This is a genomic window from Mycobacterium aquaticum (assembly GCF_002086485.1).
In the GTDB taxonomy this organism is placed as follows: Bacteria; Actinomycetota; Actinomycetes; order Mycobacteriales; family Mycobacteriaceae; genus Mycobacterium; species Mycobacterium aquaticum.
In genome coordinates this window covers 57,275-102,725 of the sequence record NZ_MVHF01000029.1, presented here as the reverse complement: position 1 = coordinate 102,725, position 45,451 = coordinate 57,275, and the positions used below count along the sequence as shown (strand labels likewise).

Below are 45,451 nucleotides of genomic sequence, written 5' to 3'. Positions count from 1 at the left end.
GCACCCCCGCCGAAGAACTCGACCGACTACTCTCAGACCCATCCACATTCGTTGCAGCCACCGCTTGAATCCAAGCGTTCAATTTGTCCCTGGTGTGAATCTCGGCGATGAATGCCGTTCAACTCAATTCCACCGAACCGTCATAAACTTGCCCGACAGGAAATTTTGCCCAATGGGCAACATTTGGTTAGCGTGGTTGGCGTGGGGCTGAGGGAACGCAAGAAACTCGATACCCGGCGGGCGCTCAGCGATGCCGCGCTGAGGCTCATGTTCGAGCGCGGGCTGGAGAATGTCACCCGCGAAGACATCGCCAACTTGGCGGGTGTCTCGTTGCGCACCTTCACCAATTACTTCAGCGGCAAGTACGACGCACTGGCCTACCGCCAGGTCGAACGTATGCGGCGCAGCATCGAGACGCTGCGTAATCGACCGGCCGACGAGCCATTGTGGACAGCGGTCATGGAGGCCGTGTTGGAGCCACTCGACGAGGACTTCGCGGACATGTACGGTGCGGAGAACGTGCTACCGACTCGTCAGCAGCTCGCCGAAGTCCGAAAGCTGTTGATGGTTCCGGAGATCCGCGATGCGGCATTCCGCGCGATGTTCGATGAATGGGTGGCGGTCATCGCTGAACGTACCGGCACAGATCCCGTGCACGACATGTATCCACAGCTGGTGGTGGCCGTCGTCCGCGCCGTGGGCGATGTCGCGATGGACCAGTACGCACATGCAGACCCACCGGTGTCGTTCACCGCACTGCTGCGACAGGGATTCGCGGCCGTCACCGCCGGACTGCCTGAACCCGAGAGGAAGAAATGACCGAGAAGACAGACGTCGTGATATCGGGTGCCGGGCCCAACGGTCTGCTGTTGGCCGGCGAGCTCGCGTTGGCCGGTATTCGCCCGGTCGTACTCGAGCAACTGCCCGCTCCGAGTACCGAGTTGAAGGCCAATGGGATTGTCGGGCAGGCGGTTCGGGCGCTCGACCTGCGGGGCCTCTACTCGATGCTCAGCGGCTCGGCCGATCCGCCGCAACCCATGCCCGGCTACATCTTCGCGGGTATGCGGCTGCCCTTCCTCGGGGTGACCGACAACCCCATGTACGGCATGATGATTCAGCAGCCACGTGTCGTGCGCACACTGGTCGACTGGGTGGGCTCCCTTGGCGTAGAAATTCGCTGGGGTCAGGAGCTGACCGGAATCGATTCGCGCGCAGACGGTGTCACGTTGGCGGTGACCTCGCACGGGGCCTCCTATCGGCTGGACACCCGCTACCTCGTCGGCGCCGACGGCGGGCGCAGCTTCGTCAGGAAGAGCGTTGGCATCGAGTTCCCCGGGTTCACCACCGAGGTGGTCGGCCGGATCGCGCACGTCAGCGTGCCGGACGAGCTGCGCAGTGGCGACGGTGGGCTGAACCTGCCGGGATTCGGGTATATCCCGTTCGGACACAACAGGTTTGACGGTGGTGTGCTGATCTACGCGGAGTTCGAACCGAGCAGGCCGATGGTCGGGACGATCGAGTACGGTGACATGCTGCCCGAGGACGCTCCGCCGCTGACGTTGGCGGAACTGCAGGAGAGCGCCGCCCGCGTGATCGGCGTGGACCTGCCCATGGGGCCACCGCCCGGTGAGGGCCCACATGCGTTGCGGCGCATCAACGGCCAGAACACCAGGCAGGCCGACCGGTACCGGGCCGGCAACGTGTTCCTGGTCGGTGATGCCGCGCACGTGCATTCCGCGATGGGTGGTCCCGGGCTGAACCTGGGTATGCAGGACGCGATGAATCTCGGCTGGAAGCTGGCCGCCGAACTGAACGGCTGGGCTACGCCGGGCCTGCTGGACAGCTACCACACCGAACGTCACCCGATCGGCCAGCGCGTGATGACCCAGTCGCTGGCCCAGGCCGCACTGATGGCGGCAGGCCCCGAAGTGGCAGCGCTGAGAACACTTTTCGCCGAACTGCTGGCGACGCCGGACGGTGCGACGCACATCGCGAACGTGCTCGCCGGCTCCGACCTGCCCTACGACATGGGATCCGGGGGACACCCGCTCTGCGGATCGATGGTGCCCGAACTGGTTCTCGACGACGGCCGTCGGGTCGCTGAACTGATGCGGGCCGGCCGGCCGGTGCTGGTCGATTCCGCCGGTGGTTATGCCGACGCCGCGCAGGGATGGGCCGACCGGGTCGACATCGTCCGGGTGCGGATGGTCGACGGGCCGGCTGCCGTTTTGATCCGGCCCGACGGGTATGTCGCCTGGGCCGCAGACGGATTCGACGACGGTGGGTTGACCGACGCGCTGCAGCGGTGGTTCGGCGCCGAGGACGCGGACGCCGCCGAGCTCAGCGCCTGAGGGCGCGGCGCAGCACGCCGGGGTGGCGGGCCAGCTTCGGGACCAGCAGCACGGCGAACAGCGTCGTCGCCAACCACGGCCGCAGGTGCGGGCGAAGCCGTCGGATCCGTCCGGCGGCGTCGAGCTCGAACACCAGCGCATCGGTGATGGTCACGCCGGCAATGCGGCCTTCGCTGACGGCGACCCGGGTGGTGCCGTCGCCGATCAGTTCGTGCCAGCTGACGTCGCGCAGCCCCGTGTACACCGCGGTGAGCAACAGCAGAAGGTCCCGATCACGGAACACCATCCGGCCGGACAACGGTGAGACCAGCTCGGCATCGGGAGCCAGCAGGTCTGCGATGGCTGCGATGTTGTTGGTGCGGGTGGCCTCGCAGAACGCGGTCACCGAATCTGTCGTCCTTGTTGTCATAGCCGCTCCCGAGGTCGCTTGCGATTTGCAACCCACTCAACTCTAGTTCATTGCGAATTGCAATGGACTAGGGTTGGCGCGTGGCCAAACAGTCCTTCGGTGCCGTCTCGTGCTCGATCGCGCGGGCGGTCGAGGTGGTGGCCCAGCGGTGGACCCCCCTGATCCTGCGTGACCTGTTCGCGGGGATGACGCGCTTCGAGGACCTCCGCCGCGACCTCGGCATCGCGCCGAACGTATTGGCCACCCGGCTCGACGAACTCGAACGCCACGGCGTGGTGGAACGCAGGCAGTACCAGAGCACGCCGCCGCGCCATGAATACCTGCTCACCGCCAAGGGGCGCGACGTGTATCCCGTGCTGACCGCATTGCTGGCATGGGGCGACAAGTGGCTGGCGGGGGATGACGGCCCACCGGCACTGCTGGTTCACACCGAATGTGGTTGCGTCACAACGGCGAAGACGGTGTGCGCGCACTGTGGCGGTGAACTCGACGCCGCGACGACGACCGCCACGGCGGGCCCGGGCGCTCGGCCAGGCCCCGGGACCGCCGTGATCGGAGCGTTTCTCGCGCGCTCCTAGCGCTTGGTCAGGACAGCGTGGACCGGATGGACACCGTCACGTAGGGCAGCGCCAAGCCGGAGCTGTTGGCCAGCGCGGGGTGCGTGGCCAGCAGCTCGCGAACCTGCCCCAGCGTGCGCGTGCGCACCTGCTCAGGCGAGGTGATGCAGTAGCTACGTGACGCCACGAGATCGATAAGTGCTTGCGGCGTCAGATAACTCGTCCACTCGACCTGCTGGCGCTCGGTCTCGGCGAACGGTGCGGGCAGCGTCACCTCGTGGTTGAACGGATCGTTTTCGTGACCGATGATCTGCCCAAGGTCCTTGACCCAGCCCATCCGTTCGTCGCGGGTGTTCCACACCAGGCCCAGCCGCCCGCCCGGACGCAGCACCCGGCTGACCTCGGCCGCCGCCCGCTCCGGATCGAACCAGTGCCAGGCCTGTGCCACCAGCACGGCGTCGACGCTGTTGTCCGCCAACGGGATCTCCTCGGCAGTGCCCAGCAGAGCCGGCGTATCGGGCAGCGAATTCGTCAGCAGCTCCAGCATTTCCGGGATCGGATCGACGGCGATCACGTTCAGACCGCGCTCGACGAGCCGGGTGGTGAGCTTGCCGGTGCCCGCTCCCAGATCGAGCACGTCGGACGCGCCGGCAGGCAACAGCCAGTCGATCGCTTCCGGTGGATAGGACGGGCGGCCGCGTTCGTAGGCCGCGGCCTCCGAGCCGAATGAGAGGGAACGCTGCGGGCCCGACACACTCACCTCGGTATCAGCTCCAGTGTGCGGCGCACCAGCTTGCCGACCACCTCGGTCTCGACCAGAAACCCGTCGTGCCCGTACTCCGAGTCGACGACGTCCAATTCGCGACAACCGGGCAGCAGCTCGGCGAGCTCCTCCTGCAGCCGGATGGGATAGAGCCGGTCGGAGGTGATCCCGCCGACGATCACCGGAACCGGGCAACCGCGCAGCGCGGCCCGCACCCCGCCGCGGCCACGGCCGACGTCATGGCTGGACAGTGCGTCGGAGAGTACGACGTAGGTGCCGGGATCGAACCGGGCCGCCAGCTTGCCGCCCTGATACTCCAGGTAGCTCTGCACCCCGTAGCGGCCACCGCTGCCGGGATCCTCGCCCCCTTGTGCGTCGTTGCGGAACCGGGCGTCGAGCTCCTCTTCGCCGCGGTAGGTGAGGTGCGCGAATCGCCGGGCGATCTCCATACCGGTCAGCGGTTCGCGGCCGGTGCCGTAGTAGTCGCCGCCCTGCCAGTCGGGATCTGCCTTGATGGCCGCGACCTGGCTGCTCTGGGTGCCGATCTGGTCGGCGGTCGCGCGTGCCCCGACCGCGAGCACCAGACCGGCGCCGACCTCGTCGGGATGGCTGACCAGCCACTCCAGCGCGCGAGCCCCGCCCATCGAGCCGCCGACCACCGCCGCGACCTTGGTGATGCCGAGCGCCGCCAGCGCAGCCCGGTCGGCTTCTACCTGATCGCGGATGGTGATCTGGGGAAACCTTGAGCCCCAAGGCTTTCCGTCGGGAGCAAGCGACCCGGGGCCGGTGGAGCCGCGGCACCCGCCGAGCACGTTGGTGGAGATCGCGCACCAGCGGTCGGTGTCGATCGGGGCACCCGGGCCGGCGACACCGTCCCACCACCCGGGGGTCGGGTGGTCGGGGCCGGCCGGACCGGTGATGTACGAGTCACCGGTCAGTGCGTGCAGCACCACCACGACGTTGTCGCGGGTCGGGGACAGCTCGCCCCAGCGCTGCACGGCGATGGTGACGTCGGGTAGGACGGCGCCGTTCTCCAGGCGCAGTGCGCCGATGTTCACCGCGCCGAGTTCGCCCTCGGCGGGCAGCTGGGCGCGGGGATGGTCGGGGGACACGGTAGGGATCTCGGTGATGGTCACTGTGCTGTTCTCACGTTCCTCACACCGTCGCCGTGGCCTGATCGGCGGCGCGGAACGGACGCGCGGCAGCGAAACCCTGGTCAAGGTCGGCCAGGATGTCGTCGATGCCCTCCAGGCCCACGGCAAGGCGCACCAGCCCGGGGGTGACCCCACTGGCCAACTGCTCCTCGGGGTTGAGCTGCTGATGGGTGGTCGATGCCGGGTGGATCACCAGCGAGCGGACGTCACCGATGTTGGCGACGTGGCTGTGCAGGGTGAGTGCGTTGACGAAGGCCTTACCGGCCTCGATGCCGCCCGCCAACTCGAACGCCAGCACGGCGCCAGTGCCCTTGGGGGCCAGCTTGCGGCCCAGTTCGTACCAGGGGGAGCTGGGCAGCCCGGCGTAGTTCACCGAGATCACGTCGGGGTGCCCTGCGAGGTACTCGGCGACCTTCTGGGCGTTGGACACATGGCGTTCAACGCGCAGCGACAGCGTTTCCAATCCCTGCGCGATGAGGAAGGCGTTGAAAGGTGCGGCTGCGGAACCGAGATCCCGCAGCAGCTGCACCCGGGCCTTGAGCGCGTAGGCGGGCGCGCCGAGGTCGGCGAACACCACACCGTGGTAGCTGGGGTCCGGCTCGGTGAACCCCGGGAACTTGCCGTTGGTCCAGTCGAAGTTGCCGCTGTCGACGATGACGCCTGCGATCGCCGAGCCGTGGCCGCCGAGGTACTTGGTGGCAGAGTGCACGACGATGTCGGCGCCGTGGGCGATCGGTTGGATCAGGTACGGCGTGGCGATGGTGTTGTCGACGATCAACGGCACGCCGTTGTCATGCGCCAGGGCAGCCACGTTCGGGATGTCGAGCACATCGATCTGCGGGTTGGAGATCGTCTCGGCGAAGAACGCCTTGGTGTTGGGCCGGACGGCGGAAGTCCAGGACTCCAAATTATCGGGGTTCTCCACGAAGCTGACTTCGATGCCGAGCTTGGGCAGCGTGTAGTGGAAGAGGTTGTAGGTGCCGCCGTACAGCCGCGGGGACGACACGATGTGATCGCCTGCGCCGGCGAGGTTCAGGATCGCGAACGTCTCGGCGGCCTGCCCGGAGGACAGGAACAGCGCCGCGACACCGCCTTCGAGCGCGGCGATGCGCTGTTCCACCACATCGGTGGTGGGGTTCATGATCCGGGTGTAGATGTTGCCCGGCTCGGCCAGCCCGAACAGCGCCGCGGCGTGGTCGGTGTCGCGGAAGGTGTACGACGTGGTCTGGTAGATGGGCAGGGCTCGGGCGTTGGTCGCGCTGTCGGGTGTCTGACCCGCGTGGATCTGCTTGGTTTCGAACGACCAGGCGTCGGGGGTAGTCATGGTCGGTGTCTCCTATGAAGTCGGGTGAATCGGCTACCGGGCGTCGGGCCTGCACATGCAGACGGCGGACGGACGCAAACAGCTCACGGACGACAGCACATGGGTGGCCTCCATCAGGTTTCCCTGTCTCTCTGGGGGCCCGTACCTTCGGACCCGCGCTTGCCTTGCAGCCGCTGACGGCTACTCAACCTGGTCATCACCCGGGGCACCCCACCGCGGTTGGAGGGTTGCCGGCCAGCAAGCCGGGGCTTATCGCTGGCACTCATGACCGCGTCCAAGAATATCTCATGACGGCGGGCGGGAACCAAGTGGTCGTTCTGGCGGGTCTGTGTCGAGGGCCGCTGGAACGTGTTGCAATCCGTGCCGCGGCCGGGTCGGCACGCTACTCCCCGGTACGGATGCGGCCACGTCATCGCGGCTGCTCGCCCTTGTAGGGTGGCCGCGAGAGACGTTCGACGAGCAGGAGGGTGCGGGCTCACATGTCCAAGATCAAAGTCGAAGGCACTGTCGCCGAGCTCGACGGTGACGAGATGACCCGCATCATCTGGCAGATGATCAAGGATCAGCTGATCCTGCCGTACCTCGACATCGACCTGGACTACTACGACCTGGGTATCGAACACCGCGACGCGACCGACGACCAGGTCACCATCGACGCGGCCAATGCCATCAAGCGGCACGGCGTGGGGGTCAAGTGCGCGACCATCACCCCCGACGAGGCTCGGGTAAAGGAGTTCAATCTCAAGAAGATGTGGCTCTCGCCCAACGGCACGATCCGGAACATCCTGGGCGGCACCATCTTCCGTGCGCCGATCGTGATCAAAAACGTGCCACGGCTGGTCCCGGGCTGGACCAAGCCGATCATCATCGGCCGCCACGCGTTCGGTGATCAGTACCGCGCCTTCAACACCAAGGTGGACAAGCCCGGCACCTTCACCGTCACGTTCACCCCGGACGACGGCAGCGAGCCGATGGTGCACGAAGTCGTCCACATCCCCGAGGACGGCGGCGTCATCATGGGCATGTACAACTTCCGCAAGTCCATCCAGGACTTCGCCCGTGCGTCGTTCTCCTATGGGCTGCAACAGGATTACCCGGTCTACCTCTCGACCAAGAACACCATCCTCAAGGGCTACGACGGGATGTTCAAGGACGAGTTCCAGCGCATCTTCGACGAGGAGTTCAAGGCGGAGTTCGACAAGCGCGGGCTGACCTACGAGCACCGCCTGATCGACGACATGGTGGCCTCCTGCCTGAAGTGGGAGGGCGGCTACGTCTGGGCCTGCAAGAACTACGACGGCGACGTCCAATCCGACACCGTCGCACAGGGTTACGGCTCGCTCGGGCTGATGACCTCGGTGCTGATGACGCCGGACGGAAAGACTGTCGAAGCCGAGGCCGCGCATGGCACCGTCACGCGGCACTATCGGCAGTTCCAGCAGGGCAAGCCGACCTCGACCAACCCGATCGCGTCGATCTTCGCCTGGACCCGCGGCCTGGAACATCGGGCCAAGCTGGACAGCACACCGGAGGTGGCACACTTCGCCGAGACGCTCGAACACGTGGTCATCGAGACGGTCGAGGGCGGGGCGATGACCAAGGACCTCGCGTTGTTGATCGGCCCGGACCAGGCCTGGCAGACCAGCGAAGCCTTCCTGGCCACCATCGCCGACCATCTCAAGCGCGCGTTGGAGGCATAGGCGCGGCGCGGCGTCAGCCGGTCGCGCGGGCCGTGTCGGTGTTGTGATCGATGAACTCGCTGATCAGCTCGGTGATCCTGGTGGGCGCCTCGAACATCGGCACGTGACCGACGCCGTCGAGGCGCTTGATCACCGACCCGGGCGCGAGGCTGTCGGTGAAGTGCCGGGTGAACCGGGGTGCGGGCAGCACCCGGTCCTTCTCGCAGATCACCAGCTGGGTCGGCGTGCGGGAGTGTGCGATCTCCAGCAGGCCCGGCGTGGTGAGGGCCCTGATCATCAGCTTGTAGTAGGCGCTGCAGTGCGCCACGTCGTCGACGAGGTCGCGACGGTCCCCGTCGTTGAGGCCGTCGGCGGTGGCGCTGACCGCGGGGTAGGTGATCTGTCGTGCGAACGGCAGGCTCAGCACCCGCTGGCGGAGCAGGGCCGTGGCGACCACGATCGGCAGTGCGGCCATGAACTTGGCGATGATCTCGTACTTGACGGGCGTGAACCGGGCCCAGCCGCCCGCGGGCGCGATCCCCGTGAGGGTGCGGGCCCGGCCGCGGCGGTCCAGTTCGAAAGCGACCCAGCCACCCAGTGAGTTGCCGACGACATGGGCTGTGCCCCAGCCCAGTTCGTCCAGGCGGCGCTCCACGTCGTCGGCCAGTGCGGCCACGTCGAGCAGCGCTGGTCCCGCGTTGCCGCCGTTGTGTCCCGACATGGTCGGCGCGAACACCTCGTAGCGCTCGGCGAGCTGCGGGGCGACGTACTTCCACACGCTCTGCGAGAGCAGGAACGGGTGCAGCAGCAGGACCGGCTCGGCATCGGGATTGTCGGTGCCAAGGTGGATCGGTGCTCGTTCGGCCATTCGCCCGACATTAAGGTGATACCGCCGGTACCGCAAGAGTGTGTCGGTGCGGGTCGGTAGGGTCTCGGCCGTGGCATCACCCGGCTCGCTGATCGTCAGCACCATCAACGTCAACGGCATCCGCGCCGCGGTCAAGCAGCGCTCCACCGACAACCTCGGTCTGCTGCCGTGGCTCAAGGAGACCGAGGCCGAGGTGGTCTGTCTGCAGGAGACGCGTGCCGACGACGATCAGCTCGCCGACGCGCTAGCGCCTGCCCTGGCCGACGGCTGGTCACTGGCTTCCGCCGAGCCGCACGTCAAGGGACGCAACGGGGTTGCGGTGCTGTCACGGCATCCCATCACCGCCATCCGGCTGCTGGAATCCGACGAGTTCAACGCCCACGGGCGGTACCTGGAGGCCGACACGGCCGGTGCCACGGTGGTCAGTGTGTACTTCCCGACCGGTGAGGCCGAGACCGACCGTCAGCTCGAGAAGGAGCGGTTCATGGCGACGGTCGCCGATCGGATGGCGGTGCTGCGGCGTAAACGTCGCGAAGCGGTCGTGTGTGGGGACTGGAACATCGCTCACACAGAGAACGACATCAAGAACTGGAAAGGCAACGTCAAGAAAGCCGGGTTCCTGCCTGCCGAACGGCAATGGCTGACCGAGCTTTTGGCCACCGGATGGGTCGACGTGGTGCGCCAGCTGCACCCCGATGTCGCCGGGCCCTACAGCTGGTGGTCATGGCGGGGCAAGGCTTTCGACAACGACGCGGGGTGGCGCATCGACTACCACCTGGCCACCCCTGGGCTGGCCGCCAGGGCGGTCAGCGCCCGCGTCGACCGCGCCGAGCTGTATGCGCTGCGGTGGTCCGACCACTCACCGGTGACCGTCCACTACGCCTGAGCCCAGTCCGGCCGCCTCCCCAGGTGGGCCAGGATCTTGTCGAAATCCGTTGCGCCCGAGGCGTTGACGGCCGGCCCGAACGGCGCGTCCGGGGTGCTGCGGAAGTCGCTGTCGGGAATCATCATCACCAGTGGCAGGACTGCGGCGACGATGTCGGGCGCCGGCTCGTAGGGCACGCCCAGCGTCGCGGCGACGTCCCAGCCGTGCACCACGTAGTCGACGAAGTGAAACCCGATCGCCATCGCGCCCGGGAAGCTCGCGCCCGGTCCGAAGTCGGGTAGTGCGAACTGCGCGTCGGTCACGCCGTCGGCGGCGACCGCGTCGAGCACGTCCTGCGCGGCTTCGGCGTATGCGCCGGCGGGATCGGCCCGCACGGCGTCGGTGACCGTCCCGGGTTGCCAGCCCTCGGTGTCGGCCCCGTTGCCGCGGGCGGCGGCCGCGAAGCCCCGGTGCTGCACCGTCATGTGGTCGAGCAGGGTTCCCAGGTTCCAGCCCGCACACGGGGTGGGCCGGTCCAGGTCTGCCGGTGTGACGGTGTTGACGACGTCGACGGACTGCAACACGGCTCTGCGGTGGTAGGGGCGGACATCTCCATCAATAGTAGGCATACGCTTACGATAAGCGATAGCATATGAATTGACAATGCCTACGATGACGCGGTGGCGAATCGTCCTGATCTGGCGGCGATGCTGGCCCCGCTGCTGCGTGAACTGGCCGCCGCGGAGCTGCCCGTGCTGACCGCGCACGGCCTGAGCATGTGGGGCTACGTCGTGCTGCTCGCGCTGGACCGGGCGCCGGTGCGCACGCAGGCCGCCCTGGCCGAGGCCATCGGTGCGGACAAGACGCGCATCATTGCGACCCTCGATGAACTGCAGCAGCAGGGGTACATCGAGCGCACGGCCGATCCCGATGACCGCCGGGTGCGGTTGCTGGCCATCACCGATTCCGGCCGGGCCGTCAAGGATGCCGCCCAGGCCGAGATCCAGATCGGCGAGGAGCGTTGGCTGGGAGAACTCACCGCAGACGACCGCGAGGTGTTCCTACGCGTGCTGCGTCAGCTGACCGGTGAATAAAGCGGATGACAGCAGTGCGAAAATCGACGCCATCATGACTAGCGGAAGCAAACGCGTCGTGTTCTCCGGCGCCCAACCCACCTCCGACTCCCTGCACCTCGGCAACGCGCTGGGCGCGGTCACCCATTGGGCCCAGCTGCAGGACGGCTACGACGCGTTCTTCTGCGTCGTCGACCAGCACGCCATCACGGTCCCGCAAGACCCCGCGACGCTGCGTCGGCGCACCCTGGTCACTGCGGCCCAGTACCTGGCACTCGGCATCGACCCGGCCCGCAGCACGGTGTTCGTGCAGAGCCATGTGGCCGAACACAGCCAATTGGCGTGGGTGCTCGGCTGCTTCACGGGCTTCGGGCAGGCCTCGCGGATGACGCAGTTCAAGGACAAGTCGCAGAAGCAGGGCACGGACGCCGCGACGGTCGGCCTGTTCACTTACCCGGTGTTGATGGCCGCCGACATCCTGCTCTACGACACCGACCTGGTCCCGGTCGGTGAGGACCAGCGCCAGCACCTCGAACTGGCCCGCGACCTCGCGCAACGGCTCAACGGGCAGTTCCCGGGCACCTTTGTGGTCCCGGAGGCGATGATCCCCAAGGCCACCGCCAAGATCTACGACCTGCAGGATCCGACCGCCAAGATGAGCAAGTCGGCGGCCACCGACGCCGGCCTGATCAGCCTGCTCGACGATCCCAAGGCCACGGCCAAGAAGATCCGCTCGGCGGTCACCGACAGTGAGCGGGAGATCCGCTTCGATCCGGAGAACAAGCCGGGCATCTCGAATCTGCTGACCATCCAGTCCGCGATCACCGGAACCGCGGTCGACACGCTGGTGCAGGATTACGCCGGCCGCGGATATGGCGATCTGAAAAAGGACACCGCCGAGGTGGTCGTCGAGTTCGTCGCACCGATCAAGACCAGGGTCGATGAGTTGCTGGCCGACCCTGCCGAACTCAACTCCGTTCTGGCTGCCGGTGCGGAGCGGGCCCGAGAGGTTGCCGGCAAGACCCTCACCCGGGTTTACGACGCGATAGGGTTTCTGCAGCAAACGTCGTAGGCGCCCGGGGGAGGGTGGTGCGTGAACGAGCAGGAGAAACCGGGATTCCTTGACCGGCTACGGACTCGCTTTCCGTGGTTCGACCGGGTGATGCGCGCCCAGGATCGGTATAACGACTGCAACGGCAACTTCTACGCCGCCGGGATCACCTACTTCACCATCTTTTCGCTGTTCCCTCTGTTGATGGTCGGGTTCGCACTCGGCGGGTTCGTGTTGGCCAGCAAGCCCGACCTGCTCGCCGACCTCGAGAACCGCATCCGGTCGGTGGTCTCCGGTGACCTCGGTCATCAGTTGGTCACCCTGATGGACTCCGCCATCGCCTCCCGAGGCACCGTCGGCGTGATCGGTCTGGCCACCGCGGCCTGGGCGGGGCTGGGCTGGATGGCCAACCTGCGTGAGGCGCTGAGCCAGATGTGGCTGCAGCACAAGACCGATGCCAGTTTCGTCGGCACCAAGCTGTCTGACCTACTGGCCCTGGTGTCGGCGTTTCTGGCGGTGGTGCTCACCATCGCGCTCACCGCGCTGGGCGACCCAGAGTTGATGCGGAAAGTGTTGCGATGGATCGGCTTACATGACTTCGCCGCGCTCGGCGGCGGACTTCGCGTGGTGTCCATCCTGGTTTCGGTGCTGATCTCGTGGGTGTTGTTCAGTTTGATCATCGCCCGGTTGCCGCGCGAGTCCGTGCACTTGCGCAGCGCCCTGCGGGCCGGGTTGCTGGCTGCCGTCGGGTTCGAGATGTTCAAGCAGGTGGCGTCGATCTACCTGCAGTCCGTCACGCGCGGCCCCGCGGGGGCGACCTTCGGTCCGGTGGTGGGCCTCATGGTGTTCGCCTATGTCACGGCCCGGCTGATCCTGTTCGCCACGGCGTGGGCGGCGACGTCGACGGAGAGCCTGGCCGAGCAGACCGTGCCACCGCCCGACCCGGCGCAGATCACCACCCGGGTGCAGATCAACGAGGGGCCCGGCGCCACTGGCCTGATCGCCGCCGCGGCAGCCGGTGCGATTGGCGCGCTGGGTATTTCGCGGCTGCTGCGACGCTAGCCCGATTCAGAGCACCTTCGACCCGTACATCTCGCCCAGCGGGTCGGCGATGAGCTCGATGCGCGCACCGTCGGGGTCGCGGAAGTACAGCGACACCTCGCTGTGTTCGGCGAGGTCCACCCCGGCGGCGGTCAGCTTGTCGCGCAGATGCCGCCAGCGCTGCGGTTCGACGCTGATCGCGATGTGGTGCAGGCCGCCGAGGACCTCCTGGTACGGGCCGACGTCGAGACCGGGAAAATCGAAGAACGCCAGCAGGTTTCCGTTGCCGATGTCGAAGAAGAAATGCGTCGACCCCGGATAGTCCCGGTTCTCGATGATCTCGGTCAGCGGGAACTCCAGCAGCTCCTGGTAGAAGCGGACGGTGCGCTCGACATCGCCACTGACCAGCGCGGTGTGATGCAGGCCCCGGGCCGATGACGGCGGCCGGGCGCCGGCCGGCTTGAGGTACTCCTCGGCGATCCGGTCGCGGCGTTCCTGGAATTGGCATACTCGTTCGTCGGAACTCATATCCGGATCCTGCCGCTATCGGGGCCTTGCCGGTGTGTTTTCGGTGAGGCAGCTAGTGGGTGACGACCTTGAGCCCGATGATGCAGCCGACCACGCCGAGCATCAACAGCACCTTGATCACCGACGCGGATTCCGCCCCGGTCAGCATCGCGAAGGCGATGGTGAGCACGGCCCCGATACCGACCCAGACCGCGTAGCTCGTGCCCGGCGGCAGCGTGCGCATCGCAATCGCCAGGCCCCCCATCGACAGCGTCAATGCGACGATGAAGATCACGGACGGGACCAGGCGGGTGAAACCCGCGGACTTGCTCAGCGCGGTGGCCCACACCGCTTCCAGCACACCGGAGACAATCAGAATCCACCAGGCCATGGCCAACCTCCAAGGCCCGTCTTGTCGCTGTCCGGGTACGGTGCCACCCTCGTCCGGTGCCAGATGCTGGCAGGCGCGAGTGTAGCATCGCCCGGTGTGAGCATCGTTACCGACTGGGCGCGCGACATGGGCCTGGAAGTGCCAATTGTCAACGCGCCCATGGGCGGTGCGGCCGGTGGCCGGTTGGCCGCGGCGGTGTCGCGGGCCGGTGGCCTCGGGATGATCGGCATGGGCAGCGCCGCGACGGCCGAGTTGCTCAAGCGCGAACTCGCCGAGCTCGGCCCCCTCGACCGTCCGTTCGGCATCGGCCTCGTGCACTGGGTGATGAGCAACCAACCCGAGCTGCTCGACGAGGCGCTGGCCGCCCGGCCCGCGCTGCTCAGCGTGAGCTTCGGTGAGGACTGGGAATGGGTGCGGCGGGCCCACGACGCCGGGGTGCGGGTGACGACGCAGGTTGCCACGGTCGACGCGGCGCGCCGCGCCGTCGACGCCGGGGTGGACGTGCTGGTGGCCCGCGGCGCCGAGGGCGGTGGGCACGGTAAGCCGCTCGTCGGCACCCTGCCTCTGCTGACCGAGGTGCTCGACACGGTCGAGGTACCGGTCCTCGCCGCGGGAGGCATCGCCTCGGCGCGCGGCGTGGCGGCGGTTCTGGCGGCCGGCGCCGCCGCGGCGTGGGTGGGCACCGCGTTCTCCACGTGTGTCGAAGCGATCACGCCGGATTCTGCGCGCGACGCCTTGCTCGCCGCCGGCGCCGGATCGACGACGCTGACCTCCGAATTCGATATCGCCTCCGGATACGGTTGGCCCTCAAGCATTCCCGAGCGTGTGCTGGTCGACGCCGCGGGCCGGGCCACGCCGGTCAATGCCGGCGAAGGGGTCGGCATGGTGACCCGGGCCCTGACCGCCGCAGAGACCATCACAGCGTTGATGAACCGAGGCTGACCGGGTCCGCCCAGCGACCGCTCGACATCACGGCCTGCACGGCAAGGTCGGCATCGAGCACCACCAGATCGGCGCGTAGGCCCGGCGCGATGCTGCCGATATCGGTGAGCCCGACGGTGCGGGCCGGTGTCGTCGCCGTCATCTGCACCGCGGCGGCCAGCGCAGCATCGGACGTCGAAAGGTCCACGGCAGCCCGGAATATCAGGTCCATCGTCGCCGTGCTGCCTGCGATGGTCGACATGCCACGCACCCGTGCGACATGGTCGGCGACATCGACGTCGAGTGTGCCGAGCCGGAACGACCCGTCGGCCAGCCCGGCTGCGGCCATGGCGTCGGTGATGAGCGCGACCCGCTCGGCGCCCGCGAAGTCGACGACGTGACGCAGCAGGGCGCGATGCACGTGCACACCGTCTGCGATCAGTTCCACGGTGACCCGCGGGTCCTCGAGCAGAGCCATGGCGGGGCCGGGGTCACGGTGGTGCAGCGGCCGCATCGCGTTGAACAGATGCGTGCCGACGGTCGCACCCAGTTCGACCGCCCGGTGGGCCTGCTGGTAGCTGGCATCGGTATGGCCAACTGCGACAACGACTCCGGAGTCGACCAGCAGCCGGATCGCGTCGTCGCCGCCGGGCAGTTCTGGTGCGATGGTGACCATGCGGATGGCACCGTCGGCTGCGGCCAGCGCGGCGTTGATCTCCTCCGGGTCCGGATCGCGCAGCTGCGTGGCGTCGTGCGCGCCACAGCGGGCCGAGCTCAGCCACGGCCCTTCCAGATGGATCCCGGCGACCACACCGGCAGCGGTGGCTTCGGTGAGCGCCGTGACCTCGCGCAGCAGCTCGGCCGGCGACGCGGTGACCAGACTGGCGAGCGTGGTGGTGGTGCCGTGGCTGCGGTGAAACGTTGCCGCGCGGACGATTTCGTCGGCCACGCCGTCGGTGTAGGACGCGCCGCCACCGCCGTGCACGTGGATGTCGACGAATCCGGGCACCACGACCGCGTCGGGGTGTTCGGCGTCCGCGGGCCGTGGAGGAGCGCCGGCGCCGCACCCGATGATGCGGTCCGAACTCGTCTCGATCCAGCCCGGCCGGTGCACCCCGTCAGCGGCCACCACGGTGCCCGCCGCGATCAGTGTCACAGGGTCTCCGTGACCTTGCGCAGCCCGCGCGGCTGGTCCGGGTCGCCGCCGCGGGCCAGTGCCAGGTGCAGGGCAAGTTGTTGCAGCGGAAGGATTTCCAGTAGCGGGGAGAGCTCGTCGGGCACCGTGGGCAGCGCGATGCCACCGGCCAGCCCGGCCAGTGCCGCAGGGGCGCCCACGCCGAACACGTCGGCGTGCCGCTCGGCCAACCGCTCCAGCACCGGCAGCATGGCCTGCCCGCCTACGCCGTCGGGCACGATGGCCAACACCGGCACCTGCGGGTCGACGGTGGCCAGCGGACCGTGCAGCAGATCGGCGCCCGAGAATGCCTGCGCCGAAAGGTAGGAGGTCTCCATCAGTTTGAGCGCGGCTTCCCGGGCGGTGGGGTAGGAGTAGCCGCGCGCGGTGGTGATGAGCCGTTGCGCGAAGCGGTAGCGTTGCGCGACCTCGCGGACCTGCTCACCGCTGGCCAGGACGGCCTCACCGAGTTCGGGCAGGGCCTCCGTGCCGCCTTCGTCGGCACCGCTGAGCAGCAAGCGCAGGGCCAGCAGTTCGGCGGTGTAGGACTTGGTCGCCGCAACTGAGCGTTCCGAGCCGGCCAGCACGTCGATGTGGATCTCGGCGGCCGCAGCCAGGTCGGATTCGGCGTTGTTGGTGACGGCGACGGTCAGAGCGCCTTGCGCGCGGGCGACCTCGACCGAGCGCACAAGATCGGGCGACCCGCCGGACTGGCTGACCGCGATGTAGAGCACGTCGCGAAGATCGGGCTGCGCGCCGTACACCGTGACGGTCGACGGCGACACCAGCCCGGCGGGCAGGCCGTGTCTGATCTCGATCAGGTACTTGGCGTACAAGGCGGCATGGTCGCTGGTTCCGCGGGCCACCAACTGTGCGAAACGTGGTGCGGCCCGGGTGATCCGGTCGGCTGCGGCCCGGATCGGGTCCAGCCCTTCTGTCAGCAGACGGCGCCATACCTGCGGTTGTTCGGCGATCTCGGCGGCCATCAGGTGGCCGGGGGCGCTCACGGGGGTGGCGTCAAGGTTGCTCACTTCTTCTCCTTCTCGGGATCACATGTCAGTAGTAGTCGTTGGGCCAGTTCCACCGCACCCCGCACGGGGTCGGCGGCGAGGACGCGGACGTCGGTGAACTGCTGTTCGGCCAACCGGGTGCGGACCGCCTTCTGCAGTGCGGGCTGATGGACGGCAAGGCCGCCGGCCAGCACCACCGGACCGGAGGAACCGAGCCGCGTGCCGACCGACACCGCGAGCTCGGCCAGTTCCGCCGCGGCGGCGTCGATGATGTCGCGGCTCACCGGGTCGCCGTCGCGGGCCAGTTCGAACACCACGCGGGCGCGTCCGGCCCAATACCGCCGGTCGGGCTGGGCGTAGAAGTGGTCGAGTAGTTGTTCGGGCAGTTGCAGGCCGCAATCAGCGGCGAGCTGCTGGCCGAGCCGGTCTGCGGGCTCTCCCCGGTCGGCGCGGATCAGGCTGCGCCGCAACGCTTCCCGGGCCACCCAGTAGCCACTTCCTTCGTCGCCGAGCAGGTAGCCCCAGCCGCCGGCCCGGCTCTGCTGATCGCCCCGGCGCCCCCAGGCCACCGAGCCGGTGCCCGAGATGATGGCGATGCCGTCGATGACGCCTGCGGCGGCCAGGATCAGCTGGCTGTCGTGCACCACCCGGATGCGGGCGCAGGGCAGTCGGCGGGCCAGCAGATCACGCAGCCGGGCCTCGCCGTCGGGCGTTTCGACACCCGCCGCACCGGCACACACCGCCTTGATTCCGTTGGTGCCCAGCTGGTCGAGGATGACGTCGAGCTGCTTGCCGGCTTCTTCGAGACCTACCGACGAGATGTTTGCGCTGCCGGCCAGGGCCTCGGCGACCACCGTGCCATTCTCCACCCGCAGGGCCTGGGTCTTCGAGCCGCCGATGTCCAGGCCGAGCACCGCCGCCGAGGTCATCGTCCGGTCGTCTCGGCCTCGGCGCCGCTGGCGGTCACGGCAGGCCACTGGCCGCCGTTCTCCCAGAAGTGCCGGATGTCCTCCAACTGGCGGCCCTTGGTCTCCGGCGCGAACTTGTAGACGAAGACGAAGGCCAGCAGGGCCAGTGCACCGAACACCGCGAAGGTGCCGGATCCACCGAGGGTTTGCAGCATGGTGAGGAAGAAGCCTGCCACGATCGCGTTGGCCACGAGGTCGGAAGTGAGCATCGCGCTGGAACCCATCGAGCGCAGCCGTGACGGGAAGCTCTCACCCGCGTACACCCAGACCAGCGCGCCGAAACCGAAGGTGAATCCGACGGTGAACAGCAGCACTCCGATGAAACCGAGAGCCGTCAGCGCCCCGCCGAAGTTCTCGCCTGCGACGAAGACGCCGATCAGCAGGGCGTTGGCCAGCACCATCATGGCGATGCCACCGAGCAGGATCGGGCGGCGCCCCAACCGGTCGACGAGCACCAGCGATACGAACACCGCGACCAGGGCGGCGACCTGGACCAGGGCGGGCAGGATCAGCAATGCGAAGTTGCCGTGGAAACCCATGGCCTCGAACAGTTTCGGGCTGTAGTAGACGATGGCATTGATGCCGGTGATCTGGATGAAGAACCCGAGTACGACGACGAACACGGTGGCCCGCAGGTAGGGCGGACGCAGCATCTCGCGGAACGCCCCACCGCGTTCTTCGTGCAATGCCCTGCTGATCTCGGCCAGTTCGGCGTCGACGTCGGCGGCGGGTTCGACCATCTGCAGCGTGCGGCGAGCTTCCTCGGTGCGGCCTTTGAGCATGTACCAGCGGGCGGTGTCGGGCATCCGCATCAGGATGAGGGCGACCACGACGGCGGGCACGGCGGCCAGGCCGAGCATCCAGCGCCAACCACCCGATGCTGCCAGCGCGTACGCGGCCAGGTAGCCGATGATGATGCCGACCACCGTGGCCACCTGGTAGGCCACCAGCAGCGACCCGCGGATGTCGGCGGGGGACGACTCGGCGACGAACACCGGCACCACCACCACCGAGACGCCGATGGTGAGGCCCAGCAGCAGCCGCGCGACCATGAGCATCGGCACCGAGACCGACAGCGCGCACATCAGCGCGAACACCGCGTAGGTGACCGCCACCAGCACCACGGACTTCTTGCGGCCGATGCGGTTGGCCAGCCAGCCACCGATGATCGCGCCGGCGATCTCACCGATCACGACCATGGTGGTGATCCATTGGACGGCCGCGGTGTCGAGGTCGAACTCCTTGGGGATGAACAGCATCGCTCCGGCGATGTTGGACAGGTCGTAGCCGTAGATGACGCCGACGCTGGCGGCGGCGATCCCCACCAGCACCGCGAGCCGCGGGGTTTTTCGAGTTTCGGTAGAGCCCACGTGCGGTTCCTCTCGCTGCGGGATGAATGTGACGGGGTCAGATTGGTATACGCCAATATGATGGAGGTAACATTGGCATACACCAATTTCGTCCGTCAAGAGGTGAGGGAAAACTGATATGGCCGAACCTGCCCCGCCGCGGTACTTCCAGGTCAAGCTCGCGCTGGCCGATCTGATTGCCGGACTCGACCGAGGTGCGTCGCTGCCCCCGGAGCGCCAGCTCGCCGAACAGCTCGGCACGTCACGGACCACGCTGCGCAAGGCGCTGGCGGAGTTGGCGGGGGAGGGGGTGCTGCGCCGTACCCAGGGCAGCGGCAATTTCGTCGCGCCGCCCAAGGTGGTACACGTCCGGCAGTTGTCGTCCCTCACCGACGATCTGAAAGCCGAAGGGATGCAACCCTCTTCGCAGATCCTCGGGCTGGAGCGGGTACGTGCCGAGCCGGCCGTCGCGGAACATCTGGAGATCGCTCCGGGCGAGCGGATCCATCTCCTCACACGGTTGCGTGAGGTCGACGGGGAGCCGTTGGCCATCGAGGAGGCACACCTGCCCGGTGCGCTGCCGCGATTGGAGGCGCGGCTGGCCGAGAAGGGTTCGCTGTATGCCGCGCTGCGGGATTGCTACGACCGCGGTGTGCACTCGGTGGAGGACACCGTCGAGACCGCGCTGGCCAATCCGGATCAGGCGGAGCTGCTGCGGATCGCCACCGGGCAGCCCCTGCTGCTGGTACACCGCACCAGCCGGGACAAGACAGGCCGCGTCGTCGAGTGGACCAGGTCGGTGTACCGCGGCGACCGTTTCCGCTTCGTCGCGCGGGCCTGACTCTCTTTTCTTTCCGCGAGCAGACGCGGAGGTACCCCGACACGCCGCGGTTCGCGTACACCTATGTCTGCTCGGCAGTGTCAGGCGAGCAACTCCTCGACGACGGTGAGCACCCGGCCGGCCCCGTCCTCGGCGTCGATGCGGGCTTTCAGCTCGGCGGCGTTGTCCCGGAACCTGCTGTCGGACAAGGTTATCCGGATGGCTTCCGCGAGATTTTCCGCGGTCAGCCGACGGCGCGGGATCGCGGCCGGGGCGACGCCGAGAGTGTTGAGCCGTCGGGCCCAGAACGGTTGATCGGCCTGGTTCGGCACCGCGATCGCGGGCACGCCCGCACGGAGTCCGGCTGCCGCGGTGCCCGCCCCGCAGTGGTGGACCACCGCGGCTGACCGGGCGAACAACCAGTCGTGCGGCACTTCACCCACGCCGATCACGTCAGGCCCCGATGCGGTCAGCCCGGCCCAGCCGGACTGGATCACGCCGCGGGCCCCGGCGGCACGCAGGGAGTCGCGCACCAGAAGCGAAACCCGTTCGGCCGCAGCGACACTGGTTACCGTGCTGCCGAAGCTGACCACCACGGGTGCGGGGCCGTCGTCGAGAAACCGCACCAGCTCGGCCGGCGGCTCCCAACCGGCGGGTCGGGGCGGCCACCAATAGCCGACCACCTCGATGCCCGGCCGCCAGTCGGCAGGCCGTGGAAGCACCGTGGGGGAGTACCCGTACAGGATGGGCCAGCGCGATGCGGTGCGTGCGTACCGCAGCCGTCGGGTGGACTCCCGCCGCAGGCCCAATTCCGTGCGAAACCCGTTGACAGTCCCGCGGTATATACCGTCGATCAGACGCTCGCCCCATCGCGCGGCCGCACGGTTGCCGCGCCCACCCGCCGACCACGATCCCAGCACGGCCGGCGGGTAGTCGGCGGTGGAAGACAACGGCTGCAACCGAAGTCCGACGCTGGCCACACCGAGAGCCTCGGCGAGTGGATGGCCGACCAACTCGGCGAACGGCGACAGCATCAGCAGATCCACCTGCTCGTCGCGCAGCGCAGTCAGCACCCGATCGCCCAGTTTCCGCATGCCACCGGGGGAGAGGAACGCGGCCAGACCCCGCACGGCGTCGGCAGGTGACACATCGGCCAGATCGGCGGCGCTGTCGTCGTCCACGTCGATCGACCGGAATTCCAGGCCGCAACCTGTGATGAGCTCACCGAACAACGGGTAGCTGACCACGACGACCCGATGCCCCGCCTGCCGCAAGCGGACCCCCACGCCGGTCAGCGGCGCGACGTCACCACGGCTGCCGATGGCGATGACGCCGATGGTCGCCATCTACCCGCCCGGCGTGGCGAAGACGAACAGCGCCATGAAGGCGATGTTGATGAAGAACGTGGCCTCGACGAGGCCGACGGTGATGAGAAACGGTGTGAACAACCGTGATTGAGCATCGGGCTGGCGAGCCACCCCGGCGATGAACTGTGAGCCGGCCAGCCCATCGCCGATCCCCGCTCCGATCGCCCCGCCGGCCAGCACGATCGCGCCCGCCAGCAGTGCGTTTCCCATCAGTGCGTCGCTTGCCACGGTGTCCCTCCACTCGTCATGTGGTTGCGCGTCGGAAAATCGCGACCAGTTCCTCGCCATGGCCCACCACGTCGTAATCGGGGTCTCTGGCGTATTCGGCGGCGGCGCTGTCCAGCGCGCCGCGCAGGATGTTCTTCATGAACTGCGGTGACAGTTCACGGAATTCGCCGTCGCGCAGGCCTTGCGCGAAGATCGCCTGCGGGTCGAGGGCGGCCAGATCGCCGGTCGGCGGGTGGTCCTGCACCGATTTGGCCGCCGCCTGGTCGAGACGCAGCCCGTCCGGGTCCCGGTACCCGGCCATCAGCTCCAGCATCGCCACGGCAGTGGACCTGTTGGCGGCGACGAATGCGATGTTGGCCCGGATGTAGGCCGTCAGCCGGGCCGAGGCGGTGGTCTCTGCGTTGACGGCGGGGACGATGACCGCCGCGCCACGTTCGAAGATGTCGACGAACACCGCCTCGATTATCTCGGCCTTGGTGGTGAAGTGGTAGAGGACAACGCTTTTCGCGACACCGATGTGGGCGGCGATGCGCGCGAGCGATGCCTGGGAGTAACCGGACGCCGCGATCACCTCGGTGGCCGCGTCGATGATCTGCCGGCGCCGAGCCTGTTCTGTGAACGTCTGCGAACGGTCAGACCGCATGGTCTGAGATTAGACCGATCGGTCAGAACCTCGCAAGCCTCGCCAACTTTTCTCTGGGCGAGCAGACGTGAACTACCCCAATTTCAGACCAAAATGGGGGAGTTCACGTCTGCTCGGCAGGAGAGTTCTCGGCCGGGAGCCCCGCCGCCTGTCGTGCCGCCCGGACGAACGAGCGCTTCGTCGTCTCGATCCCGTCGAGGTACCCACCGACGAGCGCGGCGTCGCGCAGCAGGACCAGCGATGCCGCGACGTCGGCGGGGGCGGCGCGCCCGGCCGCGGCGTGTTCGAGTGCGCTGCGAAACCAATTGCGATGCGTCGCAATGAGTTTGCGGACCTTGCTGTCGGGGTCGGGATATTCGGCGGCGGCATTGATGAAGGGGCAGCCGCGGGTGTGGTAGCGCGCGATGTCTTCGGCGATCCCGTCGATCACGAGCTCGAGCATGTCGTCGTCCGGGCCGGCCTGCGTCTCGGCGTCGGAGAAGTAGCCGCGGATCGTCGCATCCTCCAGCGCGAGGTAGGCCTCGACGAGACCTTCCTTGCCCGCGAAGTGCCGGTACATGGTCGCGCGCGTCACTCCTGCTTCGGCGAGGATCCGGTCTACGCCGACCGAGTGGATGCCCTCGCGGTAGAAGAGCTCCGCGGCGGTGCGCAGGAGGCGTTCGCGGGCCTGCGAGACGGGGGTCGACGAGTCCATACCTCGACCGTACGCCCGGTAGGCAGAACGTTCTTTCTGCAATCGGGAACAGATCGTGCGGGCCGCTGGTTAAAGCCCAGCAGAACGACCGTTCTTTCTACCGATAGGAGACCGACATGACCACCACCATCACCCCTTGGGAACAGGCCGAGATCGACCGCGCGAACAGCTCCGGAGCCCAGCCCGTCGTCTTCATCCACGGCCTTTGGCTGCTGCCGACCAGCTGGGACAACTGGCGCGGATTGTTCGAGGAGCAGGGCTTCGTCACCCTGGCCCCCGGCTGGCCGGACGACCCGGCAACGGTCGCGCACGCACGCCGCGATCCCTCGGTGTTCGCTCACAAGACGGTCGGTGCCATCACCGAGCATTACGCGGAGGTGATCCGTGCTCTTGCCCGCAAGCCCATCGTGATCGGGCACTCTTTCGGCGGACTGATCACCCAACAGCTCGCCGGTATGGGGCTGGCCGCGGTGTCGGTTGCCATCGACCCGGCACCGTTCCGCGGTGTACTCCCGCTGCCGGTGTCGGCGCTGCGGGCCGCATTCCCGGTCCTCGGCAATCCGCTCAACTACGGTCGCGCGATCGCCCTGACCCGCAAGCAATTCCGGTTCGCCTTCGGCAACGCCGTGTCCGAGGAGGAGTCGAACCGGCTCTACGACGAGTACTCCGTCGCCGGTTCGGGTGCCCCGCTGTTCCAGGCTGCCGTCGCCAACTTCAACCCCGCGTCGCAGACGAAGGTCAACACCAGGAACCCGCAGCGCGGTCCGCTGCTGGTGATCTCCGGCGAAAAGGACAACACAGTCCCGTGGGCGATCGCCAATGCGTCCTACAAGCTGAACAAGAAGAACCCCAATGTCACCGAGATCGTCGAGATCCCGGGTCGCGGACACTCATTGGTGATCGACAGCGGCTGGCGCGACGTCGCCGAGCAGGCGCTCGGCTTCATCAAGCAGAACAGCTAGTGCTGCGGGCGGCGATTCAGTGACCGGGCACCCATGATCAGCAGGAACACAATGATGCCCCCGACGATCGCCACCCCCACGCGCACCGGCAGCGCGTCGGCCGCGGGTAGGACGGACGCAGCCTCCGCTGCCGACGGCGCGTCGGGTTGCTTGGGTTTCGTCAGTGACGGGTCGGGATCCACCAGGGTGCCGACCTTGGTCCCCTTCGGGGTGGCGAAACCGTAGTCGAGAAGATGAGCTGCCTGCTCCCACGGGGCGATCGGTAGCCGGGTGCCGTGCATCAGGATCGCCACCAGGCGGCGGCCGTCGCGATCGGCTGCGCCGACGAAGGTCTGTCCGGCGTCGTCGGTGTAGCCGGTCTTGCCGCCGAGCGCGCCGGGGTAGTTGTCCAGCAGCTTGTTGTCGTTCTCGATCGGATACGTCGGATTTCCGTCGCGCCCAGGGAAATCGAAGGACTTGGTGGCGACGATGTCGGCGAACACCGGGTTCTGCCAGGCGTAGCGGTAAAACAGTCCGATGTCGTAGGCCGAGGTGCTCATGCCTGGCCCGTCGAGCCCGGACGGGGTGGCCGCCCGGGTGTCGCGGCCACCGAGCTTGCCCGCCAACACGTTGATCTTCTGCAGCGCCGTGTCCATGCCGCCGAGCTGCATGGCCAGGGCGTGGGCGGCGTCGTTGCCCGAGTGCATCAGCAGGCCGTGCAACAGGTCGTTGATGGAATACACGCCGCCGGGCCCGACGCCGACGCGGGTGCCCTCGGCGTTGGCATCTTCCTGGGTGCCTTGGATGCGCTTGTTGAGATTCAGTTCGTTGAGCGCGGCCGTGGCGACGAGCACCTTGATGATGCTCGCGGGCCGGTGCCGGGCGTGCGGGTCGCGAGCGGCGATGATGTCGCCGCTGTCGAGGTCGGCCACCACCCAGGCGTCGGCGGAGATGTCATTGGGCACCGGCGGGGTGTCGGGCGCGGTGATGATGCCGCAGCCCGAGAGTGCTTCGCCCCCGATGGTTTTCGTCGGCACCGGCAGCGGCAGCGGCGGGTCGCCCGCCTTCGGCACCTCCGATGAGTCCACCGCGGGCGGCGTCGTCACCTTGAACGGGCAGTCCGGTGGCGGCGGTGCCGGGGCCGGTGCCGCGACAGGGTCCGCGGTCGCTGTCGGCGCGATCACCAAGGCCGGTGCCGCGAGCATCGTCAACGCCGCAAGCACGGAAGATCCGCGCATGAACGCGCGCGTCGAGATACTCCGCAAGGTCGCCATCGTGTCCGAAGGTTAGGCGATCCGGGCGCCGATTCCGGGGAGCCACGCTGTGACGTATGTGACTCGTGTTAAAGCTGGGTATTAGCCAGAGCAGGAAACTCGATCGTCGACATCCACAGTTTTCCGCCCGTCTCGACGACGCCGGTGACCGCCCCGAAAGCTGGGTTCTGAGTTCGGATGCCTGTGACGGCCGCACCGGTTTCGGCGTCGAAGGCCACCACCCACACCTCGGGCTTGATCTTCGGCAGCAGGGCATTGGGCAGCCGCCACACCACTTTGCGCAGCACCGGCGGCAGCGGGGCCAGCCGCTCGGCCGCGGGAATGATGGAACTGACCAGCGCGACCCAGATCCGGCCGTCGGGCGCGGTGGAGATGTTGTCGGGCATGCCGGGCAGATGCTCGGCAAGCGGTGTCACGGTCCCGGCCGCCGGCCCGCTCAGCCAGTACTTGGACAACCGGCGACCCTGGGTTTCGGCGAACACCAACGCCGATTCGTCGGCGGTGGGGGTCACCCCGTTGGCGAAGTAGAGTCCCTGGACCAGCGTGGTGACGGTGCCGTCCGGATCCAGCCGGAACAGGCTGCCGCTGCCGCGGGCCTCGAGGATCGCGCCCTGGTAGTACTCGAAGTGGAACCGGCTGGTGGACTCCGTGAAATAGATTGTGCCGTCCGAGGTTTCGGTGACGTTCGAGCAGAACATCAGCGGACGCCCCTCGATCGAATCGATCAATGTCGACAACGTGCCCGTCGTCGGGTCCAACGCCAGCAGGCCGCGGTGGCTGTCGCAGATCAACACTCGGCCGTCGCGCGCCACGTGCATGCCGAGTGGACGCCCGCCGGTGTCGGCCACCACCGTCGCGGCCCCGTCGGGAGTCACGCGCACAATGCGCCCGTCGACCAGCCCGGTCCACAGTTGTCCGGTGGCGTCGACAACGACGTCCTCCGGCCCGTCACCTGGCATCGGCACGACCGTCAGCTCGGCCGCCGCGAAGTCGGGCAACTCTCCGACCGGTGGCGGGGTCCAGCGGACAGGATCGATCGGTGGCTTGCGCGGCACACGCTGACGGTACGCCGCGCACGCGAGGAGCGAAACGACGCCGCGCACGCGAGGAGCGAAATGACGCCGCGCACGGCTTCCGTGAACGACAAACGGCCGGGCGGTTTCCCGCCCGGCCGTCTGCGTCGTCGAACCGCTACAGCAGGTTGCCCGCCTCGCTGAGCACCCGATGCAGGATCTCGTAGATCGCGTCGAACTCGGCCTGTCCGCTGATCAGCGGCGGGGCCAGCTGGATCACTGGGTCGCCACGGTCGTCGGCGCGGCAGTACAGTCCGGCGTCCCACAGCGCCGGGGTCAGGAAGCCGCGCAGCAGCCGCTCCGACTCTTCGTCGTTGAACGTCTCCTTGGTGGCCTTGTCCTTGACCAATTCGATGCCGTAGAAGAACCCTTCACCGCGCACATCGCCGACGATCGGCAGATCGTAGAGCTTCTCCAGGGTGGCCCGGAACGCCGGTGCCAGCTCCTTGACGTGATCGTTGATCTTCTCGCGTTCGAAGATGTCGAGGTTGGCCAGCGCGACAGCCGACGAAACCGGGTGTCCGCCAAAGGTATAGCCGTGACCGAAGACCGTCTTGCCGTCGTCGAACGGCTCGAACAGCCGGTCGCTGGCGACCATCGCGCCCAGCGGCGAGTAGCCCGACGTCAGGCCCTTGGCGCTGGTGATGATGTCTGGAACGTAGCCGAAGTCGTTGCACGCGAACATCGAACCGATCCGCCCGTACGCGCAGATGACCTCGTCGGAGACCAGCAGCACGTCGTAGCGGTCGCAGATCTCGCGGACACGTTCGAAGTATCCGGGCGGCGGCGGGAAGCAGCCGCCGGCGTTCTGTACCGGCTCGAGGAACACCGCGGCGACGGTGTCGGGGCCCTCGAACTCGATGGCCTCGGCGATGCGGTCGGCGCAGTAGCGGCCGAATGCCTTTTCGTCATGGGCAAATTCGGCAGGTGCGCGGTAGAAGTTGGTGTTCGGTGCGCGGAAACCACCCGGGGTCAACGGCTCGAACGGGGCCTTGAACGCCGGGATGCCGGTGATCGCGAGGGCACCCTGCGGCGTGCCGTGGTAGGCGATCGAACGCGAAACCACCTTGTGCTTACCGGGTTTTCCGGTCAGCTTGAAGTACTGCTTGGCCAGCTTCCAGGCGCTCTCGACGGCCTCGCCGCCGCCGGTGGTGAAGAAGACCCGGTTGAGATCGCCTGGGGCGTAGCCGGCGACGCGCTCGGCCAGTTCGATGGCCGGCGGCGTGGCGTAGGACCACAGCGGGAAGAAGGACAGCGTCTCGGCCTGCTTGGCCGCTGCCTCGGCAAGTTCCTTGCGGCCGTGGCCGAGCTGGACGACGAACAGCCCGGAGAGGCCGTCGATGTAGCGCTTGCCCTTGTCGTCGAAGATGTAGACGCCCTCGCCGCGGGTGATGATCGGCGGCGTGATGCCCTCGCCGTGCCGGGCGAAGTGGCCCCACAGGTGCCGGTTGGCCTTGGCGCCGAGATCGGACGTGGTTGCTGAAGTGGTATCGGTAATTGTCATCGTGTACCCCAATTGTATTGCTGTTTAACGAGTTTCAAGTAGACAAGGGTTTCGGTTGATATCACTCCCGGCAATGAGCGGATCTGTGTGTTGAGCAGCTCGAGCAGGCTGTCGTCGTCTTCGCAGACCACTTCGACGATGATGTCGAACGATCCCGCGGTCAGCACGACGTAGTCGACCGAGTCCATGGCGGCCAGCTTCTCGCCGAGCTTGGTGGTGTCGCCCGTGCAGCGGATGCCGATCATCGCCTGGCGGGCGAAGCCGAGTTGCATCGGATCGGTCACCGCCACGATCTGCATGACGCCCGCGTCGACCATCCGCTGCACCCGCTGGCGCACGGCGGCCTCGGACAGTCCGACGGCCTTGCCGATCCCCGCGTAGGAGCGGCGGCCGTCCTGCTGCAGCTTCTCGACGATCGCTTTTGACAGTTCATCGAGCTGGAAGGCGGCTCCCGGCCGAGAATGGTTGACACGAAACGGGACGGGGGCGGGCGCCAGCTCGTGACCATCGGGGTTGGTCATACCGTCGATTCTGCACGGAATTCGTTGTTTGAAGCAACTATTTCGATGAAATCCCTTGTTTCGATGGCGTCTCGCTGCGGTATCCCGTAGAGATCAGTGTCCTCATCCGATACCGTATGGCCCCATGAGTGTGGCAGTGAACGTGGCGGGCAATTGGATCAACGGTGGGGCAGTGGCGACCGGGGGACCGGCGCATACCGTCATCAACCCGGCAACCGGTGAGGCGGTCGCGGAGTACGCCATGGCCACCCCGGCCGACGTGGACATCGCCGTCGCGTCGGCCAGGGCGGCGTTGCCGGAATGGTCGACGGCAACTCCCGCGGAACGCTCCGCCGTGCTCGCCAAATTGGCCAAACTGGCCGACGAACGCGCCGATGACCTGGTCATCGAGGAAGTCAGCCAGACCGGAAAGCCCGTGCGGCTGGCCCGCGAGTTCGATGTGCCGGGCAGTGTCGACAACATCGACTTCTTCGCCGGGGCGGCACGCCACCTGGAAGGCAAGGCCACCGCGGAGTACTCGCCCGATCACACCTCGAGCATCCGGCGTGAGGCCATCGGCGTCGTCGCCACCATCACGCCGTGGAACTATCCGCTGCAGATGGCGGTGTGGAAAGTGCTTCCCGCATTGGCTGCGGGTTGCTCCGTCGTCATCAAACCCGCCGAGATCACCCCGCTGACCACGCTCACCCTGGCCGGGCTCGCCAGCGCCGCCGGGCTGCCCGACGGGGTCTTCAACGTGGTGACCGGCGGCGGCGCCGACGTCGGCACCGCCCTGGCCGGGCACCGCGACGTCGACCTCGTCACCTTCACCGGGTCCACGCCCGTCGGCCGCAAGGTGATGGCAGCCGCCGCCGTGCACGGCCACCGCACCCAGCTCGAGCTGGGCGGCAAGGCCCCGTTCGTGGTCTTCGACGACGCCGATCTGGACGCCGCCATCCAGGGCGCGGTCGCCGGCGCGCTGATCAACACCGGCCAGGACTGCACGGCGGCCACCCGGGCCATCGTCGCGCGACCGCTCTACGACGACTTCGTCGCCGGGGTGGCCGAGGTGATGAGCAAGGTGGTGGTCGGCGATCCGCATGATCCCGACACCGATCTGGGCCCGCTCATCTCGATGGCGCACCGCGACAAGGTGGCGGGCATGGTGGCCCGGGCGGCCGGGCAGGGCGGTCGAGTCGTCACCGGCGGCGTGATCCCGGATCTGCCTGGCTCGTTCTACCGACCCACGCTGATCGCCGACGTCGCCGAGGATTCCGAGGTGTACCGCGACGAGATCTTCGGCCCGGTGCTGACAGTCCGGGCGTTCAGCGACGACGACGACGCGCTGCGCCAGGCCAACGACACCGACTACGGTCTGGCCGCCTCGGCGTGGACGCGCGACGTCTACCGGGCGCAGCGGGCCTCGCGGGAGATCAATGCCGGCTGTGTGTGGATCAACGACCACATCCCGATCATCTCCGAGATGCCGCACGGTGGCGTGGGTGCCTCGGGCTTCGGCAAGGACATGAGCGACTACTCGTTCGAGGAGTACCTCACCATCAAGCACGTCATGAGCGACATCTCCGGGGTCGCTGAAAAGGGTTGGCACCGCACGGTATTCACCAGACGCTGACCCGCCTCTCGCCGACACTACGGTTTGTGGTGCGAATCGGCCTGATTCGCGACAAAACCCGTAGTCTCGGCGCGGCTAAACTGTGCCCATGACCGCGAGCACTCGCGTCGATGAGTTCGAGGAGTTGCGGCCGAATCTCCTTGCGGTCGCCTACCGGTTGACGGGCACCTACGCCGATGCCGAGGACATCGTGCAGGAGGCCTGGATCCGGTGGGACGGCAACCGCGGCGAGATCAACGACCTGCGAGCCTGGCTGACCACCGTGGTCAGCCGGCTTGCGCTGGACCGGTTGCGGTCGGCCGCGCACCGACGCGAGGCCTACGTCGGCGAATGGCTGCCTGAGCCAGTGGTGACCGGATTCGAAGCCAAGGACCCGCTGACCGCGGTGGTCGCCGGTGAAGACGCCCGCTTCGCCGCCATGGTGGTGCTCGAACGTCTGACACCGGATCAACGGGTGGCCTTCGTACTGCACGACGGCTTCGCCGTGCCGTTCCCGGAGATCGCCGACGTGCTCGGTGTCAGCCCCGCGTCAGCGCGTCAGCTCGCTTCCCGGGCCCGCAAGGCGGTGTCCGACGCCCCGCCGCCGGTTCCGCCCGACACCCACAACGAGGTGGCCGGGGCGTTCATGGCGGCGTTGGCCACCGGAGATCTGGAAGCCGTTGTGCGCCTTCTGCATCCGGATGTCACGTTCACCGGGGACTCCAACCGCCGGGCGCCGACGGCTGCGCGCGTCATCCACGGCCCCGACAAGGTCGCGCGGTTTCTGCTCGGGCTCGCGAAGCGGTACGGGCCCAACTGGCATGCGCAGGGGCAGCTGGCGTTCATCAATGGCGAGCTGGGCACCTACACCCCGGGCGCGCCGGCCCGCGACGGCTACCCGGAGATGATGCCGCGCGTCACCGCGGTGACCGTCCGCGACGGAAAGGTCTGCGCGGTATGGGATATCGCCAACCCTGACAAGTTCACCGGTTCCCCGCTACGTGGAGGTGGGTTGTGATGCCAGGCGATTCGGGAAATCTGGCCCAGACCTTCAGCCGGCTGATGTTCCGCGGCATGGACAAGCTGCGGGCGTCTGAGGCCTTCGACATCGGTGAGCCCACCGGAACCGACTTCAGCGGCTTCGACCGCCATCGCCAGATCCTGCTGGTGACGTTCAAGCGGTCCGGAGAGGCCATGCCCAGCCCGATCAACCATGGCGTTGCGGACGGCAAGATCTACGTCCGCACCGATGCGTCGACCGGGAAGGTCAAGCGCATCCGCAACAATCCGCGGGTTCTCGTGGTGGCGAGCAACCTTCGGGGTAAACCCAGCGGCCCGGTGGTCGCCGGCGCAGCGCGGATTCTGGATGAGTCAGAAACCGCGCACGCCGACGCCGTCATCGCCGCGTACTGGAGCCGCCCCATGAAGGTGTTCGAGCGTGGCCTGGACCGCGGCAGCCAGGCCGTGGGCGCGGCCGTCGCCTACATCGAGATCACGCCTGCTGTTCCGACACCGCCCACGGAACCCGGCACGCATCCCCCGAGCTGAAACCCTGCTCGGCGATGCCCAGCGCCGAATACATCCGGGCCCGCATGTTCTCCACCCCGATCTGATACGTCAGCTCGATCACGCCGTCCTCGCCGAAACGCTTCTTCAGATCGGCGATCTGCTCGTCGGTCACGGAGTGGGGGTCGGTGGTCATCGCATTGGCGTAGGCGATGGCGGCGCGCTCGTCGTCGGTGTACAGCGGCGAGGTCGCGTAGTCGTCGATGGATTTCAGCCGGTCCACGTCGAGGTTCTCCAGTCGCATGAGCATCGACCCGAAATCGACGCACCACGAGCAGCCGACGGTGCGGGCGGTCCAGAACACCGCCAACTCGCGGACGCTGGCGGGGAGCTTCTTCGAGCCGCTCTGCAGCAGATTTTCATGGACGGCATTGGCCACCAGCAGCCGGGGATGGTGTGCGACGACGGTGAACGGCTCGGGCACCTCACCGAAGCGACGCTTGGCAACGCGGTACATCACCCGGGTCAGCAGGCCGGCTTGTTTGGGGGTCACAGGGGCAATTCGTGTGGTCATGCCAATCAGACGAGACAGGGTCGCGATGTGTGACAGGCCGAGCGTGAAGAAGATCGCGAGATTCTCGAGATTTCTCGCCATCATGTTCACACTGGCGGGTTGTGGAACGGGGTTGACCTCCGCAGCGTCCTATTCGCATGCCATTCCCCTTTGTCGGATCCGAGGCACTCACGGCAGGGTTGCTCAATCGGTATCAGCTGAGCACGCGCTACCACATGCTCCATCGCGACGTTTATGTCCTGCGCGGTGCAGAACTGAAACCCATCGACAAAGCGGTTGCGGCGTGGCTGTGGTCGGGGAGGCGGGCGGTCGCAGCAGGACTGTCGGCCGCCGCGTTGCACGGGTCCAAGTGGATCGATGCGGAGCTGCCCGCCGAGCTCAATCACTCCAGCAGACACAAGACCAACGGCATCGTGTTGCACAGCGACCGGCTCGCTGACGACGAGGTCTGCGTGGTCCGCGGAATCCGGACCACGACGCCTGCCAGGACTGCCTTCGACCTCGGCCGCCGACGTGGGCGCACCACGGCCGTCGTCCGCGTCGACGCACTCCTCCAGGCATGTGACCTGAAACTTGCTGATGTACAAGCGCTTATCGATGCCCATCGAGGCATGCGCGGCCTTGTGCAATTGCGCGAGGTGCTCGACCTGGCCGATGCCGGCGCCGAGTCGCCACAGGAAACCCGCCTTCGCCTGCTGTATACCCAGGCCGGGATGCGACCGTCGCAGACCCAGATCGAGGTGTTCGACCATGGCCTGCAGGTGGGCCGGATCGACATGGGGTGGCCGGAGTGGAAGGTCGGCGTGCAGTACGACGGTATCCAGCATTGGACCGACCCGAGGCAGCGCACCAAGGACATCGACCAGGCCGCGGAGTACCGCGCACTTGGCTGGCGCATCGTCCGGGTTGGTGCCGACTTACTCCGACACCGGCAGGGCACCATCATCGCGCGCACCCGGGCGGCATTGCGTGCTGCGGGTGCACCCTATTGACGCCCCAGTGTGAAGAAGATCGCGAGATTCTCGGCGAATCTCGCGATCTTGGTCACACTCGGCGCAACACCTAGCGCGCAAACATCAACGCGCGCTTGACCTCTTGGATCGCCTGGGTCACCTGGATGCCACGCGGGCAGGCTTCGGTGCAGTTGAAGGTGGTGCGGCAGCGCCAGACACCGTCGACCTCGTTGAGGATGTCCAACCGCTCGGCGGCCGCCTCGTCACGCGAGTCGAAGATGAAGCGGTGGGCGTTGACGATGGCGGCGGGGCCGAAGTAGGACCCTTCGCTCCAGTACACCGGGCAGGAGGTGGTGCAGCAGGCGCACAGGATGCATTTGGTGGTGTCGTCGAAGCGGGCCCGGTCGGTGGCGCTTTGGATGCGTTCGCGGGTGGGCGGGTTGCCCGAGGTGATGAGGAACGGCTTGACGGCGCGGTAGGCGTCGAAGAAGGGTTCCATGTCGACGACGAGGTCTTTTTCCACGGGCAGGCCACGGATGGGTTCGATGGTGATGGTCAGTTGCTTGCCGGGTTTTTTGGGCAGCATGTCGCGCATGAGGACCTTGCAGGCCAGCCGGTTGACCCCGTTGATGCGCATGGCATCCGAGCCGCACACGCCGTGGGCGCACGAGCGGCGGAAGGTCAGGGTGCCATCGAGGTAGCCCTTGACGTAGAGCAGCAGGTTGAGCAGCCGGTCCGACGGGAGGCACGGCACGCGGAAGCTCTGCCAGCCGGCGGCGTCGGGGTTCTCCGGGTTGAATCGCGCGATCTTGAGGGTGACCATGACCGCGCCCTCGGGCACCGGGGGCAGGGGCGGGTCGCCGGCTTCGGGCTTGTCGATGACAGGTGCACTCATCAGTACTTCCGTTCCATCGGCTCGTAGCGAGTCTGGACCACGGGTTTGTAGTCCAACCGGATATCGGCCAGCAGGCCAGGACCTTCTTTGTAGGCCATGGTGTGGCGCATGTAGTTGGTGTCGTCGCGGTTGGGGTAGTCCTCGCGGGCATGCCCGCCGCGGGATTCTTTGCGGTTGAGCGCGCCGACCACGGTGACTTCGGCGAGTTCGAGCAGGAACCCGAGCTCGATGGCCTCCAAGAGGTCACTGTTGTAGCGCTTGCCCTTGTCGTGCACGGTGATCCGCGAGTAGCGCTCTTTGAGGGCGTGGATGTCGGTCAACGCCTGCTTGAGGGTTTCCTCGGTGCGGAACACCGCGGCGTTGTTGTCCATCGACTGCTGCAGGGCGGTGCGGATGTCGGCGACGCGCTCGTTGCCGTGCTCGGAGAGGATGTCGGCGACCCAGCCCACCACCATGTCGGCGGGGTTCTCCGGCAGGTCGACGTGATTGTGGTTGTTGGCGTATTCGGCGGCGGCGATGCCGGCGCGGCGGCCGAAGACGTTGATGTCGAGCAGGGAGTTGGTGCCCAGGCGGTTGGCGCCGTGCACCGACACGCAGGCGCATTCCCCGGCGGCATACAGGCCGGGGATGACGTTGGTGTTGTCGCGCAGCACCTGGCCGTGCACGGTGGTGGGGATGCCGCCCATGACGTAGTGACACGTCGGGTAGACCGGGACGAGTTCGGTGACCGGGTCCACACCCAGGTAGGTGCGGGCGAATTCGGTGATGTCGGGCAGTTTGGCTTCCAGCACGTCTTCACCGAGGTGGCGCACGTCGATGTAGACGTAGTCCTTGTTGGGACCGGCACCGCGGCCTTCGAGCACTTCGAGCACCATCGAGCGGGCGACGATGTCGCGTGGGGCGAGGTCGACGATGGTCGGCGCGTAGCGTTCCATGAACCGTTCACCCTCGCCGTTGAGCAGCCGGCCGCCTTCGCCGCGCACGGCTTCGGAGATCAGGATGCCCAGCCCGGCCAGGCCGGTGGGGTGGAACTGGTGAAACTCCATGTCTTCCAAGGGCAGTCCCTTGCGGAAGATGATGCCCAGGCCGTCACCGGTGAGGGTGTGGGCATTGGAGGTGGTCTTGTACATGCGCCCGGATCCGCCGGTGGCGAACACGATGGCCTTGGCGTGGAAGATGTGGATGTCGCCGGTGGCCAGTTCGTAGGCGATGACGCCGGTGGCCACCGGTCCGGCCGGGGTGTCGGTCAGGGCGACGTCCAGCGCGTAGAACTCGTTGAAGAATTCGACGTCGTGTTTGACGCAGTTTTGGTAGAGGGTTTGCAGGATCATGTGCCCGGTGCGGTCGGCGGCGTAGCAGGCTCGCCGGACCGGGGCTTTGCCGTGATCACGGGTGTGCCCGCCGAAGCGGCGTTGATCGATGCGTCCCTCGGGCGTGCGGTTGAACGGCATGCCCATCTTTTCCAGATCCAGCACGGCGTCGATGGCTTCTTTGGCCATGATTTCCACGGCGTCCTGGTCGGCGAGGTAGTCGCCACCTTTGACGGTGTCGAAGGTGTGCCATTCCCAGTTGTCTTCTTCGACGTTGGCCAGTGCCGCGCACATGCCGCCCTGGGCCGCGCCGGTGTGGGAGCGGGTGGGGTAGAGCTTGGTCAGCACCGCGGTGCGCGCGCGGGGGGCGGCTTCGACCGCGGCGCGCATGCCTGCGCCGCCGGCGCCGACGATGACGACGTCGTAGCGATGGTGGTGAATCATGGTGTTAGCCCCCGATGTTGGCGTCGAAGGTGACCAGGACGTAGGTGCCCAGCACCAGGGTGAACCCGGTGGCCAGCAGCAGCAGTGAGTTCAGGTAGAACTTGGTCACGTTTTTGCGGGCGTAGTCGCCGATGATGGTGCGCATGCCGTTGGCGCCGTGAATCATGGCCAGCCACAGCAGGGCCATGTCCCAGATCTGCCAGAACGGCGAGGCCCACCGGGTCGCGACGTAGTTGAAGTCGATGCGGTACACGCCGTCCTGCCACATCAGCATGATGAACAGGTGCCCCAGCGCCAGAAACACCAGTGCCACCCCGGAGAACCGCATGAACAGCCACGCGTACTTCTCGAAGTAGGGGATACCGCGCGGGCGGCGCGGGGCGCGGGGGTGATCCAGGGCCGCGGGACGGTCGTGTTCGCGTTCCAATACCGGTGCGGGCCGGCCCAGCCGCGATTCACCCGGGGCGCTCACAGGAACCGCTCCACCATGTGCATACCGAGAACTCCTAGTCCGGCGATGAGGGCAACAGCGAACACTGCGACGGCCACGGCGAGCATGTGGCGTTGATAGCGCGGGCCTTGGGCCCAGAAGTCGATGAGGATGACGCGGATGCCGTTGAGGGCATGGAAGAGCACCGCGGCGACCAGACCCATCTCCATCAACCCGACAATGGGGGTCTTGTAGGTCTCGATGACCGCGTTATAGGCCTGCGGGCTCACCCGCACCAACGCCGTATCCAACACATGGACGAACAGGAAGAAGAAAATCGTCGCGCCGGTGATGCGATGCAACACCCACGACCACATTCCCGGATCCCCGCGATACAACGTGCGCCGGCGCGGTTTCCCGGATTGCGGAGCCGGCACCTCCGTCTGAGTACTCACATCGCCCTCCAACGTCATCGGTGGACGTTCGGGACCTGGTCTGTCGATTAGCCCCAAACCTCGGGGCGACTCTAAACCCATTTGCACTGGCGAACGAATACGGTGTCGCTGTAAGGCGGGCCAAACAGTCAGAAGTTAGGTTTACCTATCCACATCGCGCGTTGATGAGGCGGAGGTTTCGGAATGCATTCAGAACCTATTCTCGGGACACTGACGTGACGCGGGTTGTCGACTGGAAAGTATTGCGAGAGAAAGCAATTGCTGCATCGGAAGCCGCGTACGCGCCATATTCGCAATTTCCGGTCGGCGCTGCAGCGCTGGTCGACGACGACCGCGTGGTCACCGGCTGCAATGTGGAGAATGTCTCATATGGCCTAGGTCTCTGTGCCGAGTGCGGTGTGGTCTGCAACCTGCATTCTTCGGGCGGCGGACGGCTGATCGCCTTGACTTGTGTCGGGCCCGATGGCGCACTGCTGATGCCGTGCGGACGGTGCCGGCAGGTGCTGCTGGAACACGGCGGCCCCGACTTGTTGATCGACCATCCGGTTGGCCCACGCCGGCTCGCCGAGTTGCTCCCCGACGCGTTCGGGCCCGCCGACCTCGAGCGATCGAGCAGGTCGCCGCGACCGTGATGTCAAGCGGGTCAACGGCTCTCAGCGACGGCTAGCCGCTCCGATCGCGGAACAGCCAAAGCGGTACCAGCAGTCCGCCCATCGCGGCCACGCCCGCCGCGATCGAAAACGCCACGGTGAAACCGGTGTTGACGCCTGCCCAGCTGGCCAGCATCGCAGCGGCGAGCTGGCCGCCGAGCGCGCCGCCGACCGTGCGTGCCACCGTGTTCAGCCCGTTGGCGCTGCCGCTCTGCGCCGGTGGGCAAGCGGCATTGACCATCCTGGGCAGTGCTGCCATCGCCAATCCCCAACCGACGCTGGCGATGGAGTAGTACACCACCGCATGCCACACCGATCCGTGGGCGACGGCCAGCAGCGCGGTGCCTGCGGCTGCCAGCGCCAGTCCGACGGCCAGCGGGGCCCGCACCCCGAACCGGTCGGCCATCGCAGGTGCGGCCCAACTCGCAGGAATCGTCAACAGCGTCCCGGGCACCAGGACCAGTGCGGCACCTGTCACCGACAATCCGAACCCTGGGTTACCCGTGGGTAGTTCGGCCAGTTTGGGCAGTGTCACGTACACCGCGAACTGGTTGACGCCGAGCAGCAACGCGCCCAGATGTGCTGCCGTCAGAGGCGGTTTGGTGAGCAGCGCGAGTTCCACGACGGGGTGGGCCACCCGTCGCTCGACGGCGACGAACCCCGCAAGCATCACGACGGCTGTGCCGAACAGGCCGAGCACGCGAGCTGACGACCAGCCCCACACCGGTCCCTCGGTGACGGCGAGCAACAGTGCCAGCAGTCCTGCGGTCATCGCGGCGGAGCCCGCCACGTCGAGCCGGCCTGGGTGGCGCTCGTGGCTTTCCGGAATCCACCGCGCCGTCATGGTCAGGGCGGCCGCCACCGGAATCGCGCCGATCGCGAACAGCCACCGCCACGATGCGTGGTCCACCACCAGACCGCCGATCAGCAGCCCGACCCCGGCAGTTCCGGTCACGAGCCCGGATGTCACGGCCACCCCGGTATGAACCCGCGTCGGCGGGAGTGCCTCGCGCAGGATCGCGAACGTCAGTGGCAGCAGCGTGAGGCTGACGCCTTGGACGGCGCGGCAGGCGATGAGCGTGCCGATGTCGGGCGCGGCGATCGAGGCCACCGTCGCCGCCAGGTAGATCGCCAGCATCCAGAGCAGCACCCGCCGCTTGCCGAACCTGTCGCCGATGCGGCTCACGACAGGCGTGACGACCGCGCTGGCCAGCAGCATCGCCGACAGCACCGCCCATGACGCCGCGGTGGTGCTCGTGTGCAGATCGCGTTGCAGGACGCCGATGGTCGGTACGAGCATGGTCTGCAGCAGCCCGTACGAGACGACGACCATGCACATCGCGGTGAGGACGCGCCTCGAACCGTACCGTCGAGTGGCCCCGGATGCGGCATGCTGACGGGCGATGACGTCCATGGATCTCCTCCGAAAGGGGCTAGCTACGTGCGCGAACAGTGTTCGCAATCATTCTCACGATAGTGCGAACACTGTTCGCATAGGGGGCTACCTGTGACGCAACCGCTGAACAAGGCGGCAATCGTGGCCGCGGCGCGCAGGATCGCCGACCGCGACGGCCTGGCCGAGCTGACGTTGCGTCGCATCGCGGGTGAACTCGGCACGGGTGCGGCCTCGCTCTACCGGCACATCGCCGACCGCCAGGAGCTGCTGCTCCTGCTCGTCGAGGACCTGGTGGCCGGCTACCCGCTGATCGACCCCGCCGGCGCCGCCCCGGTGGAGGCAGTGATCCGGCAATGGCACGCGATGTACGACCACCTCGTCGCGCACCCTTGGAGCGCACCCGTCATCGCCGACGGCGACTACGCGCTGTCGTCGGCGAAACCGGTCGCCGAGCACTGCATGGCATTGCTGCGCGGCGCGGGCCTCGACGACGTGGCCGCGCAACGCACCTACCGCGCCGCGTGGCGCCTGATCGTCGGTCACCTGATGTCCCGGCACCCGTTCGGGCATTTGCAGGGCGCTCCGCCCCAACCGGACGATTTCGACTGGGCGCTACGGACATTGCTGCGCGGCGCGCTCGCCGAATGAGCAGATAGGATTTGCGCCATCGACGCCCCCACCATCATCCGAACAAAACGCGACGGCGGTGTGCTGTCCGACGCGGCCATCGACTGGGTCATAGCCGGGTACACGCATGGCCGGGTTGCCGACGAGCAGATGTCGGCGCTGCTGATGGCGATCTTCCTGCGTGGCATGACGCCTGCGGAGATCGCTCGATGGACCGCGGCGATGGTGGCGTCGGGCGAGCGGTTCGACTTCACCGATCTGCGTCGGGCCGGCAAGCCGCTGGCACTGGTGGACAAGCACTCCACCGGCGGGGTCGGCGACAAGATCACCATCCCGCTCGTCCCCGTCGTGCTGGCCTGCGGTGGCAGTGTGCCGCAGGCCGCCGGACGCGGTCTCGGGCACACCGGCGGCACGCTCGACAAGCTGGAGGCGATTCCCGGATTCACTGCCGAGCTGTCCAAAGACCGTATCCGTCAACAGCTTTGCGATGTCGGCGCGGCAATTTTCGCGGCCGGGGACCTGGCGCCTGCCGACCGCAAGATCTATGCGCTGCGCGACGTCACCGCCACCACCGAATCACTGCCGCTCATCGCCAGCTCGGTGATGAGCAAGAAGCTCGCCGAGGGGGCCGAAGCGCTGGTCCTCGACGTCAAGGTGGGGCGCGGCGCGTTCCTCAAGGTCGAGTCCGAATCGCGCGAGCTTGCCCGCACCATGGTGGATCTCGGCAACGCCTACGGGGTTCCGACGCGGGCCCTGCTGACCGACATGGACCGCCCGTTGGGGCGCACTGTCGGCAACGCGGTAGAGGTGGCCGAATCGCTGGAAGTGCTGGCCGGTGGCGGGCCGCCCGAGGTGGTCGAGCTGACGGTGGCGCTGGCGGCGGAGATGCTCGCCGCCGTCGGCATCGACGGTGTCGACCCGGCCGAGACGCTGCGGGACGGCTCGGCCATGGACCGGTTCCGGGATCTGGTGTCCGCGCAGGGTGGCGACCTGTCCCAGCCGTTGCCCGTCGGCGCCTGTTCGGAGACCGTCACCGCGTCCCGCGGTGGTGTGATGGGCGATATCGACGCCATGGGTGTCGCGATGGCCGCCTGGCGGCTGGGCGCCGGCCGTGCCCACCCGGGTGACCCCGTGCAGTCGGGTGCCGGGGTCCGGATTCACCGCACGCCGGGCGAGCCGGTAGCGGCAGGTGACCCCGTTTTCACGCTCTACACCGACACCGCCGAGCGGCTGCCCGCTGCGCTGGCCGAACTCGACGACGCCTGGTGCGTCGGCGATGTCGCGCCTGCGCTTCGCCCGCTGATCATCGATCGGATCGGTTAGCCGCGGATTGGACTCGATGCCGCCGGCCGGGGAACCTCGGGCAACTTACCGTAAACATTGACTGTTTCTTTTAAGTGTGCCAGGCTCGGTCTTGTCCTCATCGAGGGAGCCGCACAATGGGCATCCGCACCCGAACCCGCCGCACGCAGGCGGAACGCACCGCCGAAACCAGGGCCGCGCTGCTCGACGCGACACTGGATCTGCTGGCCGAATCCGGCTACAAGGCCACCACCACAACCGCCGTCACGCATCGGGCCGGAGTGTCGATGGGTGCTCTGCTGCACCACTTTCCGACGAAGTCCGACCTGTTGACCGCGGCGATCGGGCACGCGTTCGACCGCCGGACGCACGAATATCGGCAAGCCATGGCCGCGACAGATCTGGGTGCGGACCCGCTCGACAGCTCACTGGATCTGTTGTGGTCGATGTGTAGCGGGCCGACATTCACGGTCTTCGTCGAACTGTGGGTGGCCGCGCGTACCGAGCCGGAACTGATCGAACCTCTTGCGGCGGTGGACCGCGAATTCCTGGTCACCGCCCAGCAGATGTACACCGACTACTTCCTCGGATCCGCATCGAACGACGACATCGCGCGTGTGGGTCTGCAGATGGTGTTCTCGCTGCTGACGGGGTTGGCGTTCTCCAACATGATCCCCGGTTACGACCCGTTCGACTCAGCGTCTGTCATCGAGGCGTTCAAGGGCATGGTTCGCGCGAGCCTTGCCGCCCTGCAATCCCCGCCGTCCGCCGAGAACTGAGGAGTAGACCATGAGCTCTGCCGCAGTACTGCCCACCCACGAGGATCTCAGCGACATACCGCGGGAACGCTATCACCGGCTGCTGGCCCGGCTCAGCCACCTGTCGGTGACCCATCACTTCGATGCCTATGGTGACATCGACTGGGATGCAACCGAGTTGGCGATCGATCCGACCGATCCGCGGTGGGAGCTGCCCGCGGACGACCCACTTGCGTCCACGACCTGGTATCAGGCGCTGCCGCAAGAGACCCGGGCCCGCATCGGGCTTGATCGCGTCGCCACCATGATGAAGACCGGGCTGGACTTCGAGCGCGTACTCAAGCGCGGGTTGCTCGATTTCGCCGACACGCTGCCCAGCGGGTCACCGGAATTCCGGTATGCCTACCACGAAGTGATCGAAGAAGCGCAGCACTCCTTGATGTTCCAGGAATTCGTCAACCGCACCGGCTTCCAGGCCCGTGGCCTGGGGAGGCTGACAAGCCTTGGCGGACGGTTCATCTCGACGTTGGGGCGACGGTTCCCGCCGCTGTTCTTCGTGTTCGTCCTCGGCGGTGAGGAGCCCATCGACTACGTGCAGCGCAAGGTGCTGCGCAGTGAACGCGAATTGCATCCGCTGCTGGAACGCGTCATGTACATCCACGTGGTCGAGGAGGCTCGGCACTTGTCGTTCGCCCAGTCGTACCTGCGCACCCGGGTTCCTTCGCTCGGCCGATTCGCCAAGGCGCGGTTGGCCATTGGCGCTCCGGTCATCCTCGCCGTCATGGCGCGCATGATGTTGCGGCCATCCCGGCAACTCGCGCGGGAGCATGGCATCCCGGCGCGTGTGCTGCGCGATGCGTACCGGGGCAATCGCGAGCAGCGGGCAGAGACCATCGCATCGATCCGCCGGGTGCGCCGGCTGTGCGAGGATCTCGGACTGCTGACTGGCGGCTACGCCCGGTTGTGGCGCGCTCTCGGTTTGGATGACGCGGCATGACCGCGACGCAGCCGGAGCGCCGGATCGACGCTGTCAGGCGCGCCGACTGGCCTGAGCCGGCCCGTGTTCTGGCGGAGGCGTTCTACTCCGATCCGGTATTCGGTTGGCTGCTACCGGACCCGGCTCGCCGGGCCGACGCTCTGGAGCGCTATTTCACGATCGCCGCTCGTGACGTGGTGCTGCGCCATCCAGGAAGCATTGCGGCACGGGGGTCGTCAGGGCCGCTCGGAGCCGCACTGGTCCTGCCGCCCGGTCATTGGCGCACACCGATTGCGGTGGAGGCCCGGCATGCGGTCGACTACGCGCGGATCTTCGGCCGTCGCCTCGGACACGCGCTCGGCGCGCTCACGGCGGTCGAACGGGCTCACCCCCGCTTCGCGCACTACTACCTGCCCTACATCGGAGTCGTCACCGCCGCGCAGGGCCAAGGGGTCGGCAGCGCGCTGCTGGCCGACGTGACGAGACGCTGTGACGCCGAGGAGCTTCCGGCGTATCTCGAAGCGTCCAGCCCGGACAACGCGCGGCTGTACCGGCGGCACGGTTTCGTCACCCTGCAGCGGATCACTCCGCTGGGCTCGCCTCCCATCGAGCTCATGCTCCGGCAACCGGAACGGTGAACACGCGAAAGCTCACGACGCGTAGAGCCGGGTGATCGCGTCGACGAGATCATCGAGCCCTTCCGGGCGATCGTGGTGTCGCCACACCAGCCGGACGGCGATGCGCGGCCCGTCTTTGATCGGCCGGTAGGTGACGCCTGGCCGGGGATGGTGGTGTGCGGTTGCCTCGGCCGTCGTGCCCACGCCGCGGCCCGCCGCGATGGCGTCCAGCCAGCTGTCGATGTTGGTGGACTCTATGAACCGCGGTGGTTGATGCTCGGCGCCGCTCCACAACCGGCTGCTGGTGGTACCGACCCGGGGATCGATGATCACCGTGCGTTCGGCGATCTCGGCCATGCTCAGCTGGCGCCGCCGTGACCACTGCGGATCGTCGGAGGCGAAGGCGGCCAGGCGCCGTTCCAGACCGACCACGACCGAGTCGAATCGTTTGTCGTCGCCGGGTCGCCGCACGATCGCGACATCGCACAGGCCCTCGGACAGGCCCGCGGTTGGCGAATCGTGGCGCACCAGTTCGAGTTCGAGGGAGTCGTGATGCACGGCCCATTCGCGTTGCAGCCGTGCGGTATGGCGTCCGAGTGCCGCCCACGCGTACCCGAGGCGCAGCACGCCGTGGCGCGATGTGACGAACTCGGTGAACTTGTCGGCCTCGGCGAGCACGCGCCTGGCGTGTGGCAGCAGTTGTTGCCCGGTGCTGGTGAGTTCGCAGCCGCGTGGCACCCGGCGAAGCAGCCGGTTCCCGACGGTCTTCTCCAGTGCGGCGATGGTGCGCGAGACCGCAGCCTGTGAGACGAACAGCTGCGCGGCGGCGTCGGTGAACGACCCGGCGTCGGCGGCGGTCACGAAGAACCGCAGTTCCCGCAGACTCCAATCCATAACATGAGCGTATGGCAGCTGCAAAACATGCACTAGGTTTATGGCACTGCCGGTCCTTACCGTGACCGCATGAACACCCTCGACACCACCGAGCGCCCAGGCAGCTCGCCGGCCGCCCCGGCGACTTCGCGTGGGCGCGGCGCAGGCTTCGCGTTGATGGTTGCGAGTTCGGCATCGAATCAGGTCGGTGCCGCGCTGGGCGCCTCGGCGTTCGGGGCGATCGGTCCGATCGGTGTGGTCGCCGTTCGGCAGCTCGTCACGGCGCTGGTCCTGGTGCCCGTGGTGCGTCCCCGCCTGCGGGGCCTGCGTGCGGACCAGTGGCGGCCGATTCTCGCCCTCGTGGTGGTCCTCGGTGTGATGAACCTCTGTCTGTACGCCGCGATCGAGCGCATCGGGCTCGGTCTGGCCGTCACGCTGGAATTCCTCGGACCGCTGACCGTCGCGGTCGCCAGTTCGCGGCGCGCCATGGATATCGGGGGCGCGATGCTGGCGGGAATCGGCGTGGTGGTCCTCACCGATCCCGGACCGAGCACTGACGTCATCGGCATCACGTTGGGTCTGCTCGCAGCGACGGCATGGGGGTGTTACATCCTGCTCAACCGCACTCTGGGGCAGCGGCTGCCAGGACTGCACGGCACCGCGGTGACCAGCCTTGTTGCCGCGGCAGCCTGGATTCCGATCGCGGTGGTGTGGTTTACCTTCCACGCACCCACCGCCACCGCGATCGCACTCGCCGTCGCATGCGGGCTGATGTCGTCGATCGTGCCCTACGTCGCCGACCTGCTCGCGCTGCGTCGGGTACCGGCGTACGTCTTCGGCACGTTCACGAGCATCAATCCGATCTGGGCGGCACTGGCGGGGTGGCTGCTCCTGCGTCAACCGCTGGATGTCCACGAGTGGGTCGGTATTGGGCTGATCGTCATCAGCAACGGGGTGGTTTCGTCTGCGCAGTTCCGCCGCGGTCGCGGATGATGGGGGGATGAGTACCCCGCTGACCTTCGACATGATCCGCCACGCCCCCAAAGCCCTGCTGCATGATCACCTCGACGGTGGCCTGCGCCCGGGCACCGTGCTCGATCTTGCCGGTCAGTTCGGCTACGACGATCTGCCCGCGACCGAAGTCGACGAGCTGGCGACGTTCTTCCGCACCGCCGCGCACAGCGGCTCGCTGGTGCGATACCTGGAGCCCTTCGCCCACACCGTCGGCGTCATGCAGACACCCGAGGCGCTGCACCGGGTCGCCCTTGAGTGCGTCGAGGATCTTGCCGACGACAACGTGGTGTATGCCGAGATCCGGTTCGCACCCGAACTGCACATCGACCGCGGGCTGTCCCTGGATGCGGTGGTCGACGCGGTGCTGGCAGGGTTCGCCGACGGCGAGAAGGCAGCCGCGGCCGAGGGGCGCACCATCACCGTGCGCTGCCTGGTCACCGCGATGCGGCACGCGGCCCGGTCCCGCGAGATCGCCGAACTGGCCATCCGGTTCCGCGACAAGGGCGTGGTGGGCTTCGACATCGCCGGGGCCGAGGCCGGCTATCCGCCGTCACGGCACC

Annotated in this window: 49 protein-coding genes, 1 pseudogene and 2 riboswitches (1 of these 52 only partly in view); of the genes and pseudogenes, 23 read left to right on the top strand and 27 right to left on the bottom strand. The window is 67.3% G+C overall.

The window, feature by feature from the left end; translation table 11 throughout:
• Window positions 1-201: 201 nt before the first annotated feature.
• Window positions 202-819, top strand: a complete 618-nt coding sequence (locus BST13_RS24750; protein WP_083166638.1) for a TetR/AcrR family transcriptional regulator — start codon at window positions 202-204, stop codon at window positions 817-819.
• A complete protein-coding gene (locus tag BST13_RS24745; RefSeq protein ID WP_083166637.1) occupies window positions 816-2,351 on the top strand; it encodes an FAD-dependent monooxygenase in 1,536 nt (511 codons plus the stop codon). The genes BST13_RS24750 and BST13_RS24745 overlap by 4 nt, the downstream gene beginning before the upstream one ends.
• Here the strand turns inward: BST13_RS24745 and BST13_RS24740 are convergent.
• Window positions 2,341-2,760 carry a nuclear transport factor 2-like protein gene (locus tag BST13_RS24740; RefSeq protein ID WP_095533692.1) on the bottom strand — a complete coding sequence of 140 codons (420 nt, stop codon included), beginning with the start codon at window positions 2,758-2,760 and terminating at the stop codon, window positions 2,341-2,343. The two genes, BST13_RS24745 and BST13_RS24740, sit on opposite strands and share 11 nt — an antisense overlap.
• An 80-nt stretch (window positions 2,761-2,840) precedes the next feature.
• On the opposite strand from BST13_RS24740, the gene BST13_RS24735 reads away from it, so the two are divergent.
• Window positions 2,841-3,338 (top strand): winged helix-turn-helix transcriptional regulator, encoded by a 498-nt coding sequence (locus BST13_RS24735; protein ID WP_083166636.1) that lies wholly within the window; start codon window positions 2,841-2,843, stop codon window positions 3,336-3,338.
• A gap of 7 nt (window positions 3,339-3,345) precedes the next feature.
• Here the strand turns inward: BST13_RS24735 and BST13_RS24730 are convergent, their stop codons facing one another.
• Genes BST13_RS24730 through BST13_RS24720 form a run of 3 tightly spaced genes read right to left on the bottom strand, consistent with a single transcriptional unit; the run spans window position 3,346 to window position 6,558 of the window.
• The gene (locus BST13_RS24730) at window positions 3,346-4,077 is read right to left on the bottom strand and encodes a class I SAM-dependent methyltransferase (protein WP_083166635.1); all 732 of its coding nucleotides are present in this window, start codon (window positions 4,075-4,077) and stop codon (window positions 3,346-3,348) included.
• Window positions 4,074-5,192 (bottom strand): homoserine O-acetyltransferase MetX, encoded by a 1,119-nt coding sequence (metX, locus tag BST13_RS24725; RefSeq protein WP_425437045.1) that lies wholly within the window; start codon window positions 5,190-5,192, stop codon window positions 4,074-4,076. Before metX ends, BST13_RS24730 begins: the two co-directional genes overlap by 4 nt.
• A gap of 43 nt (window positions 5,193-5,235) precedes the next feature.
• The gene (locus BST13_RS24720) at window positions 5,236-6,558 is read right to left on the bottom strand and encodes a bifunctional o-acetylhomoserine/o-acetylserine sulfhydrylase (RefSeq protein WP_083166633.1); all 1,323 of its coding nucleotides are present in this window, start codon (window positions 6,556-6,558) and stop codon (window positions 5,236-5,238) included.
• Between the two features lie 150 nt (window positions 6,559-6,708).
• A riboswitch (SAM riboswitch) is annotated at window positions 6,709-6,828 on the bottom strand.
• A gap of 209 nt (window positions 6,829-7,037) precedes the next feature.
• On the opposite strand from BST13_RS24720, the gene BST13_RS24715 reads away from it, so the two are divergent.
• Window positions 7,038-8,258 (top strand): NADP-dependent isocitrate dehydrogenase, encoded by a 1,221-nt coding sequence (locus BST13_RS24715; protein ID WP_083166632.1) that lies wholly within the window; start codon window positions 7,038-7,040, stop codon window positions 8,256-8,258.
• A gap of 13 nt (window positions 8,259-8,271) precedes the next feature.
• Here the strand turns inward: BST13_RS24715 and BST13_RS24710 are convergent, their stop codons facing one another.
• Window positions 8,272-9,105, bottom strand: coding sequence for an alpha/beta fold hydrolase (locus BST13_RS24710; protein ID WP_083166652.1), 834 nt, complete (start codon window positions 9,103-9,105; stop codon window positions 8,272-8,274).
• Window positions 9,106-9,193: 88 nt separating this feature from the next.
• Between BST13_RS24710 and BST13_RS24705 the strand changes: the two genes are divergently transcribed.
• The gene (locus BST13_RS24705) at window positions 9,194-9,991 is read left to right on the top strand and encodes an exodeoxyribonuclease III (RefSeq protein ID WP_083166651.1); all 798 of its coding nucleotides are present in this window, start codon (window positions 9,194-9,196) and stop codon (window positions 9,989-9,991) included.
• Here BST13_RS24705 and BST13_RS24700 read toward each other — a convergent pair.
• Entirely contained in the window at window positions 9,982-10,599 is a 618-nt protein-coding gene (locus tag BST13_RS24700; RefSeq protein WP_083166631.1) for a TIGR03086 family metal-binding protein, read from the bottom strand. The two genes, BST13_RS24705 and BST13_RS24700, sit on opposite strands and share 10 nt — an antisense overlap.
• Before the next feature lie 78 nt (window positions 10,600-10,677).
• Between BST13_RS24700 and BST13_RS24695 the strand changes: the two genes are divergently transcribed.
• The 3 genes from BST13_RS24695 to yhjD are packed head-to-tail and all read left to right on the top strand — an operon-like array spanning window position 10,678 to window position 13,156.
• Window positions 10,678-11,064, top strand: a complete 387-nt coding sequence (locus BST13_RS24695) for a MarR family winged helix-turn-helix transcriptional regulator (protein WP_083166650.1) — start codon at window positions 10,678-10,680, stop codon at window positions 11,062-11,064.
• 34 nt (window positions 11,065-11,098) lie between these two features.
• A complete protein-coding gene (gene trpS / locus BST13_RS24690) occupies window positions 11,099-12,115 on the top strand; it encodes a tryptophan--tRNA ligase (RefSeq protein ID WP_083166630.1) in 1,017 nt (338 codons plus the stop codon).
• A 21-nt stretch (window positions 12,116-12,136) separates the two neighbouring features.
• Complete coding sequence (gene yhjD, locus BST13_RS24685; RefSeq protein WP_083166629.1) at window positions 12,137-13,156, top strand: inner membrane protein YhjD; 1,020 nt, start codon at window positions 12,137-12,139, stop codon at window positions 13,154-13,156.
• Window positions 13,157-13,162: 6 nt separating this feature from the next.
• Here the strand turns inward: yhjD and BST13_RS24680 are convergent, their stop codons facing one another.
• On the bottom strand, window positions 13,163-13,663 hold the full coding sequence (locus tag BST13_RS24680; protein WP_083166628.1) for a VOC family protein: 501 nt from the start codon (window positions 13,661-13,663) through the stop codon (window positions 13,163-13,165).
• A gap of 52 nt (window positions 13,664-13,715) precedes the next feature.
• Complete coding sequence (locus BST13_RS24675) at window positions 13,716-14,033, bottom strand: DMT family transporter (protein WP_083166627.1); 318 nt, start codon at window positions 14,031-14,033, stop codon at window positions 13,716-13,718.
• 11 nt (window positions 14,034-14,044) lie between these two features.
• Window positions 14,045-14,109: riboswitch (guanidine-III (ykkC-III) riboswitch) on the bottom strand.
• A 50-nt stretch (window positions 14,110-14,159) separates the two neighbouring features.
• Here BST13_RS24675 and BST13_RS24670 point away from each other — a divergent pair.
• Window positions 14,160-14,975, top strand: a complete 816-nt coding sequence (locus tag BST13_RS24670) for a nitronate monooxygenase (protein ID WP_083166626.1) — start codon at window positions 14,160-14,162, stop codon at window positions 14,973-14,975.
• Here BST13_RS24670 and nagA read toward each other — a convergent pair.
• Genes nagA through BST13_RS24650 form a run of 4 tightly spaced genes read right to left on the bottom strand, consistent with a single transcriptional unit; the run spans window position 14,950 to window position 19,476 of the window.
• A complete protein-coding gene (gene nagA, locus BST13_RS24665) occupies window positions 14,950-16,110 on the bottom strand; it encodes an N-acetylglucosamine-6-phosphate deacetylase (protein ID WP_083166625.1) in 1,161 nt (386 codons plus the stop codon). The two genes, BST13_RS24670 and nagA, sit on opposite strands and share 26 nt — an antisense overlap.
• A complete protein-coding gene (locus tag BST13_RS24660) occupies window positions 16,107-17,114 on the bottom strand; it encodes an SIS domain-containing protein (RefSeq protein ID WP_211296177.1) in 1,008 nt (335 codons plus the stop codon). The genes nagA and BST13_RS24660 overlap by 4 nt, the downstream gene beginning before the upstream one ends.
• Window positions 17,115-17,155: 41 nt before the next feature.
• Window positions 17,156-18,067: an N-acetylglucosamine kinase gene (locus BST13_RS24655; protein ID WP_083166623.1), complete on the bottom strand. Its 912-nt coding sequence runs from the start codon at window positions 18,065-18,067 to the stop codon at window positions 17,156-17,158.
• Window positions 18,064-19,476: a sugar porter family MFS transporter gene (locus tag BST13_RS24650; RefSeq protein ID WP_083166622.1), complete on the bottom strand. Its 1,413-nt coding sequence runs from the start codon at window positions 19,474-19,476 to the stop codon at window positions 18,064-18,066. The genes BST13_RS24655 and BST13_RS24650 overlap by 4 nt, the downstream gene beginning before the upstream one ends.
• A 118-nt stretch (window positions 19,477-19,594) precedes the next feature.
• Here BST13_RS24650 and BST13_RS24645 point away from each other — a divergent pair, with 118 nt between their 5' ends.
• Complete coding sequence (locus tag BST13_RS24645; RefSeq protein ID WP_083166621.1) at window positions 19,595-20,296, top strand: GntR family transcriptional regulator; 702 nt, start codon at window positions 19,595-19,597, stop codon at window positions 20,294-20,296.
• An 80-nt stretch (window positions 20,297-20,376) separates the two neighbouring features.
• On the opposite strand, the gene BST13_RS24640 is transcribed toward BST13_RS24645, so the two are convergent.
• The 4 genes from BST13_RS24640 to BST13_RS24625 all read right to left on the bottom strand — a co-directional run bounded on the left by BST13_RS24640 (window position 20,377) and on the right by BST13_RS24625 (window position 23,207).
• Entirely contained in the window at window positions 20,377-21,621 is a 1,245-nt protein-coding gene (locus tag BST13_RS24640; RefSeq protein WP_083166620.1) for a glycosyltransferase, read from the bottom strand.
• A complete protein-coding gene (locus BST13_RS24635) occupies window positions 21,622-21,852 on the bottom strand; it encodes a F0F1 ATP synthase subunit C (RefSeq protein WP_095533697.1) in 231 nt (76 codons plus the stop codon).
• A gap of 34 nt (window positions 21,853-21,886) precedes the next feature.
• Window positions 21,887-22,513, bottom strand: coding sequence for a TetR/AcrR family transcriptional regulator (locus BST13_RS24630; RefSeq protein ID WP_083166618.1), 627 nt, complete (start codon window positions 22,511-22,513; stop codon window positions 21,887-21,889).
• A gap of 103 nt (window positions 22,514-22,616) precedes the next feature.
• Complete coding sequence (locus BST13_RS24625) at window positions 22,617-23,207, bottom strand: TetR/AcrR family transcriptional regulator (RefSeq protein ID WP_083166617.1); 591 nt, start codon at window positions 23,205-23,207, stop codon at window positions 22,617-22,619.
• A gap of 116 nt (window positions 23,208-23,323) precedes the next feature.
• On the opposite strand from BST13_RS24625, the gene BST13_RS24620 reads away from it, so the two are divergent.
• Window positions 23,324-24,169 carry an alpha/beta hydrolase gene (locus BST13_RS24620; RefSeq protein WP_083166616.1) on the top strand — a complete coding sequence of 282 codons (846 nt, stop codon included), beginning with the start codon at window positions 23,324-23,326 and terminating at the stop codon, window positions 24,167-24,169.
• Here the strand turns inward: BST13_RS24620 and BST13_RS24615 are convergent.
• The 4 genes from BST13_RS24615 to BST13_RS24600 all read right to left on the bottom strand — a co-directional run bounded on the left by BST13_RS24615 (window position 24,166) and on the right by BST13_RS24600 (window position 28,520).
• Window positions 24,166-25,422, bottom strand: coding sequence for a D-alanyl-D-alanine carboxypeptidase family protein (locus tag BST13_RS24615; RefSeq protein WP_083166615.1), 1,257 nt, complete (start codon window positions 25,420-25,422; stop codon window positions 24,166-24,168). The two genes, BST13_RS24620 and BST13_RS24615, sit on opposite strands and share 4 nt — an antisense overlap.
• A gap of 68 nt (window positions 25,423-25,490) precedes the next feature.
• The gene (locus BST13_RS24610; protein WP_083166614.1) at window positions 25,491-26,477 is read right to left on the bottom strand and encodes an SMP-30/gluconolactonase/LRE family protein; all 987 of its coding nucleotides are present in this window, start codon (window positions 26,475-26,477) and stop codon (window positions 25,491-25,493) included.
• A 136-nt stretch (window positions 26,478-26,613) separates the two neighbouring features.
• The gene (locus BST13_RS24605; protein ID WP_083166613.1) at window positions 26,614-27,999 is read right to left on the bottom strand and encodes an aspartate aminotransferase family protein; all 1,386 of its coding nucleotides are present in this window, start codon (window positions 27,997-27,999) and stop codon (window positions 26,614-26,616) included.
• Entirely contained in the window at window positions 27,996-28,520 is a 525-nt protein-coding gene (locus tag BST13_RS24600; protein WP_083166612.1) for an Lrp/AsnC family transcriptional regulator, read from the bottom strand. The genes BST13_RS24605 and BST13_RS24600 overlap by 4 nt, the downstream gene beginning before the upstream one ends.
• 124 nt (window positions 28,521-28,644) lie before the next feature.
• On the opposite strand from BST13_RS24600, the gene BST13_RS24595 reads away from it, so the two are divergent.
• The 3 genes from BST13_RS24595 (at window position 28,645) to BST13_RS24585 (ending at window position 31,659) form a co-directional block, all read left to right on the top strand.
• On the top strand, window positions 28,645-30,132 hold the full coding sequence (locus BST13_RS24595) for a gamma-aminobutyraldehyde dehydrogenase (protein ID WP_083166611.1): 1,488 nt from the start codon (window positions 28,645-28,647) through the stop codon (window positions 30,130-30,132).
• Between the two features lie 88 nt (window positions 30,133-30,220).
• Window positions 30,221-31,129 carry a sigma-70 family RNA polymerase sigma factor gene (locus BST13_RS24590; RefSeq protein WP_083166610.1) on the top strand — a complete coding sequence of 303 codons (909 nt, stop codon included), beginning with the start codon at window positions 30,221-30,223 and terminating at the stop codon, window positions 31,127-31,129.
• A complete protein-coding gene (locus BST13_RS24585) occupies window positions 31,129-31,659 on the top strand; it encodes a PPOX class F420-dependent oxidoreductase (protein WP_083166609.1) in 531 nt (176 codons plus the stop codon). The genes BST13_RS24590 and BST13_RS24585 overlap by 1 nt, the downstream gene beginning before the upstream one ends.
• Here BST13_RS24585 and BST13_RS24580 read toward each other — a convergent pair.
• Window positions 31,604-32,203 (bottom strand): annotated as a pseudogene (locus tag BST13_RS24580) (carboxymuconolactone decarboxylase family protein); the annotation flags it as partial. The gene BST13_RS24585 and the pseudogene BST13_RS24580 overlap by 56 nt on opposite strands.
• A 125-nt stretch (window positions 32,204-32,328) precedes the next feature.
• On the opposite strand from BST13_RS24580, the gene BST13_RS24575 reads away from it, so the two are divergent.
• Window positions 32,329-33,183: a hypothetical protein gene (locus BST13_RS24575; protein WP_083166608.1), complete on the top strand. Its 855-nt coding sequence runs from the start codon at window positions 32,329-32,331 to the stop codon at window positions 33,181-33,183.
• A 70-nt stretch (window positions 33,184-33,253) separates the two neighbouring features.
• Here BST13_RS24575 and BST13_RS24570 read toward each other — a convergent pair whose 3' ends face one another.
• The 4 genes from BST13_RS24570 to sdhC are packed head-to-tail and all read right to left on the bottom strand — an operon-like array spanning window position 33,254 to window position 36,696.
• Complete coding sequence (locus BST13_RS24570; RefSeq protein WP_083166607.1) at window positions 33,254-34,039, bottom strand: succinate dehydrogenase iron-sulfur subunit; 786 nt, start codon at window positions 34,037-34,039, stop codon at window positions 33,254-33,256.
• Complete coding sequence (gene sdhA / locus BST13_RS24565) at window positions 34,039-35,793, bottom strand: succinate dehydrogenase flavoprotein subunit (protein ID WP_083166606.1); 1,755 nt, start codon at window positions 35,791-35,793, stop codon at window positions 34,039-34,041. Before sdhA ends, BST13_RS24570 begins: the two co-directional genes overlap by 1 nt.
• A gap of 4 nt (window positions 35,794-35,797) precedes the next feature.
• Entirely contained in the window at window positions 35,798-36,265 is a 468-nt protein-coding gene (locus BST13_RS24560) for a succinate dehydrogenase hydrophobic membrane anchor subunit (RefSeq protein WP_083166605.1), read from the bottom strand.
• Entirely contained in the window at window positions 36,262-36,696 is a 435-nt protein-coding gene (gene sdhC / locus BST13_RS24555; protein WP_083166604.1) for a succinate dehydrogenase, cytochrome b556 subunit, read from the bottom strand. Before sdhC ends, BST13_RS24560 begins: the two co-directional genes overlap by 4 nt.
• Window positions 36,697-36,893: 197 nt before the next feature.
• Between sdhC and BST13_RS24550 the strand changes: the two genes are divergently transcribed.
• Window positions 36,894-37,310 (top strand): cytidine deaminase, encoded by a 417-nt coding sequence (locus BST13_RS24550; protein WP_083166603.1) that lies wholly within the window; start codon window positions 36,894-36,896, stop codon window positions 37,308-37,310.
• A gap of 31 nt (window positions 37,311-37,341) precedes the next feature.
• On the opposite strand, the gene BST13_RS24545 is transcribed toward BST13_RS24550, so the two are convergent.
• On the bottom strand, window positions 37,342-38,742 hold the full coding sequence (locus tag BST13_RS24545) for an MFS transporter (protein ID WP_083166602.1): 1,401 nt from the start codon (window positions 38,740-38,742) through the stop codon (window positions 37,342-37,344).
• 93 nt (window positions 38,743-38,835) lie between these two features.
• On the opposite strand from BST13_RS24545, the gene BST13_RS24540 reads away from it, so the two are divergent.
• From BST13_RS24540 to BST13_RS24520, 5 genes are all read left to right on the top strand, one after another.
• The gene (locus BST13_RS24540; protein WP_083166601.1) at window positions 38,836-39,372 is read left to right on the top strand and encodes a TetR family transcriptional regulator; all 537 of its coding nucleotides are present in this window, start codon (window positions 38,836-38,838) and stop codon (window positions 39,370-39,372) included.
• Window positions 39,373-39,381: 9 nt separating this feature from the next.
• Window positions 39,382-40,674, top strand: a complete 1,293-nt coding sequence (locus tag BST13_RS24535; RefSeq protein WP_170064327.1) for a thymidine phosphorylase — start codon at window positions 39,382-39,384, stop codon at window positions 40,672-40,674.
• A gap of 116 nt (window positions 40,675-40,790) precedes the next feature.
• Window positions 40,791-41,432 (top strand): TetR/AcrR family transcriptional regulator, encoded by a 642-nt coding sequence (locus BST13_RS24530; RefSeq protein ID WP_083166599.1) that lies wholly within the window; start codon window positions 40,791-40,793, stop codon window positions 41,430-41,432.
• 10 nt (window positions 41,433-41,442) lie between these two features.
• Window positions 41,443-42,408, top strand: a complete 966-nt coding sequence (locus BST13_RS24525; protein ID WP_211296175.1) for an AurF N-oxygenase family protein — start codon at window positions 41,443-41,445, stop codon at window positions 42,406-42,408.
• Entirely contained in the window at window positions 42,405-43,025 is a 621-nt protein-coding gene (locus BST13_RS24520) for a GNAT family N-acetyltransferase (protein ID WP_083166598.1), read from the top strand. The genes BST13_RS24525 and BST13_RS24520 overlap by 4 nt, the downstream gene beginning before the upstream one ends.
• A gap of 12 nt (window positions 43,026-43,037) precedes the next feature.
• Here the strand turns inward: BST13_RS24520 and BST13_RS24515 are convergent, their stop codons facing one another.
• Window positions 43,038-43,898: a LysR family transcriptional regulator gene (locus BST13_RS24515; protein WP_083166597.1), complete on the bottom strand. Its 861-nt coding sequence runs from the start codon at window positions 43,896-43,898 to the stop codon at window positions 43,038-43,040.
• Between the two features lie 69 nt (window positions 43,899-43,967).
• Between BST13_RS24515 and BST13_RS24510 the strand changes: the two genes are divergently transcribed.
• Window positions 43,968-44,870, top strand: coding sequence for an EamA family transporter (locus tag BST13_RS24510; protein ID WP_083166596.1), 903 nt, complete (start codon window positions 43,968-43,970; stop codon window positions 44,868-44,870).
• Between the two features lie 7 nt (window positions 44,871-44,877).
• Window positions 44,878-45,451: the 5' portion of an adenosine deaminase gene (locus tag BST13_RS24505; protein WP_083166595.1), read on the top strand. The gene runs 515 nt beyond the window's last position; only the first 574 of its 1,089 coding nucleotides appear in the window; it begins with the start codon at window positions 44,878-44,880; its stop codon lies beyond the right edge, outside the window.

Bases quoted from the DNA above. Each gene is read 5' to 3' on its own strand.
- trpS (WP_083166630.1), top strand. From the start codon at position 11,099: ATGACTAGCGGAAGCAAACGCGTCGTGTTCTCCGGCGCCCAACCCACC.
- BST13_RS24520 (WP_083166598.1), top strand. From the start codon at position 42,405: ATGACCGCGACGCAGCCGGAGCGCCGGATCGACGCTGTCAGGCGCGCC.
- BST13_RS24645 (WP_083166621.1), top strand. From the start codon at position 19,595: ATGGCCGAACCTGCCCCGCCGCGGTACTTCCAGGTCAAGCTCGCGCTG.
- BST13_RS24530 (WP_083166599.1), top strand. From the start codon at position 40,791: ATGGGCATCCGCACCCGAACCCGCCGCACGCAGGCGGAACGCACCGCC.
- BST13_RS24585 (WP_083166609.1), top strand. From the start codon at position 31,129: ATGCCAGGCGATTCGGGAAATCTGGCCCAGACCTTCAGCCGGCTGATG.
- BST13_RS24600 (WP_083166612.1), bottom strand. From the start codon at position 28,520: ATGACCAACCCCGATGGTCACGAGCTGGCGCCCGCCCCCGTCCCGTTT.
- BST13_RS24715 (WP_083166632.1), top strand. From the start codon at position 7,038: ATGTCCAAGATCAAAGTCGAAGGCACTGTCGCCGAGCTCGACGGTGAC.
- BST13_RS24655 (WP_083166623.1), bottom strand. From the start codon at position 18,067: ATGACCTCGGCGGCGGTGCTCGGCCTGGACATCGGCGGCTCGAAGACC.
- sdhA (WP_083166606.1), bottom strand. From the start codon at position 35,793: ATGATTCACCACCATCGCTACGACGTCGTCATCGTCGGCGCCGGCGGC.
- BST13_RS24510 (WP_083166596.1), top strand. From the start codon at position 43,968: ATGAACACCCTCGACACCACCGAGCGCCCAGGCAGCTCGCCGGCCGCC.
- sdhC (WP_083166604.1), bottom strand. From the start codon at position 36,696: ATGACGTTGGAGGGCGATGTGAGTACTCAGACGGAGGTGCCGGCTCCG.
- BST13_RS24575 (WP_083166608.1), top strand. From the start codon at position 32,329: ATGCCATTCCCCTTTGTCGGATCCGAGGCACTCACGGCAGGGTTGCTC.
- BST13_RS24740 (WP_095533692.1), bottom strand. From the start codon at position 2,760: ATGACAACAAGGACGACAGATTCGGTGACCGCGTTCTGCGAGGCCACC.
- BST13_RS24515 (WP_083166597.1), bottom strand. From the start codon at position 43,898: ATGGATTGGAGTCTGCGGGAACTGCGGTTCTTCGTGACCGCCGCCGAC.
- BST13_RS24615 (WP_083166615.1), bottom strand. From the start codon at position 25,422: ATGGCGACCTTGCGGAGTATCTCGACGCGCGCGTTCATGCGCGGATCT.
- BST13_RS24675 (WP_083166627.1), bottom strand. From the start codon at position 14,033: ATGGCCTGGTGGATTCTGATTGTCTCCGGTGTGCTGGAAGCGGTGTGG.
- BST13_RS24525 (WP_211296175.1), top strand. From the start codon at position 41,443: ATGAGCTCTGCCGCAGTACTGCCCACCCACGAGGATCTCAGCGACATA.
- BST13_RS24640 (WP_083166620.1), bottom strand. From the start codon at position 21,621: ATGGCGACCATCGGCGTCATCGCCATCGGCAGCCGTGGTGACGTCGCG.
- BST13_RS24745 (WP_083166637.1), top strand. From the start codon at position 816: ATGACCGAGAAGACAGACGTCGTGATATCGGGTGCCGGGCCCAACGGT.
- BST13_RS24605 (WP_083166613.1), bottom strand. From the start codon at position 27,999: ATGACAATTACCGATACCACTTCAGCAACCACGTCCGATCTCGGCGCC.
- BST13_RS24545 (WP_083166602.1), bottom strand. From the start codon at position 38,742: ATGGACGTCATCGCCCGTCAGCATGCCGCATCCGGGGCCACTCGACGG.
- BST13_RS24590 (WP_083166610.1), top strand. From the start codon at position 30,221: ATGACCGCGAGCACTCGCGTCGATGAGTTCGAGGAGTTGCGGCCGAAT.
- BST13_RS24720 (WP_083166633.1), bottom strand. From the start codon at position 6,558: ATGACTACCCCCGACGCCTGGTCGTTCGAAACCAAGCAGATCCACGCG.
- BST13_RS24570 (WP_083166607.1), bottom strand. From the start codon at position 34,039: ATGAGTGCACCTGTCATCGACAAGCCCGAAGCCGGCGACCCGCCCCTG.
- BST13_RS24670 (WP_083166626.1), top strand. From the start codon at position 14,160: ATGGGCCTGGAAGTGCCAATTGTCAACGCGCCCATGGGCGGTGCGGCC.
- BST13_RS24620 (WP_083166616.1), top strand. From the start codon at position 23,324: ATGACCACCACCATCACCCCTTGGGAACAGGCCGAGATCGACCGCGCG.
- BST13_RS24635 (WP_095533697.1), bottom strand. From the start codon at position 21,852: ATGGGAAACGCACTGCTGGCGGGCGCGATCGTGCTGGCCGGCGGGGCG.
- BST13_RS24660 (WP_211296177.1), bottom strand. From the start codon at position 17,114: ATGGCCGCCGAGATCGCCGAACAACCGCAGGTATGGCGCCGTCTGCTG.
- BST13_RS24595 (WP_083166611.1), top strand. From the start codon at position 28,645: ATGAGTGTGGCAGTGAACGTGGCGGGCAATTGGATCAACGGTGGGGCA.
- BST13_RS24710 (WP_083166652.1), bottom strand. From the start codon at position 9,105: ATGGCCGAACGAGCACCGATCCACCTTGGCACCGACAATCCCGATGCC.
- BST13_RS24680 (WP_083166628.1), bottom strand. From the start codon at position 13,663: ATGAGTTCCGACGAACGAGTATGCCAATTCCAGGAACGCCGCGACCGG.
- BST13_RS24700 (WP_083166631.1), bottom strand. From the start codon at position 10,599: ATGCCTACTATTGATGGAGATGTCCGCCCCTACCACCGCAGAGCCGTG.
- BST13_RS24630 (WP_083166618.1), bottom strand. From the start codon at position 22,513: ATGCGGTCTGACCGTTCGCAGACGTTCACAGAACAGGCTCGGCGCCGG.
- BST13_RS24695 (WP_083166650.1), top strand. From the start codon at position 10,678: ATGCTGGCCCCGCTGCTGCGTGAACTGGCCGCCGCGGAGCTGCCCGTG.
- BST13_RS24625 (WP_083166617.1), bottom strand. From the start codon at position 23,207: ATGGACTCGTCGACCCCCGTCTCGCAGGCCCGCGAACGCCTCCTGCGC.